Annotated in this window: 52 protein-coding genes and 1 riboswitch (2 of these 53 only partly in view); of the genes, 14 read left to right on the top strand and 38 right to left on the bottom strand. The window is 71.1% G+C overall.

All coding sequences use genetic code 11. The features are described from left to right. The 7 genes from ACWD4O_RS06735 to ACWD4O_RS06765 all read right to left on the bottom strand — a co-directional run. On the bottom strand, positions 1–477 hold the 5' portion of the coding sequence (locus ACWD4O_RS06735; RefSeq protein ID WP_451278093.1) for a hypothetical protein. It extends 381 nt beyond the left edge of the window; only the first 477 of its 858 coding nucleotides appear in the window; its start codon is at positions 475–477; the stop codon falls past the left edge of the window. A 10-nt stretch (positions 478–487) separates the two neighbouring features. Beyond that, positions 488–826, bottom strand: coding sequence for a hypothetical protein (locus ACWD4O_RS06740; RefSeq protein ID WP_358807152.1), 339 nt, complete (start codon positions 824–826; stop codon positions 488–490). 29 nt (positions 827–855) lie between these two features. Then, positions 856–4,545: a CHAT domain-containing protein gene (locus ACWD4O_RS06745; RefSeq protein ID WP_451278095.1), complete on the bottom strand. Its 3,690-nt coding sequence runs from the start codon at positions 4,543–4,545 to the stop codon at positions 856–858. A 77-nt stretch (positions 4,546–4,622) separates the two neighbouring features. Continuing rightward, the gene (locus ACWD4O_RS06750; RefSeq protein WP_451278097.1) at positions 4,623–5,651 is read right to left on the bottom strand and encodes a 6-phosphofructokinase; all 1,029 of its coding nucleotides are present in this window, start codon (positions 5,649–5,651) and stop codon (positions 4,623–4,625) included. A 53-nt stretch (positions 5,652–5,704) separates the two neighbouring features. Further along, positions 5,705–6,352, bottom strand: a complete 648-nt coding sequence (locus ACWD4O_RS06755) for a response regulator transcription factor (protein ID WP_351912514.1) — start codon at positions 6,350–6,352, stop codon at positions 5,705–5,707. A gap of 74 nt (positions 6,353–6,426) precedes the next feature. Further along, complete coding sequence (macS, locus tag ACWD4O_RS06760) at positions 6,427–7,677, bottom strand: MacS family sensor histidine kinase (RefSeq protein ID WP_451278099.1); 1,251 nt, start codon at positions 7,675–7,677, stop codon at positions 6,427–6,429. Between the two features lie 45 nt (positions 7,678–7,722). Beyond that, positions 7,723–8,499, bottom strand: a complete 777-nt coding sequence (locus tag ACWD4O_RS06765) for a lysophospholipid acyltransferase family protein (RefSeq protein WP_450946732.1) — start codon at positions 8,497–8,499, stop codon at positions 7,723–7,725. A gap of 160 nt (positions 8,500–8,659) precedes the next feature. On the opposite strand from ACWD4O_RS06765, the gene ACWD4O_RS06770 reads away from it, so the two are divergent. Beyond that, on the top strand, positions 8,660–9,439 hold the full coding sequence (locus ACWD4O_RS06770; RefSeq protein WP_451278102.1) for an alpha/beta hydrolase: 780 nt from the start codon (positions 8,660–8,662) through the stop codon (positions 9,437–9,439). Then, entirely contained in the window at positions 9,432–10,145 is a 714-nt protein-coding gene (locus ACWD4O_RS06775; RefSeq protein WP_451278104.1) for a hypothetical protein, read from the top strand. Before ACWD4O_RS06770 ends, ACWD4O_RS06775 begins: the two co-directional genes overlap by 8 nt. A gap of 168 nt (positions 10,146–10,313) precedes the next feature. Here the strand turns inward: ACWD4O_RS06775 and ACWD4O_RS06780 are convergent, their stop codons facing one another. The 6 genes from ACWD4O_RS06780 to ACWD4O_RS06805 all read right to left on the bottom strand — a co-directional run bounded on the left by ACWD4O_RS06780 (position 10,314) and on the right by ACWD4O_RS06805 (position 15,482). After that, positions 10,314–11,060, bottom strand: coding sequence for an endonuclease/exonuclease/phosphatase family protein (locus tag ACWD4O_RS06780; protein ID WP_451278106.1), 747 nt, complete (start codon positions 11,058–11,060; stop codon positions 10,314–10,316). 127 nt (positions 11,061–11,187) lie between these two features. Continuing rightward, complete coding sequence (locus ACWD4O_RS06785; RefSeq protein WP_450946736.1) at positions 11,188–12,141, bottom strand: ROK family glucokinase; 954 nt, start codon at positions 12,139–12,141, stop codon at positions 11,188–11,190. A 67-nt stretch (positions 12,142–12,208) separates the two neighbouring features. Then, entirely contained in the window at positions 12,209–12,736 is a 528-nt protein-coding gene (locus tag ACWD4O_RS06790) for a DUF5304 domain-containing protein (protein WP_451278108.1), read from the bottom strand. Positions 12,737–12,843: 107 nt separating this feature from the next. Continuing rightward, positions 12,844–14,007 (bottom strand): ArsA family ATPase, encoded by a 1,164-nt coding sequence (locus ACWD4O_RS06795; RefSeq protein ID WP_451278110.1) that lies wholly within the window; start codon positions 14,005–14,007, stop codon positions 12,844–12,846. A gap of 104 nt (positions 14,008–14,111) precedes the next feature. Then, positions 14,112–14,576 carry an SRPBCC family protein gene (locus tag ACWD4O_RS06800; RefSeq protein WP_451278112.1) on the bottom strand — a complete coding sequence of 155 codons (465 nt, stop codon included), beginning with the start codon at positions 14,574–14,576 and terminating at the stop codon, positions 14,112–14,114. A gap of 150 nt (positions 14,577–14,726) precedes the next feature. Next, a complete protein-coding gene (locus tag ACWD4O_RS06805; protein WP_451278516.1) occupies positions 14,727–15,482 on the bottom strand; it encodes a metallophosphoesterase family protein in 756 nt (251 codons plus the stop codon). Positions 15,483–15,821: 339 nt separating this feature from the next. On the opposite strand from ACWD4O_RS06805, the gene ACWD4O_RS06810 reads away from it, so the two are divergent. Beyond that, a complete protein-coding gene (locus ACWD4O_RS06810; RefSeq protein WP_451278114.1) occupies positions 15,822–17,618 on the top strand; it encodes an AMP-dependent synthetase/ligase in 1,797 nt (598 codons plus the stop codon). Between the two features lie 22 nt (positions 17,619–17,640). Here ACWD4O_RS06810 and ACWD4O_RS06815 read toward each other — a convergent pair whose 3' ends face one another. Continuing rightward, entirely contained in the window at positions 17,641–19,263 is a 1,623-nt protein-coding gene (locus tag ACWD4O_RS06815; RefSeq protein ID WP_451278518.1) for a GMC oxidoreductase, read from the bottom strand. Positions 19,264–19,331: 68 nt separating this feature from the next. After that, positions 19,332–20,474, bottom strand: a complete 1,143-nt coding sequence (locus tag ACWD4O_RS06820) for a glycosyltransferase family 4 protein (protein ID WP_451278116.1) — start codon at positions 20,472–20,474, stop codon at positions 19,332–19,334. 101 nt (positions 20,475–20,575) lie between these two features. Here ACWD4O_RS06820 and ACWD4O_RS06825 point away from each other — a divergent pair, with 101 nt between their 5' ends. Beyond that, entirely contained in the window at positions 20,576–21,805 is a 1,230-nt protein-coding gene (locus ACWD4O_RS06825; protein ID WP_451278118.1) for a glycosyltransferase 87 family protein, read from the top strand. 192 nt (positions 21,806–21,997) lie between these two features. On the opposite strand, the gene ACWD4O_RS06830 is transcribed toward ACWD4O_RS06825, so the two are convergent. After that, complete coding sequence (locus ACWD4O_RS06830) at positions 21,998–23,353, bottom strand: MATE family efflux transporter (RefSeq protein WP_451278120.1); 1,356 nt, start codon at positions 23,351–23,353, stop codon at positions 21,998–22,000. 159 nt (positions 23,354–23,512) lie between these two features. On the opposite strand from ACWD4O_RS06830, the gene ACWD4O_RS06835 reads away from it, so the two are divergent. After that, positions 23,513–24,079 (top strand): PadR family transcriptional regulator, encoded by a 567-nt coding sequence (locus ACWD4O_RS06835; RefSeq protein ID WP_451278122.1) that lies wholly within the window; start codon positions 23,513–23,515, stop codon positions 24,077–24,079. Here ACWD4O_RS06835 and ACWD4O_RS06840 read toward each other — a convergent pair. The 5 genes from ACWD4O_RS06840 to ACWD4O_RS06860 form a co-directional block, all read right to left on the bottom strand. Continuing rightward, positions 24,036–25,298 carry a hypothetical protein gene (locus tag ACWD4O_RS06840; RefSeq protein ID WP_451278124.1) on the bottom strand — a complete coding sequence of 421 codons (1,263 nt, stop codon included), beginning with the start codon at positions 25,296–25,298 and terminating at the stop codon, positions 24,036–24,038. The genes ACWD4O_RS06835 and ACWD4O_RS06840 overlap by 44 nt on opposite strands. A 43-nt stretch (positions 25,299–25,341) precedes the next feature. Then, positions 25,342–26,364: an NlpC/P60 family protein gene (locus ACWD4O_RS06845; protein ID WP_451278126.1), complete on the bottom strand. Its 1,023-nt coding sequence runs from the start codon at positions 26,362–26,364 to the stop codon at positions 25,342–25,344. Positions 26,365–26,563: 199 nt separating this feature from the next. Continuing rightward, the gene (locus ACWD4O_RS06850; RefSeq protein WP_451278128.1) at positions 26,564–27,598 is read right to left on the bottom strand and encodes an NlpC/P60 family protein; all 1,035 of its coding nucleotides are present in this window, start codon (positions 27,596–27,598) and stop codon (positions 26,564–26,566) included. 212 nt (positions 27,599–27,810) lie between these two features. Further along, positions 27,811–29,154 (bottom strand): NYN domain-containing protein, encoded by a 1,344-nt coding sequence (locus ACWD4O_RS06855; protein ID WP_451278130.1) that lies wholly within the window; start codon positions 29,152–29,154, stop codon positions 27,811–27,813. A 37-nt stretch (positions 29,155–29,191) separates the two neighbouring features. Further along, positions 29,192–29,431, bottom strand: coding sequence for a hypothetical protein (locus ACWD4O_RS06860; RefSeq protein ID WP_351912426.1), 240 nt, complete (start codon positions 29,429–29,431; stop codon positions 29,192–29,194). A 183-nt stretch (positions 29,432–29,614) separates the two neighbouring features. On the opposite strand from ACWD4O_RS06860, the gene ACWD4O_RS06865 reads away from it, so the two are divergent. After that, positions 29,615–30,400: a rhomboid family intramembrane serine protease gene (locus tag ACWD4O_RS06865; RefSeq protein WP_451278132.1), complete on the top strand. Its 786-nt coding sequence runs from the start codon at positions 29,615–29,617 to the stop codon at positions 30,398–30,400. Further along, a complete protein-coding gene (locus tag ACWD4O_RS06870; protein ID WP_351912423.1) occupies positions 30,397–30,675 on the top strand; it encodes an Lrp/AsnC family transcriptional regulator in 279 nt (92 codons plus the stop codon). Before ACWD4O_RS06865 ends, ACWD4O_RS06870 begins: the two co-directional genes overlap by 4 nt. 17 nt (positions 30,676–30,692) lie before the next feature. Here the strand turns inward: ACWD4O_RS06870 and ACWD4O_RS06875 are convergent, their stop codons facing one another. The 6 genes from ACWD4O_RS06875 to ctaE all read right to left on the bottom strand — a co-directional run bounded on the left by ACWD4O_RS06875 (position 30,693) and on the right by ctaE (position 37,792). Further along, on the bottom strand, positions 30,693–32,060 hold the full coding sequence (locus tag ACWD4O_RS06875; protein ID WP_451278134.1) for an aminotransferase class V-fold PLP-dependent enzyme: 1,368 nt from the start codon (positions 32,058–32,060) through the stop codon (positions 30,693–30,695). Between the two features lie 143 nt (positions 32,061–32,203). Continuing rightward, a riboswitch (SAM riboswitch) is annotated at positions 32,204–32,320 on the bottom strand. Positions 32,321–32,397: 77 nt separating this feature from the next. Continuing rightward, complete coding sequence (gene trpD, locus ACWD4O_RS06880; RefSeq protein WP_451278136.1) at positions 32,398–33,462, bottom strand: anthranilate phosphoribosyltransferase; 1,065 nt, start codon at positions 33,460–33,462, stop codon at positions 32,398–32,400. 145 nt (positions 33,463–33,607) lie between these two features. Next, positions 33,608–35,245: a cytochrome bc1 complex cytochrome b subunit gene (gene qcrB / locus ACWD4O_RS06885; RefSeq protein WP_451278138.1), complete on the bottom strand. Its 1,638-nt coding sequence runs from the start codon at positions 35,243–35,245 to the stop codon at positions 33,608–33,610. Then, positions 35,242–36,300, bottom strand: a complete 1,059-nt coding sequence (gene qcrA, locus ACWD4O_RS06890; protein ID WP_358807176.1) for a cytochrome bc1 complex Rieske iron-sulfur subunit — start codon at positions 36,298–36,300, stop codon at positions 35,242–35,244. The genes qcrB and qcrA overlap by 4 nt, the downstream gene beginning before the upstream one ends. After that, positions 36,297–37,109: a cytochrome bc1 complex diheme cytochrome c subunit gene (gene qcrC / locus ACWD4O_RS06895; RefSeq protein WP_351912414.1), complete on the bottom strand. Its 813-nt coding sequence runs from the start codon at positions 37,107–37,109 to the stop codon at positions 36,297–36,299. The genes qcrA and qcrC overlap by 4 nt, the downstream gene beginning before the upstream one ends. Before the next feature lie 62 nt (positions 37,110–37,171). After that, positions 37,172–37,792 carry an aa3-type cytochrome oxidase subunit III gene (gene ctaE, locus ACWD4O_RS06900; protein ID WP_327314500.1) on the bottom strand — a complete coding sequence of 207 codons (621 nt, stop codon included), beginning with the start codon at positions 37,790–37,792 and terminating at the stop codon, positions 37,172–37,174. Between the two features lie 178 nt (positions 37,793–37,970). On the opposite strand from ctaE, the gene ACWD4O_RS06905 reads away from it, so the two are divergent. Beyond that, positions 37,971–38,375 (top strand): hypothetical protein, encoded by a 405-nt coding sequence (locus ACWD4O_RS06905; RefSeq protein ID WP_451278141.1) that lies wholly within the window; start codon positions 37,971–37,973, stop codon positions 38,373–38,375. A gap of 83 nt (positions 38,376–38,458) precedes the next feature. On the opposite strand, the gene ACWD4O_RS06910 is transcribed toward ACWD4O_RS06905, so the two are convergent. The 4 genes from ACWD4O_RS06910 to ctaC form a co-directional block, all read right to left on the bottom strand. Beyond that, positions 38,459–39,712, bottom strand: coding sequence for an Ig-like domain-containing protein (locus tag ACWD4O_RS06910; RefSeq protein WP_451278143.1), 1,254 nt, complete (start codon positions 39,710–39,712; stop codon positions 38,459–38,461). Between the two features lie 131 nt (positions 39,713–39,843). Further along, positions 39,844–40,242: a cytochrome c oxidase subunit 4 gene (locus ACWD4O_RS06915; RefSeq protein WP_351912407.1), complete on the bottom strand. Its 399-nt coding sequence runs from the start codon at positions 40,240–40,242 to the stop codon at positions 39,844–39,846. Next, a complete protein-coding gene (ctaD, locus tag ACWD4O_RS06920) occupies positions 40,239–41,975 on the bottom strand; it encodes an aa3-type cytochrome oxidase subunit I (protein WP_358807180.1) in 1,737 nt (578 codons plus the stop codon). The genes ACWD4O_RS06915 and ctaD overlap by 4 nt, the downstream gene beginning before the upstream one ends. After that, a complete protein-coding gene (gene ctaC / locus ACWD4O_RS06925) occupies positions 41,972–42,931 on the bottom strand; it encodes an aa3-type cytochrome oxidase subunit II (RefSeq protein ID WP_451278145.1) in 960 nt (319 codons plus the stop codon). Before ctaC ends, ctaD begins: the two co-directional genes overlap by 4 nt. Positions 42,932–43,261: 330 nt before the next feature. On the opposite strand from ctaC, the gene ACWD4O_RS06930 reads away from it, so the two are divergent. Then, the gene (locus tag ACWD4O_RS06930; protein WP_451278147.1) at positions 43,262–44,638 is read left to right on the top strand and encodes an aminotransferase class V-fold PLP-dependent enzyme; all 1,377 of its coding nucleotides are present in this window, start codon (positions 43,262–43,264) and stop codon (positions 44,636–44,638) included. A gap of 56 nt (positions 44,639–44,694) precedes the next feature. On the opposite strand, the gene ACWD4O_RS06935 is transcribed toward ACWD4O_RS06930, so the two are convergent. Continuing rightward, entirely contained in the window at positions 44,695–45,669 is a 975-nt protein-coding gene (locus tag ACWD4O_RS06935) for a carbohydrate kinase family protein (RefSeq protein WP_351912399.1), read from the bottom strand. Positions 45,670–45,799: 130 nt separating this feature from the next. Here ACWD4O_RS06935 and ACWD4O_RS06940 point away from each other — a divergent pair, with 130 nt between their 5' ends. Next, positions 45,800–46,009 carry a hypothetical protein gene (locus tag ACWD4O_RS06940; protein ID WP_358807183.1) on the top strand — a complete coding sequence of 70 codons (210 nt, stop codon included), beginning with the start codon at positions 45,800–45,802 and terminating at the stop codon, positions 46,007–46,009. A gap of 501 nt (positions 46,010–46,510) precedes the next feature. Further along, positions 46,511–47,935: a hypothetical protein gene (locus tag ACWD4O_RS06945; protein ID WP_451278150.1), complete on the top strand. Its 1,425-nt coding sequence runs from the start codon at positions 46,511–46,513 to the stop codon at positions 47,933–47,935. 102 nt (positions 47,936–48,037) lie between these two features. On the opposite strand, the gene ACWD4O_RS06950 is transcribed toward ACWD4O_RS06945, so the two are convergent. Next, positions 48,038–48,394 carry a HesB/IscA family protein gene (locus ACWD4O_RS06950; protein WP_030794551.1) on the bottom strand — a complete coding sequence of 119 codons (357 nt, stop codon included), beginning with the start codon at positions 48,392–48,394 and terminating at the stop codon, positions 48,038–48,040. Between the two features lie 243 nt (positions 48,395–48,637). Here ACWD4O_RS06950 and nadA point away from each other — a divergent pair, with 243 nt between their 5' ends. After that, the gene (gene nadA, locus ACWD4O_RS06955) at positions 48,638–49,822 is read left to right on the top strand and encodes a quinolinate synthase NadA (RefSeq protein WP_398418451.1); all 1,185 of its coding nucleotides are present in this window, start codon (positions 48,638–48,640) and stop codon (positions 49,820–49,822) included. A 40-nt stretch (positions 49,823–49,862) separates the two neighbouring features. On the opposite strand, the gene ACWD4O_RS06960 is transcribed toward nadA, so the two are convergent. From ACWD4O_RS06960 to ACWD4O_RS06980, 5 genes are all read right to left on the bottom strand, one after another. Beyond that, positions 49,863–52,103: a protein kinase domain-containing protein gene (locus ACWD4O_RS06960; protein ID WP_451278152.1), complete on the bottom strand. Its 2,241-nt coding sequence runs from the start codon at positions 52,101–52,103 to the stop codon at positions 49,863–49,865. 104 nt (positions 52,104–52,207) lie between these two features. Continuing rightward, entirely contained in the window at positions 52,208–52,888 is a 681-nt protein-coding gene (locus tag ACWD4O_RS06965; RefSeq protein ID WP_351912390.1) for a response regulator transcription factor, read from the bottom strand. Beyond that, a complete protein-coding gene (locus tag ACWD4O_RS06970; RefSeq protein WP_451278154.1) occupies positions 52,885–54,108 on the bottom strand; it encodes a sensor histidine kinase in 1,224 nt (407 codons plus the stop codon). The genes ACWD4O_RS06965 and ACWD4O_RS06970 overlap by 4 nt, the downstream gene beginning before the upstream one ends. Before the next feature lie 39 nt (positions 54,109–54,147). Then, positions 54,148–54,426, bottom strand: coding sequence for a PspA-associated protein PspAA (pspAA, locus tag ACWD4O_RS06975; RefSeq protein WP_451278156.1), 279 nt, complete (start codon positions 54,424–54,426; stop codon positions 54,148–54,150). 34 nt (positions 54,427–54,460) lie between these two features. After that, positions 54,461–55,231 (bottom strand): PspA/IM30 family protein, encoded by a 771-nt coding sequence (locus ACWD4O_RS06980; protein WP_351912511.1) that lies wholly within the window; start codon positions 55,229–55,231, stop codon positions 54,461–54,463. A 326-nt stretch (positions 55,232–55,557) separates the two neighbouring features. On the opposite strand from ACWD4O_RS06980, the gene ACWD4O_RS06985 reads away from it, so the two are divergent. Both ACWD4O_RS06985 and ACWD4O_RS06990 read left to right on the top strand, forming a co-directional pair. Beyond that, positions 55,558–56,151: a DUF3043 domain-containing protein gene (locus ACWD4O_RS06985; RefSeq protein WP_451278158.1), complete on the top strand. Its 594-nt coding sequence runs from the start codon at positions 55,558–55,560 to the stop codon at positions 56,149–56,151. Positions 56,152–56,234: 83 nt separating this feature from the next. Further along, positions 56,235–56,685, top strand: the 5' portion of a protein-coding gene (locus tag ACWD4O_RS06990) for a class I SAM-dependent methyltransferase (protein ID WP_451278160.1). Its footprint extends 251 nt past the window's final position; 451 of the gene's 702 nt are visible here — the first part of the coding sequence; it begins with the start codon at positions 56,235–56,237; its stop codon lies beyond the right edge, outside the window.

Here is a 56,685-nt window from a genome sequence, read left to right on the forward strand (position 1 = left end):
GAGCCGGTCGCCGAGCCGGGTGGGGTGCTCGGGCGGGATCAGGGCGACGGCGTTGCGGCGGGCGGCCGAGGCCGGGTCGCCGCCTTGGTGATGGGCGTCGTCCGCGGCCCGCCAGGCGGTGGCGCGGCGGGCGGTCAGCCGGGCGGAGAGGGCGGCGAAGGGCCGTGGCCAGGGGCCGCACAGGGCGCGTTCGACGGGCGCGGCGAGCGCCTGGGCGACCGCGCCGACGCCCGCGGAGAGGGGCACGGCGGCGAGAACGAGCAGGATCGCGCGGACGGCGAGGCTGTTCTGCCGGTCCGGCTCCCCCTCGGTGAGCGCGGCGAAGCCGTCCCACAGGACGCGCCAGTCGTGCCAGTCGCCCTGGCCCAGCCGCACGGCGACCGCGGCGGCCAGCAGATAGGCGAGGCCGGGCAGGACGAGCAGGGTGAACCATCGCTCGGCCAGCTTCCGGCCCAGCTCGGCGAGGAACCCCGTCACCGGGTGTCCCTCACGCGTCCGCGACGAAGGTCAGCACACGCTCGTGGACGAGGCACTCGGGCGGGCCCTGTCCGGCGCGGCGCAGTTCGACCCGGTGGCAGGCCCCGACCGGGCACAGGTAGCTGCCGCGCACCGGCGGGCCGGGAGCGCCGACGGGCGTGGGGGCGCGGGCCAGCAGCGGGGCGGTGAGGGTGACGTCGAGGGAGGCGAGCACCTCGCCGATGTCCGCGCCCTCGCGCAACCGCCGTACCGCCTGTTCGAGGGCCGCCCGCCGGGGTCCGCTCAGCAGCCGCAGGGTCGCCAACTCCCGGCAGAACTCGGCGTGCAGATCGTCGTCCGCTGTTTCCACGACGACGATCGTAGAGTCCCTCGCCCGGCTCACGCCCCGGAATGCACATGCGCGGCCCAGCTCAGCGGGCGGTCCGGATGGCGGGCGCGCAGCCGGCCGACCGCGTGGTGGAGGGCGAGGGCGGCGGGCGGGGCGCCGGGATCCGCGTCCTTCAGGGTCTCGTACACGGCCTGCGCGATCTCCGCCGACGATTCGTCGTCCACCCGCCACAGGGTGCCGATCACCTGGGAGAAGCCCGCGAGTTGGAGTGATCCGGCGAGGTGCAGCGCCTCGTCGGGCAGCCGGGTGCCGCCCACGGCGGTCTCGCACGCGGAGAGGTAGGCGAACTGGGCGTCGGGCAGCCGGAGTCGGGAGATGTCCAGGACGGAGAGCTCTCCGTCGGGCAGCAACAGCCTTCCGCGGGAGGGCTGTTCGAGGTCCTGGACGCCGTGGCAGGCGAAGTGCGCCCATGAGTGTGCGGCGAGTGCGGTGCGTACGGCGTCGACCTGCGCCGCGTCCCCGGTGAGCAGGGTGCCGCCGACCGCCGCGCGGGTCAGGTCGGCCTCGCGCAGGGCGCCGGGAAGCGGTGCCTGACCGTCGAGTTCGGGGACGGCGACGATCAGCGGGCGGGCCTCGGCCGCCGTCCCGCCGCGGGCCCGGAGCAGGGTGGCGACGCCCGGCGTGTAGGAGGACACCACCCGGTCCGGCACCTCGCCCGCCGCGTGCAGCGGCAGGAAGGACAGCGCTCCGGAGGGGCACCACCACAGACGGGGCGGGTCCTCGCCGGGCGCGGGCGGGCCGGTGATGCCGAGGGCGTCGAGGACCGGTTCGGCGACCGTGCGCCAGAGCCAGTCGAGGATGTCCAGGGCGGCCTGTTCGGCGAAGGCGCGGGCCAGGCCGGAGCGGGCGGCGGCGGCCACGGCCCGGACCAGCGTCTCGCCGCGCTCCCTGGCCTCGGCCTCGGAGAAGTCCGGCAACCGCAGGACCTTGAGATCGGTGCCGTCGAGCACCAGGGCGTATCCGAGGTTCATCGGGCCGCCGGTGACCATGACGACCGGCCCCTGCTCGCCGGCCTGCAGCAACTGCGCTGCCCGGGGCGGGCGCAGGAAGTCCTGGAAGCCGTCGAGGGCGCGGATCTCGTCCAGTGCCTCCTGCCACTCGCGGGCGAGCCGGTGGCGGCGGTCCGCCTCCTCGCCCGCCGTGCCGTGGCCGGTGGTCCGGTCCAGTTCCCGGCGAAGGGCGTCGAGCCGGGCGGCCGACTCCGGGTGCGCGGCGGCCAGTTCGTCGGTCTCGGTCCGCGTCTCCAGGGTCTGGGCGGCGAGCACGCCGCGCCCCGCCTCCAGCATTTCCAGCGCTTCGAGGGGCCGTCCGGCGGCCAGCGCGATCATCCCGGCGAACGAGCCGACCCGCCCCATGCCGCCGAGCATCTCCTCCTGGTCGGACCGGTCGACCCCGCGCCAGGCGAGCAGCGGCAGCGTCTCCATCACAGTGCGGGCCGCGGCCAGGGACTGCTCCGCGTCCCCGATGGCCCGTGCCACGATGGCGAGTCGCAGCGCGGCGCCCGCACGGACCTGCGCGGGCTGCCCCGGGTCGGCGGCGAGTTCGGCGTTGACGGCGAGGGACTCTTCCCGGAGGGCTTCGGGGGCACCGCCGGCGCCGAGGATCGTGATGAGGATCCGGGAGAGCACGGTGAGGGCGTCGCCGCGGCGCGGCTCGCCGGGCGGCAGCAGGCCCACGGCCGTGCGCGCCGCCTCCAGGGCCCGATCGAGGTCGGCGCGGTCGCCGCCGTTCGCGTGGCGCGACCACAGGGCGTGCGCCAGGTTCCCGTGCAGCACGAGGTCGGCGCGCCGCGACTCCTGCGGCACCTCCCGCAGAACGGCTTCGTAGTGGCGTACGGCGGTGTCGGCGGCCTCGATGTCGGCGCCGGGCAGCTGGGCGCGGGCCAGCAGGATGCCGCCGAGGGCGATCAGCAGGTGGTCGCGCCAGTCCTGGCCAGGGCCGGCGGTGGCCAGGGCCTGCTCGACGAGCCGCTGTCCGCGGTCGAGGTCGGTGCGATCCGAGGTCTGACGGGCGTGCTCGACGATCAGACCGACCAGGTTGCCCAGGATCACGGGTTGTTCGGCGACGTGGTCGGGGGTCTCCCGCTGCAGCCACTCCGCCGCGTCGATCGCCTCGCGCAGGGAGACGAGGTGCCGGGTCCGGCTGTGCCGCTCGACCAGCGCGGCGACGAGGGAGCCCGGCAGTTGCGGGGGCACCTCGGCGTCCGAAGGCAGCACGGCGGCGCCCTCGCGGCAGCAGGCGATCGCCTCGTCGAGCAGGGCCAGGTCGGCGGTGGCCCGGTAGCGGCGCACGAGCACCTCGGCGAGCCGGGCCAGTGCACGGGCCCGGTCCTCGGCGTCGTCGGAGCGGGCCAGTGAGCGGCGGGCGGCGGCCTCGGCGGGGCCGTGCCGGGGCGGGCGGGTCGCTTCGCCGGTGGCGAGCAGCAGGTCGGCGAGGGCGCCGAGGACCTTGCCGTCCTCGGCATGGGCGGCGCCGGGGGCGGTGAGCCGGGTCATCGTGGCCAGGGCCCGCTCGACCGGCTCGATGCGGCCCGAATCGCGGTACTCGTACAGCGCGGCGATGGCGTAGGAGGTGAGCGCCTCGTGCTCGGCCGGCCCAGTGGGCAGTCCCTCGGCCATCAGGGCCAGGGCGTGCCGGCGGTCGGCGCTGTCTCCGCGCAGCTGGTAGCGGTACTGGAGGTGCCGGCCGAGATCGGCGGCGTACCGCCCCGGATCGAGGGCGTGCAGTTCCACGTAGGCCCCGATGGTCTCGTCCAGGATCGCCGGGTCGCGGCGGCGGGCGAAGCGCTGGGCGAGCAGACCGGCGTACTCGTTGCGGTACCCGTGCTGGAGGCGGTGGTACTCGGGATGGCGCATGATCGCGCGCTGCAGGTCCAGGGCCTCGTCGAGCAGTTCGACGTCCTTGGTGTCCTGGACGGTGGCGGTGAGGAGGGCGCCGACCGTCATCCCCGCCTGGGCCAGCCAGGCGAAGCTCGCCGGGTCCAGCGGGGCGAGCGCGGCCCGGGCCAGGTCGACGGCGTCGTGCAGGAGCGCGGGGTCCCGCACGCGGAGCGAGCGGCCGGTCATCAGCCGGGCGAGGCGGGCGCCGCGCTCGGCCCGTTCCGCCTCGGTGGCCAGGTCGAGTGCGGCGCGGGCGTGGGTGACGGCGACGTCCTCGTCGGCCGGGTCGCCGCCCGTCCTGAAGCGCCGTTCCGCGAGGACGGCGAGGAGTTCGTGGACCTTGCCGCGGGCCGTGTCGCTGGGCGCCGGGCCGTCCAGCGCGCGGGTGCCGAAGATCAGGGCTGCCTCCAGGCACCAGCGGCGCAGCCACTGCGGAGTGCGGTCCGTTTCGGAACGGGCGGCGTATGCGCCCCCCATCCGGGCGGCGAGGCCGGCCGCCTGGGCGTCGACGGGCGCCGACGGGTCGAAGAACCAGCGCAGGGCCGGCGGCACGGGCACCGCAACCACGCGGTGCAGCACGGCGCTCGCGAGGAGGCTGACCGTGAGCTCCGGTGCGTCGTCTCCCCCGCCGGCGGCCGCCTCGGACGCCTCCTTGCACAGCGTGGCCAGCGAGTGGAGCCGCGCGAACTCCGGGGCCGGCAGGGCCTTGCCGTCGCGTACGGCGGGCCAGACGGCGGCGAGTGTCTCCGCCTCGGCCTCCACTGACGCGGGCAGACCCGGCGACTTCCACGATCCGGCCACGAACTCCCCTTGTCCCACGATGACTTGACGTATCGTCAGCCAGCAGCCGTCAGCCGTCAATTGTCAATTGTCGGCGGTCAGCCGAAGAACACCGCGACTTCCGCGTACAGTGTCGGGTCCACCGTCTTCAGCCGTGCCGTCGCCTCCGCGATCGGTACCCGGACGATATCCGTGCCGCGCAGGGCGACCATCTTGCCGAAGTCGCCCTCGTGGACGGCGTCGACGGCGTGCAGGCCGAAGCGGGTGGCGAGCCAGCGGTCGAAGGCGCTCGGCGTACCGCCGCGCTGGACATGGCCGAGCACCGTCGTACGGGCCTCCTGCCCCGTCCGCCGCTCGATCTCCTTGGCGAGCCACTCGCCGACGCCGGACAGCCGGACGTGTCCGAAGGCGTCCAGCGACCCGTCCTTCAGCACCACGTCGCCGTCCTTGGGCATCGCGCCCTCGGCGACGACCACGATCGGGGCGTACGAGGACCGGAAGCGGGAGGTCACCCAGGCGCACACCTGCTCGACGTCGAAGCGCTGCTCGGGGATGAGGATCACGTTCGCCCCGCCCGCCAGGCCCGAGTGGAGGGCGATCCAGCCGGCGTGCCGGCCCATCACCTCGACGACCAGGACCCGCATATGGGACTCGGCGGTGGTGTGCAGCCGGTCGATGGCCTCGGTCGCGATGCCGACGGCGGTGTCGAAGCCGAAGGTGTAGTCGGTGGCGGACAGATCGTTGTCGATGGTCTTCGGGACGCCGACGCAGGGCACTCCGTACTCGTCGGAGAGCCGGGCGGCGACGCCGAGGGTGTCCTCGCCGCCGATGGTGACGAGCGCGTCGATCCGCTGCTCGGCGAGGGTCTCCCTGATGCGGCGGATGCCGTCCTCCTCCTTGAGGGGGTTGGTCCGCGAGGAGCCGAGGATCGTGCCGCCACGGGGCAGGATGCCGCGCACGGCGGGGATGTCGAGGCGGACGGACCTCTTGTTGAGCAGGCCCCGCCAGCCGTCCCGGAACCCGACGAACTCATGGCCGTACTCCTGGACGCCCTTGCGGACGACCGCCCGGATGACGGCGTTGAGGCCGGGGCAGTCCCCGCCTCCGGTCAGTACTCCTACGCGCATGGAAGTTCCCCTTCGCCGCGGTTGTCCGACGAAGAGTCAGTTTTGCGCGCCCCTCACTCGTCGTCGAGGCCGCGCTCTATCGCGTACCGGACGAGCTCCACCCGGTTGTGCAGCTGGAGTTTGCCGAGGGTGTTCTGGACGTGGTTCTGGACCGTGCGGTGGGAGATGACGAGGCGTTCGGCGATCTGCTTGTAGCTCAGGCCCTTGGCGACCAGGCGCAGCACCTCGGTCTCCCGGTCGGTCAGCCGCGGCGCGTTCGGCTCGTCGCCGCCGGCGGCGGGGCCGGGATCGGAGGCCAGCCTGCGGTACTCGCCCAGCACCAGACCGGCCAGGCCCGGCGTGAACACCGGGTCGCCGACGGCCGTCCGGCGCACCGCGTCCAGCAGTTCCTCGGTGGACGCCGACTTCAGCAGGTAGCCGGTCGCGCCGGACTTCACCGCCTCCAGCACATCGGCGTGCTCGCCGCTCGCCGACAGCACCAGGACCCGCAGCGCCGGGTTCGCGGCGACGACCTCCTTGCACACCTGGACGCCCGGCTTCGCGGGCAGGTTCAGGTCCAGCACGAGCACATCGGGCGTGGTGGCCTTGGCGCGGCGCACGGCCTGCTCGCCGTCGCCTGCGGTGGCGACGACGTCGAAGCCGGACTCCGCGAGATCCCGGGCGACCGCCTCGCGCCACATGGGGTGGTCGTCGACCACCATGACCTTGATCGGCCCCTGTTCCCGGCTCGGTTCGCGGCCCTGCTCCCGGTCCTGCTCCCGGTTCGCTTCCTGGCTCATGGCTGCCCCGCCTTCCCCCGCCGCTTCACGTTCTTCTCCTTCGGCGCCTTCGGTACCGTCAGTTCGACCTCCGCGCCCTGCCCCGGAGTCGAGATCAGCTCGGCGCTGCCGCCGAGGTCGCGCAGCCGGCCGCGGATCGACTGGGCGACCCCGAGCCGCCCCTCGCCCTCGGCCTGCGCGAGCCGCCCCTCCGGGATGCCCGGCCCGTCGTCCCGCACGGTGACGATCACCGTGTCGGGCTCGTCCTCGACCAGGATCCAGGCCCGGGCGTCCTCCCCGGCATGCCTGCGGACGTTGTCCAGGGCCGCCCCGACCGCCGAGGCCAGCTCCCGCGCGGCGGGCCCGGGCAGCAGGACCGGGGCGCCGGGATCGGCGAGGTTGACGCGGGCGGCGGCGAAGGGGGCGAGCAGCGCGCGCAGATCGAGCGGACCGCTCTCCTGCGCCGGCTCCCGCGGCTCGTCCTCCACCGCGTACACGACGGCGCCGTCGGCCGCGTCCTGCGACACCCGGGAGATCGGCACCAGAGCGCCGGAGACCAGCGTGCGCAGCGCGACCTCCTGCTCGCCCGCCATCCGGCCCAGCTCGGCCGCCTCCCCGCCGATCACCGCCCCCCTCCGCTGCACCATGGCCAGCACCTGGAGCACGCTGTCGTGGATGTCCCGGGCGAGCCGCTCCCGTTCCCGGGTCGCCGCCTCGATCTCCAGGGCGCGGGCCAGGGTGCGCTCGGAGGCGCGGGCGACCTCGACGACATAGCCGATGGCGATGGAGGCCACCCAGACGAGGATCACGTTGTGGACGGTGTCGCGGGCCGGGGTGCCGCGCTCGACCAGGTTGGTCACGGCGACCGCGGAGGAGGCGAAGGCCGCCCAGCGCCAGCCGCCCTTGATGGCGAACGCCAGGACGGAACCGGCGGTCCATATCGACGGCAGCGTCGGACCGCCCGACTGGATGCGTTCGTGGGTGTCGGCGACGGTCGTGAGCATGATGCCGGTGAGCGCGACGGTGAGGTCCGCGGCGAGGAAGCGCTTGGTGCAGCTGGCCGCGTTCGCGACCCTGGGCAGGGTGGCCACCGTCCACACGAACAGGACGCAGTAGTAGGCGACGGCGACCCAGGGGCGCTCGAACCCGTCGTAGGCGGTGGCGAAGAACCCCACCGCGTACAGCATGGTGAGCACCCGGTAGCCGGCGAGCGCGCGCCACAGCGGCAGCTCCACCGACATGGTCATGACTCTCTCGCGTTTGGCCATCCCGACCCCGTCCCCCGTCCCCCGAGCCCGCCCCCGGACTGCCGACTACTTCTCTTGACCTCTGTCTTTGTCCGCCTGGTCCTTCTCGGCCTGCGCGAGGGCCGCCTTCGCGGCCTTCTCCGCCGCCTTCTCCGCTTCCTTCTCGGCCTTCGCCGCCTCCGCGATCTGCCGCTTGGCGGCGGTCGCGTATATGTCGACGTACTCCTGACCGGACAGCTTCATGATCTCGTACATGACCTCGTCGGTCAGCGCGCGCAGTACGAAGCGGTCGTGGTCCATGCCCTGGTAGCGGCTGAAGTCCAGCGGTCTGCCGATCCGGATGCCGGGCCGCATGATCTTCGGGAGGACCTTCCCCGGCGGCTGGATCTTCTCGGTGTCGATCATGGCGACCGGGATCACGGGCGCGCCGGTGGCGAGCGCCACGCGCGCGAGGCCGCCCGGTTTGCCGCGGTAGAGCCGGCCGTCGGGCGAGCGCGTGCCTTCCGGGTAGATGCCGAACAGCTCGCCGTTCTCCAGCACCTCGACGCCGCTCCTGATGGCGGCCTCGCCGGCGCCGCGTCCGCCGGAACGATCCACCGGGAGCTGGCCGACGCCCCGGAAGAAGGCGGCCGTCAGCCGGCCCTTCACACCGGGCGTGGTGAAGTACTCGGCCTTCGCGATGAAGGTGACCTTGCGGTCGAGGACCGCGGGCAGGAAGAACGAGTCGGAGAAGGACAGGTGGTTGCTCGCCAGGATCGCGGGGCCCTCGGCGGGAATGTTCTCGAGGCCTTCCACCCAGGGCCTGAAGGTGACCTTCAGCGGTCCCCCGATAGCGACCTTCATCGCGCCGTACAACAAGCGAGTGCCTCCTGTTTGTGTCGCTCAGACCTTAACCCGCCCGTGGCGGCAAAGGCTCCGACGACCCTGGTCGGTGTCAGTGGGGTCGCGTACGGTGAAGCAGACGTCCCTCCCATGAAGAACAGACGAAGACAGGAGACCGAAGGTGCCGGTCCTTCCTGGAGCCGAGCCGTACCGCCATGAGGGCGGGGAGGTCGGGGTGCTCCTCTGTCACGGCTTCACCGGTTCCCCGCAGTCGCTGCGCCCATGGGCGCGGTACCTGGCCGAACAGGGCCTGACGGTGTCGCTGCCGCTGCTGCCCGGCCACGGCACGCGCTGGGAGGACATGGCGCTCACCGGCTGGCAGGACTGGTACGCGGAGGTGGACCGCGAGCTGCGCGCCCTGCGCCGGCGGTGCGCGAAGGTGTTCGTGGTCGGCCTGTCCATGGGCGGCGCGCTGGCGCTGCGGCTGGCCGCGAAGCAGGGCGCGGGGGTGGAGGGTGTGATCGTCGTCAACCCCGCGAACAAGGTGCACGGCCTGTCCGCGTACGCCCTTCCGGTGGCCCGCCATCTCGTCCGCACGACCAAGGGCATCTCGAGCGACATCGCGAAGCAGGGCGTGCTGGAGAAGGGGTACGACCGCGTGCCCCTGCACTCGGCCCACTCCCTGCGGACCTTCCTCCAGCTGGTCGACGGCGAGCTGCCGCAGGTCACCCAGCCACTGCTGCTTCTGCACAGCGTGCAGGACCACGTGGTGCCGCCGGCCGACTCGGCCCGGATCCTCGGCCGGGTGTCGTCCACGGACGTGACCGAGATCCTGCTGGAACAGAGCTACCACGTGGCAACGTTGGACCACGATGCGGACCGGATCTTCGAGGAGAGCTACGCGTTCATCGCCCGGATCGCGCCCAGTGTCGGCAAGGAAGGGACGGCCGTAGGTGGCTGAGCACGACTCCGACCGCGAGGACCGGGAGAACCGGGACGAGCGGGACGGGCGGGACGGGCTGGACGCCCGTCAGGGCGGCGAGCCGGAAGAGCAGAGCGTGCCCTTCGACGAGGCCGCCGCGTGGGCGGCGATCGTCGCGGGGTACGGCGAGGAACCGGTGGACCCGCCGGGGGCCAAGCCGTTCAAGTCGGTCGAGGACCTCGCGCTCCTCGAGGCCGTGACGAACGACGACGGGCCGGAAGCCGGGCCGGAAGGCACGAAGGAACACGCGAAGGAAGCCACGAAGGAATCGACACCGGAATCGGGGCCGGAAACGGGCATAGAGCCCACACCGGACCCGGTCGAGGAGCAGAAACCGGCCAAGCCGCTCGGGAGTTCGATCGCCTTCGCACCCGGCGTCGGCCCCCGCGACTACACCACCCCGGAGCCGGCGGAGGAGGACTTCGACGAGGACGACGAGGGTCACTTCGTCCCGCCGGAGCCGCCGCCGCTGCCCGCCGCCGACGCCACGGCCAAGTTCGCCTGGCTCGGGGTGATCGGCGGGCCGCTCCTGCTGCTGCTCGCGGTGCTGCTGGGCTGGGAGATGACGTGGTGGCTGACGACCGTCGGCATCGGCGGCTTCCTCGGCGGCTTCGCCACGCTGGTGATGCGGATGAAGACAGACGACGAGGACGACCAGGATCCGGGGCGGGGCGCGGTCGTCTAGCCGGCGGAGGTGCCGAGACCGGCGGGAAGTCTGAGGGCGGCGAGGACCGGAAGATGGTCCGCGGCCGCCCTCAGGGCAGAACCTCTCGACGCCTCCTCGCACCGCTCGGCCCCGGGGGGCCTCGCAGGCTTCGGGCGGCTGCGCCGGACTCCGTCCGTCGGGCGGAGGTCAGGTCGCGGGCACACGCAGCGCGGCCAGCACGGGCAGGTGGTCCGTGGCCGCCCTCAGATCGGTCTCGGTGACGCCGGGCAGACCGAGGGGGACGCCGCAGCCCAGCGCCTCCACGCCCTTGGTGGCGAAGATCGCGTCGATACGGCGGTCGGGGCCGGTGGCGGGGAAGGTGTGCTCGGCGCCCCAGGGCGCGGCGGTGCGGCAGTCCCGCAGGACGGTGGTCAGACGGCCGAAGGTGCGTCCGTCGGGGCGCTCGTTGAGGTCGCCGCCCGCGACCGCGTGTTCCACGCCCATCCCCGCAAGCCGGTCGAGAAGCATCCCGCCCTGCTGGTAGCGCTCTCCCCGCTCCAGACTCAGATGGCAGCTGAGGACGCCGAGGCGGGTGCCCGCGATCCGGACGACCGCGGTGGCGAAACCGCGGCGGTGGCGCCCGGGGGTGAGGGGCAGGAGGACGTCCTCGGCGTGCTCGACGGTGGCGCGGAGGTTGCAGAGGATCGCGGGGCCCGCTGCCGTGCCGCCGCCGGTCAGGATCACCAGGTCGGTGGCCGCGGCCAGCCGGGCGAGTTTCTTGCGCCACCGGAAGAAGATCGGGGCTTCTTGGATGAGGACGAGGTCGGGGGCGCAGGCGGTGACGACGCGGGCGAGGGCGTCGGTGTCGTCGCGCATCGAGCGGATGTTGTAGGTCAGGACCCGGATGACTGCCGAACCGTCAGGCTCGGTGCGGGAGTTGGGGAGCGGCGTCATGTTGATCAATTTACGCCCATTGGCGCGGGGCGCGAGGTTTGTGTGCGACTGCCGGTTCCGTCGTGGCTTGTCGCGCAGTTCCCCGCGCCCCTGGGTGGGCACCGTCACGCTGCCCGAAAAGTGATCCCTACATGATCGGGTCGGGCTCTCTCGCCAGGTCCGCCGCTCCGACCAGGCCCGCCTTGTTGCCGAGTTGGGCTGCGATCACCTCGGCGACCGGGCGCCAGTTGCCGCCGACCAGCCAGCGCTTGTAGGACTTGCGGATCGGGTCGAGGACCAGCTCGCCCTCGTCCGAGAGGCCGCCGCCGACGATGAAGGCGGAGGGGTCGAAGAGGGAGGCGAGGTCGGCGAGGCCCGCGCCGGCCCAGCGGGCCAGCTCGCGGTAGGAGTCCACGGCGACCGCGTCGCCCTGGCGGGCGGCCATGGAGATGTGCTTGCCCTCGATGCCCTCCGGGGTGCCGTCGCCCAGGCCGAGCAGCACCTCGGCGTTCTCCGGGGTGGCGTTGGCGCGCTGCTTGGCGTACCGCACCAGCGCGCGGCCGGAGGCGTACTGCTCCCAGCAGCCCTGGGAGCCGCAGCCGCACAGCAGGCCGTCCGGCACCATGCGGATGTGGCCGAACTCGGCGGCGACGCCGAAGTGGCCGCGGCGCAGCTTGTTGCCGATGATGATGCCGCCGCCGAGGCCGGTGCCGAGGGTGATGCAGATGACGTTGCGGTGGCCCTTGCCCGCGCCGAACTTGTACTCGCCCCACGCCGCTGCGTTGGCGTCGTTCTCGACGACGACGGGGAGACCCACGCGGGCCTCGACCTTCTCCTTCAGCGGCTCGTTGCGCCAGTCGATGTTGGGCGCGAAGTAGACCTCCGAGCGCTGGCGGTTGACATAGCCGGCGGCTCCGATGCCCACGCCGACGATCTCGTGCCCGGCGCGCGCGCCCTCCACGGCGGAGGCGATGGCGTCCACGATCCCCTCGGGCGTGCCCGGGGTCGGCACCTTGTAGGTCGAGAGGATGTTGCCTTCCTCATCGACCACGCCGGCCGCGATCTTCGTGCCGCCGATGTCGACGCCGATGGTGAGTCCCATGAATCCCTCAGTTTCGGTCGAGCCCCGCTACGGCCAACCGTACCCGAGGCCCTGCCGTGGAAGGGCTTCAGTCCAAGTCGATGCGCTGGCCGGGGCCGGTGTCGTCGCCGTCACGGCCGCCGTCGCGGGGGGTGTCCCGGGGGTCGCTCGCCCCGGTCGTCCAACGACGTTCCTGGGTCTGGACCGCCGAGCGGTAGGCGGCGAGGAGTTCGGTGCCGGCCGCCGCGAGGTGGTCGAAGACATCGGGATTGCGCTCGATGACGGGCTCCACGACGGCCTTGGCCTGCTGGACGACCTGGCGGACCACCTGCTCGGCGGCGGGTCCGGCGACCGCGCCGAGCAGCGGGGACTGCAGCGACGACAGCTTGTCGCCGACGGCGTCGACCAGTTTGCGCAGTTCCTCGGCGGCCGAGCCCTGGGGCCGGCCGTACTCGGCGCGGCGGCGGGCCTTCTCCGCCGCCAGGTCCTCGGCGGCGGCGGTGGCCCAGGCGTCGGCGTCGCTCACCCGGGGCTGCTCGTCGAACGGCCGCTCGTCGAAGCCTGCTGTCCCGGCGGGCTCCCCGGCGGCGTCGGGCGTGGGGCGCTCTTCGCTCATGACGGACTCCTGATGACTCCTGGTGGACGACACCTGACGGGCGACACCTGATCGACGACCCGGCTACCGCTCGCCTCTACGACGTTACCCGAACGGCGGTATATCGCTCACGTCGTCCGCGGCCACAGCCCGGGGTCGGGGGCGAACCGCACGCACAGCTCGCCCTCGCGCAGGGCGGCGCCGTCGACGGTGCAGCGGCGCAGGACGGAGGGCAGCGGGACGATGCGGCGGAACGGCCCGGCGGTCACGACGAGTTCGTCGCCGCGCCGGATGAGGTCGAGCTCGTCCCGTATGGCGCCGGGCAGCGGGAGGTGCCAGACGAGGACGCCGTCCTGGGCGAGCCGGTCGGCGACGGGCCACTCGACCGGGGAGGCCGCCGGGTTGACGGCGGGCACGGTGAGCGCGGCGAGGTCGTCGGCGCCCCGGGGGTCGTGTCCGAGGTGGGCGACGCGGTGGGCGTCGCCCCACTCCCCCAGGGTCTTGTGCTGCTGGGCGACGAGTCCGGTGAGCAGGCCGGTGTCCGCGGCCTCCTCGGGCAGGACGCGGTTGGCGACGAGGGACTCGACGGGCAGGGCGCGCAGGGCGAGGCCGAGGCGGGCGTCGCGGACGGCGTCGGCGCCGGCCGGTCCGGGCTCGGCGACCAGGCGGACGGCGGTGCCGCGGTCGGCGAGGACGGCCTCGACGGCGGCCAGCTCGGTGTCCCAGCGGGCCGTCGTCTCGTACAGCCACTCGGCGGGCATCGGCACCCCGGCGAGCCGGCCGAGCATGGGGCGCAGGGCGCGGGCGGCCTGACGTTCCGGCGGGAGGAGTCGGCGCAGGTAGCGGCGGAGTTCCTCGGGGAGCGCCAGCAGGGCCAGGGCCTGCGGGGCGGGCGGCAGGTCGACGACCAGGAGGTCGTGGGCCTCGGCGAGGGCGGCGTCCCGCAGGGCGCGCAGCAGGGTCAGCTCCTCGGCGCCGGGGAGCGGGGTGACCTCCTCCGGGTCCAGCCGGGAGGCGCCGAGCAGGTCGAGGACGGTGGCGGCGCGGTCCTGGAAGCCGGTGAGGTCGTCCCGGAAGCCGGCGGTGGCGTCGGGACGCCAGGCGGTGAGGTGCGGGGTGACCCGCACGGGGCTCGCTCCGGTGCGCACCCCGAGCGCGGCGCCCAGGGTGTCGGTGCGGTCGGCGCTGAGGACGAGAGTGCGGGCCCCTCCGGCGGCTGCCTGGTGTGCGGTGGCGGCCGCGACTGTCGTACGGCCGCTGCCGCCGGGGCCGGTGATCAGGAGGGTGCGCATGAGGGTGAACGGTAACCGAGGTCGGAGTGCCCTCCCGACCTGCTGCTCCCGGCCCTCGGCCCGCTGCGACCCGGCCGCCGGGCCGGTCGCTGCCCGGCTGCGGCCTACTTCGCGGTCGCCTCGGCGCCCGTGTCCCCCGACTCCACGCGCTTCTTCAGGCCGGCGAGCGCGCGGTCGATGATGACCTTCTCGGCCTTGCGCTTGATCATGCCCAGCATGGGGATCTTGACGTCCACGGTCAGCTGGTAGGTGACCTCGGTCGCGCCCCCGCCGGCCGGCTTGAGGAGGTAGGAGCCGTCGAGCTGGCGCAGCATCTGGGACTTCACCAGCGTCCAGGACACCTCGTGCTGTCCGGTCCAGGTGTAGCCGAGGACCTGGTCGTCCTTGATGGCGCCGGCGTCCATGACCAGGCGGACCTGTTCGGCGCGGCCCTGGTCGTCCTTCTTCAGGACCTCCGCCTGCTTCACCTCTCCGGTCCAGTCCGGGTAGCGGGCGAAGTCGGCGATCACCGCCATGACATCGGCCGGTGCCGCCTCGATCGTGATGCTCGAGCTGGTGTGTTCCGCCATCGCCGTGGCTCCTCCAGATGCGGGCCGGTCAGGGTAGAGAAGAGGACACCGTGTGCCGGCCGTGGGCGCACGTGTGTGCAGCGTGAAGGCTACCGCGCGCCCGGCCGGCCGCCTTCACCAGGAGTGGGGTCGCCGTCGGGCCGGCGTCGGTCACCACTCCAGGGCCCATGGCTTCCCGCTGCCCGCGAAGTGCCCCACGTTCACGCATTCGGTCGCCCCGATCCGCATCCGGTGCGCGAGCGGCTGGTGGACGTGGCCGAAGAGCGAGTAGCGGGGGCGGGTGCGGCGGATCGCGTCCAGCAGGGCCCGGCTGCCGCGTTCGAAGCGGCGGGCCACGGTGTCGTAGACGAGTTCCGGCACCTCCGGCGGGATGTGGGTGCACAGCACGTCCACCTCGCCGAGCGCCTCGATCTTCGCCGCGTACTCCTCGTCGCTGATCTCGTACGGCGTGCGCATGGGCGTGCGCAGGCCGCCGCCGACGAAGCCGAAGACGCGGCCGCCGATCTCCGCCCGCTCCCCGTCGAGGACGGTCGTGCCCGGCCCGGCGAACTCGGACCACAGCTGGGGCATGTCGACGTTGCCGTAGGTGGCGTAGGTCGGGGTGGGGAACGCCGGGAACAGTTCGGCGTACTGCTTGCGCACCGCCTGTTCGATCAGCTGGGCCCGGTCGCCGTCGATGCCGCCCCACAGTCGGCCGCCCAGCTCACGGGCCTCCTCGAAGCGGCGGGCGGTGCGCAGTTCGACGAGGCGGTCGGCGTTCTCCACGCCGAAGAGGTCGGGGAATATCCCGCGGGAGTGGTCGGCGTAGTCCAGGAACAGCACCAGGTCGCCCAGGCAGATCAGCGCGTCCGCGCCTTCTCCGGCCCGGGCCAGGTCGCGCGCGTTGCCGTGCACGTCGCTGACCACATGAATGCGTGTCCTGCGGTTGCCGGACGGTGTGGATGCCATGTCGATCAAGGGTAGGCGTGTGCGGCATACGTGAACAGTGGCGACCGGGATACCGGTTACTGGCCAGTCAGTAAAGCTGTGGACTACTGTCAGCCGGGAAACACCAATCTGTGTGACGCAGCGAACATCTCGTCGGACCCCCCTGTCGAAGGGGCCATACCGGCGGGTAACGTCCAGGCAGTCCAGTCGTGCTCAGGATTTCAACTACCGAGATGCCTGAGTGCATGCCCGACCCTTGGACCGCACCGTCGCATCACACAACGTCGTGGCGCCGGCGCCCTATGAGGAGCAGCAGTCTTGCGCGAGTTCAGCCTTCCGGCTTTGTACGAGGTCCCCGCGGACGGCAATCTGACCGACATCGTCCGCAGAAACGCCGCGCAGCATCCCGACGTCGCCGTCATCGCCCGTAAGGTCGGCGGCGCCTGGCAGGACGTGACGGCCACGGCCTTCCTGGCCGAGGTGCATGCCGCCGCCAAGGGCCTCATCGCCTCCGGCGTCCAGCCCGGCGACCGCGTCGGCCTGATGTCGCGGACCCGCTACGAGTGGACGCTGCTCGACTTCGCGATCTGGTGCGCGGGCGCGGTCACCGTGCCGGTGTACGACACCAGCTCCCCGGAGCAGGTGCAGTGGATCCTCGCCGACTCGGGTGCGACCGCTCTCGTCGTCGAGCTCGACGCCCATGCGGCGGCCGTCGAGTCGGTGCGCGAGTCGCTGCCGGCGCTCAAGCACGTCTGGCAGATCGGGGCCGGGGGCGTCGAGGAGCTGGGGCGGCTCGGCAAGGACGTCTCCGACGAAGCGGTCGAGGAGCGCAGCTCGCTGGCGAAGGCCGACGACCCGGCGACCATCGTCTACACCTCGGGCACGACCGGCCGGCCCAAGGGCTGTGTGCTCACCCACCGCAGCTTCTTCGCCGAGTGCGGGAACGTCGTCGAGCGCCTGCGGCCGCTGTTCCGCACCGGCGAGTGCAGCGTGCTGCTCTTCCTGCCGCTCGCGCACGTGTTCGGCCGGCTGGTGCAGATCGCCCCGATGATGGCGCCGATCAAGCTGGGCACCGTCCCGGACATCAAGAACCTCACGGACGAACTGGCGGCCTTCCGGCCGACGCTGATCCTGGGCGTGCCGCGGGTCTTCGAGAAGGTCTACAACTCGGCGCGCGCCAAGGCGCAGGCCGACGGCAAGGGCGCGATCTTCGACAAGGCCGCGGACACCGCGATCGCGTACAGCAAGGCGCTGGAGCTGCCGGCGGGCCCGCCGCTCGCGCTGCGGATCAAGCACAAGGTGTTCGACAAGCTGGTCTACAGCAAGCTGCGCGCGGTCCTCGGCGGCAAGGGCGAGTACGCGATCTCCGGCGGCGCGCCGCTGGGCGAGCGGCTCGGTCACTTCTTCCGCGGCATCGGCTTCACGGTCCTGGAGGGCTACGGCCTGACGGAGTCCTGCGCGGCCACCGCCTTCAACCCCTGGGACCGGCAGAAGATCGGCACGGTCGGTCAGCCGCTGCCGGGCTCGGTCGTGCGCATCGCGGACGACGGGGAGGTGCTGCTGCACGGCGAGCACCTGTTCAAGGAGTACTGGAACAACCCGGGCGCGACCGCCGAGGCGCTGGCCGACGGCTGGTTCCACACCGGTGACATCGGCACCCTCGACGAGGACGGCTACCTCAGGATCACCGGCCGCAAGAAGGAGATCATCGTCACCGCGGGCGGCAAGAACGTCGCTCCGGCCGTGATCGAGGACCGGATCCGGGCGCACGCGCTGGTCGCGGAGTGCATGGTGGTGGGCGACGGGCGGCCGTTCGTGGGCGCGCTGGTCACCATCGACCCGGAGTTCCTGGGCCGTTGGGCCGACGAGCACGGCAAGCCCGCGGGTTCGACCGCGGCGTCGCTGCGCGACGACGCCGATCTGCTGGCTGAGATCCAGTCGGCGATCGACGACGGCAACGCCGCGGTCTCGAAGGCGGAATCGGTGCGGAAGTTCCGCATTCTCTCCTCCCAGTTCACGGAGGACTCGGGCCACCTCACGCCGTCGCTCAAGCTCAAGCGCAACGTGGTGGCGAAGGACTATGCGAGCGAGATCGAGGCGATCTACGCCAAGTAGTCCAAGTAGTCCAGCGGTTGCGTCATGGCGCGGTGTCCTCGGCGAGGACCCGCGCCATCGTGCGTTCGGCGAGCGCGGTGATGGTGACGAACGGGTTCACCCCGATGTTGCCGGGCACCAGTGAGCCGTCGGTGACGTACAGCTTCGAATATCCCTTCACCCGCCCGTAGTCGTCGGTCGCCTTCCCCAACACGCAGCCGCCGAGCGGGTGGTAGGTGAAGTCGTCGGCGAAGACCCGGCTGGGGGTGCCGAAGAGGTCGGAGCGGTAGATCGTGGCGTTCGCCGAGTTGATCCGGTCGAACAGTTTCTTCGCCATGCCCATGGAGACGGCGCTCTGCGCGGCGCTCCAGCCGAGCTTCACCCCGCCCGAGGCGGCGTCATAGGTGAACGCGGCCCGCTGCGGGTTCTTGGTGATCGCCAGATACAGGCTGACCCAGTGCTCCAGTCCCGTCGGCAGCGGGGCTATCTCCGCGAAGACGGGGTTGGCGGTGTTGGCCCAGTCGTCGATGCCCATGACCGGCATGGTCGACTGGTTGGCGCCGACGGTGTCCCACAGATGGTTGGCCCGCCCGAGCATCACGTTCCCGTTGGGCCCCCAGCCGGCCCCGACGCTCGCGTCCAGCGCGGGCAGCGTGCCCGTCTCCCGTGCCCGTACGAGGAGTTCGCTGGTCCCGAGGCTGCCGCCGCCGAGGAACAGATAGGTGCAGCTGTACTGCTTGGTCTCGACGATCCGTCCCGCGTCGTCGATGCGATCGGCGGTCAGGAGGTACGTCCCGTCGCTCGCCCGGCTGATCCCGCGCACCTTCTCCATGGTGTGGATGGTGACGTTGCCGGTGCCCAGCGCAGCCGCCAGATAGGTCTTGTCGAGGCTCTTCTTGCCGTAGTTGTTGCCGTAGATGACCTCCTGCCCGAGGGCGGACCTGGTCGCGGTGCCGGCCGCCTCGCGCTGCATGTAGCCGAAGTCGTAGACGCTGGGCACGAAGGTGGTCTTCAGCCCGGTGTTCACCGCGTGCTTCCGGGAGACCCGGCTGAACCGGTACCACTCGGTCGACTCGAACCAGGCGGGGTCGATCGTGTTGACGCCGAGCATGGCGCGGGCGCGCGGGAAGTACGTGGAGTACATCTCCGTCGCGTTCACGGTCGGGAACTGCTCGGCGAAGTAGGACTGGAGCGGGGTGACCGCCATCGAGCCGTTGACCAGGGAGCCGCCGCCGACCCCGCGCCCCACGAAGACGGACATGTTCGCGAAGTGCACCCGGTCCAGGACGCCGGGGTAGAGGCTGATGTCCTTGTTGACGACGTCCAGCCACAGGAAGGTGGCCAGCGGCGCCTCGGTGCGGGTCTTGAACCACATGGAGCGCCGGTCGGGACTGGCGGTGTTGCAGAAGACCTTGCCGTCGGCGCCGGCCGTGTTCCACAGCCGGCCCATCTCGAGGACGAGGGTACGGATTCCGGCCTGCCCGAGGCGCAGGGCGGCGACGGCGGCGCCGTACCCGGATCCGACGACGACGGCGGGGGCGGATTCGACGGCTGCGGGCTCGGCCGCACGGGCGGACTGCAGGCCGACGCGGGTGAAGCCGAGGGTGGCCGCCGTCTGGAGGGCGGCCATACCAAGGATTTGACGTCTCGTCAGCTGACGGTGCATCAGTTTGGCTGTCATGTGCGCAGCATCAGCGGATTTTCACCCTCCGCCTAGAGCGAAGGGCGAAAAGTCTAGAACAATGTTTTCAAACGCTCCGCGAGCAGATCCCACCGCCACTTCTCCTCGACCCAGGCACGCCCCCGCTCCCCCATCCGACGGCGCAGCTCGGCGTCCCCCAGCAGCACGACGATGCGCTCGGCGACGTCGGCCGGAGAGCCGCCCCGCACGACCCACCCCGTCTCCCCGTCGAGCACGGCGTCGGGAGCGCCCCCGGAGTCCCCGGCGACGACGGGCAGCCCGGTCGCCGACGCCTCCAGATAGACGATCCCCAGACCCTCCACATCGAGCCCGCCCCGCCGCGTCCGACAGGGCATCGCGAAGACGTCCCCGGCGCCGTAGTGCGCAGGCAGCTCCGCCCAAGGCACAGCCCCCGTGAACCGCACCGAGTCGGCCACCCCCGTCTCCTGGGCGAGCCGCCGCAACTGCTTCTCGTACGGCCCGCCCCCCACCACCAACAGCACCGCGTCCGGCTCGGCGGCCAGAATCCGGGGCATGGCCAGGATCAGCGTGTCCTGCCCCTTCCGCGGCACCAGCCGGGAGACGCACACGACCACCGGCCGCTCGGTCAGCCCGAGCCGCGCCCGCACCTCGTCGCCGCCCGAACCGGGATGGAAGGTCTTCTCGTCGACACCCGGCGGCAACTGCACCATCCGCCCGGCGGCCTCGGCGCTCAGCGCGGTAGCGATCCGCGAGCGCGTGTACTCGCCGAGATAGGTGATCGTGTCCGTGGCCTCACCGATCCGCCCCAGCAACTGCCGGGCGGCAGGCAACTGCGCCCACCCGGCCTCATGCCCGTGCGTGGTGGCCACCAGCCGCTCGGCGCCGGCCTTCCGCAGCGCCGGCGCCATCAGCCCGAGCGGCGCCGCCGCCCCGAACCACACCGAGGTGCACCCGTGCTCCCGCAGCAGCCCGACGGCCCGCCGGGTCGCCCCGGGCGTGGGCAGCAGCATCGTCGTGGCATCCCGCACCACACCGAACGGCTGCTCGGCGTCGAAGGCGGCCGTGGCCTCGACACCTTCCCGCCCCCGCTTCCAGGTGGACGCGTAGACGACGACCCGGTCGGGGTCGAGCCGCAGCGCCATGTTGTGCAGGAACGCCTGGATACCGCCCGGCCGGGGCGGAAAGTCGTTGGTCACGATCAGGGTCTTGTGCATCGCACCCGACCTTATCCAAACGCTGTTCACAGCCGCGCCCACCCGCGCCTCACAGCCCACCGGGAGATCATGAGGCGAACGGGAACGGACGGGAGCCACCGGTGGACAGCACGGACGTGAAACGCCCCCTGACGCACCTGCTGACGACCTGGGGCGTCACCCGCCTGGCCCTCCTCCTCTTCGTCTTCAAGGTGTTCCTCTTCCCCGGCCCGGACGTCACCACGGACGTCTCGGTCATCTACCAGGGCTGGTACGAGATCCTGCGCACCGGCGCCTTCCCGGCCACCGACATCACCTGGCAGTACCCGCCCGCCGCCGCCCTCGCGATCCTCTCCCCCGGCCTGCTGCCCTTCCTCGACTACGCGTCGGCCTTCTTCGTCCTGGCCTTCCTGGCCGACCTGGCCGTCCTCATGCTGCTCCTGGACTCGGGCCTGCGCCCCGGCCGCTCACCGCGCGGCGCCTGGATGTGGGTGGCGGCCGTCCCCCTGCTCGGCCCCACCGTCTACGCCCGCTACGACGTGATGGTGACGGCGGTGGCGGTGGCCGCGCTGATGGCCGGCGTCCGGCACCCCAGGGCGATGGGAGCGCTCACCGCGTTGGCGGCCCTGCTGAAGGTCTGGCCGGCACTCCTCCTGGCAGGCGCGCGAAGCAAGCGCGCATGGACGGCGACCGCGCTGACCGTCACGGCCCTCTCCACCCTCTTCGCCCTCACCATGCCCGGTGCCTTCGCCTTCCTCGCCTACCAGCACGACCGGGGCACCGAGGTGGAGTCCGTGGGCGCCCTCGCTCTCCACGTGGCCCGCCAGTTCGGCTGGCCGGGCGAAGTCCGGTTCCGCTACGGCTCCCTGGAGTTCGTGGGCCCGCACGTGGACCTCGTGGGCAACGTCGCCCTCGCCCTGACAGCCCTGGCCTTCGGCTGGCTGCTGCTGTGGCGCCTGATGGCCGGACGCCTCGCACCGCACGCCCTCGCGGACGCGGCCTTCACGGCGGTCCTCCTCTTCACCGTCACCAGCCGGGTCATCAGCCCCCAGTACCTGGTCTGGCTGATCGGCCTGGCGGCAGTCTGCCTCTGCTCCCGAGAAACCCGTATGACCCTGCCGGCAGCCCTCGTCCTGACAGCGTCCCCCCTCACGACGCTGGAGTTCCCGATCTACTTCGCGGACGTAGTGGCAAGCACCCCCCTGGGAGTAACCCTCCTGCTCCTCCGCAACGCCCTCCTCCTCACCGCCGCCCTCACAGCAGCCACCCGCCTCTGGCGCGCAACGGTCCCGACCCCGACCACCCCCCTCGGCCGACCCGCCCGCGCCGACGAGCCGGCGATCACTTCCTGATCCGGCGCCCCGACGCACGCGCGGCCGCCCGTCGACGGGAGTGGGTCGTGGCGGTGCGGCGCAGCCCGTCGCTCAGCTCGTCACAGCCAAGTCCCACCGTGGCAGCAGGCAGCAGTACGCCCAACACGCGACGGGCTCGCCGCACCGCCACGACCCCGACCCACGCACCGCCGAGGCGCCGCACGGCCCAGCTCAGCCCACCCGCACCACCACCCCGGCCGCACCACGCTCCCGCTCCCGCTCCCGCCGCCGCCACAACACCACCCCCACCACCAAGCACTGCACCCCCATCGCAAGCGCCAACGCAAGACACACCCCCGCCAGCCCGAGCCCCGACAGCCCATAAGCCAACGGCAACTGGACGCCAGTCCCCAGCACGGTCACCCGCAACAGCACGGCCGCTCCCCCGCTCCCCTCGAACACCCCGCCCACCGCGATGAACCCGGCCATGAGCAGCAGATACGGCCCGACCGAGCGCAGAAACAGCACGCCCTCCTCAGCAACACCGGACCCGGCGCCGAACGCGGCCATGATCCAGGGGGCCGCACCGCACACCACCACGGCGGCCACCAGCCCGACACCCCCGGACACCACCACCGCCTGCCGCGCGATCACCCAAAGCCCACCCCCGTCACCGTCACCGTCCCCGCCCTCACCCTCACCCGCGCCGCGGGTATGCGCGGTATGGATGGAGGCAGCCTGACGGACGGCGTAAAAGGCCATGGTCGCCACGTACAGCACCTTGTAGGCGATCGAGTACGCGGCCACCGCCGTCACCCCGAGCCGCGCCACCACGGCCACCATCCCCAGCGTCCCGGCCTGCCGGACGGTGAAGTCGGCGGACATGGGCAGCCCGGTGGTCAGCGTCCGCCGCAGACAGACCCCGAAACCAAGGCCGGGCTCGGCAGCCGTCCGCAGCAGCGCGTTGCGGCGCAGGGCGAGCAGCCCGACCCCCAGGGCCACGCTCCGGCACAGCACCGTGCACCCGGCGGCGCCCTGGACGCCGTACAGGTGGATGAGCAGCGGGTCGCCGACCAGGATCAGCCCGTTGGCGAGGAGGGCCAGCCGCATCGGGGTCCGGGTGTCACCGGCGCCTTTGAGGATGCCGTCCACGAGCTGCTGGACGAAGAAGACGGCGATGCCCGGCATCGAGATCGCGAAGTAGGACACGGCGAGGGGCAGGGCCGGCCCGCCGCCCCCACCGAGCACCAGCCGGGACAGCGGCTCGCGCAGCAGGAACCCCCCGATCGCGACGACCGGCGTGACCACCGCACACAGCGCCCAGCCACCTCGCACGGCCGCGCGCACGGCCCCCGGATCCCGCGCGCCCCGGGCATGGGCGACCAGCACGGTCGTCCCGGAGGCGAACACCAGAGCGACGCCGAGCAGCACGTTCTCGGCGTTGGTCGCGACGGCGACGGCGGCGACCGCGGGCCCACCGAGCCGGGACACCCAGACGGTGTTGATGATCCCGGCGGCCACGGAGGCCAGCAGCGAGAAGTAGACGGGCCGAGCCAGCACGACGAGCTGCTTCCGATGACTGTCCACAACACGTCCCCCTTGAACCGAGCCACATCGAACCGAGGCACACCGAACTGACGCACACCGAACCGAGTTATCTCTTATCGAGGTACATCGATTCGAGGTACCTCGATAAGAGGTAACATGACGCCATCGCATCCCGCAAGGAGAGGTCGTAGTGGAACCATGCTGGAGCTCTCGATCCTCGGATTCCTGGCCGAAGACCCGCTGCACGGATACGAGTTGAAGGAGCGGATCACCGCGCTGACCGGCCACGTCCGCCCGGTCAGCGACGGCGCGCTCTACCCGGCGATCACCCGCCTCGTCACCGCGAGCAAACTCGACCAGCGCACCGAGGACGGCACGGGCGCGGCCCCCCGCCGTGTGCTCTCCCTCACCGACAAGGGCCGCGCGGACCTGCTGGAACGCCTCCGCCACCCCAAGGACGCGGAGATCACCGACCAGGTCCGCTTCAACACGGTCCTGGCGTTCCTGCGGCACCTGCCCGACCGCCGGGAGCAGGCGGCCGTCCTGCGCCGCCGGCTGGACTTCCTGGAGACGCCTGCGAGCTTCTTCTACGCCGAGGGCCGACCCGTACGGGCGGAGGAGACGACGGACCTGTTCCGGCAGGGCATGCTGCGCGTGGCCCGGGCAACGGGCGAGGCGGAGCGAGCGTGGCTGCGCGAGGCGATCGAGGAGCTGAACGCAGTCAGCCGAGCTGAGCCTTCAGATAGGCCCGCCAGTCAGCCGTGAACCGCTCCGAAGACATGCCCAGCACGCTCCGCAGCGCGCCCTCCACCGCCCCGGCCCGCGTCCGGTGCTCCCCCACGGCCCGATAGAAGGCGTCCAGCTTCACCTCGCCCCACCGCTCGGCGATCATCCGGCAGGCCAGCCACCCGCCCTCGTACGCCTGCGCCAGCCGGTCCGCGTCACCGGAGAAGCCGAAGTCGCCGTCGGCGGGCAGCGCCTCCGGCAGGTTCCCGTCCCTGACGGCCTGCTGGAGCTCCGGTGCGACCTCATCGGGCGTGCGGCCGGTCTCGCGGTAGCCGACCCAGTCGGCGAACCCCTCGGACAGCCACAGCGGGGTGGCGGCGTTGGTGTGGGCGCGGGTGGCGACATGGGTGGTCTCGTGGGCGAGGACCACCTGCCGACCGATCTGGCCGAGCAGGTCGTACGCGTCCGGGTTGACGACGACCCGGTCCGCGGGCGCCTTCGCGCCGCCGCCCGTCTCGCCCGTGGTGACCGCGGCGATCCCCCGGTAGGCGGAGGCGGGCGAGCCGAGCAGCCCCGCCATGCCCTCCAGCGACCTCGGCACGAGGACGACGACCTGCCCGGCCCAGTCGGTGCCCCAGGCCGCCGACACGGCCGGCACGGCGCCGTCGGCCAGCTCCGCGAAGGACCGCAGCCGCGCGTCGGACTGCCCGACCCCCAGCACCAGGCTGTGCGCGCCCTTGACGACGCGCACGACGCCCTGGTCCCACAACTGCTCGCCGGCCTTCGCCGCGGGCTTCTCCGACGTCACCGACCACCGCCCGGCCCCGTCACGGGCCAGGCGCAGGGTGCGGCCCACGGTCACCGGGGCCTTGTCGTAGCCGTCGACCCGGTAGCTGAGTTCGGCGTCGGCGGTGGCGGTGTCCCCGCTGCGCTGCAGGGCCGTCACCCGGTATGCCCAGCCCGCCAGCGGCACGGCCCGCACGGCGGCGTACCCGGCGGCGGCGCCGGTGGCCGCGTAGGCGTTCGCGTCATGGCCGAGGACGGCGGCGGCCCGCCGGTCGAGGACCCGCTGCACATCGGCCCGCGCAGTGTCCGTCCCGGTCCGCCCACCGCAGCCGACCAGCCCGACCAGCAACAGGACGACCAGCGGGACAAGGCGCGGAACCAGCCGCGGACAGAGCCGCGGAACCGGCCGCGGAACGAGCAGCGGGCAGCGGCCCGGAACCCCGGATCCGCGCGCCCGCCGTCCATCAGCCATCCTCCCGATCGTACGGCGGCAGCCGGGTGCGGGGTGCCGTGGGTCAGGGCCTGGTGACGGACGAGACCGGCATCATCCCGACCGGGTCGTAGCGCACGGGCGCGCCCGGGTAGGGGGCGTGGATGACCTGGCCGTTGCCGACGTACATGCCGACATGGCTGGCGTCGGAGCGGTAGGTGACGATGTCCCCGGGCTGGGCCTGGGAGAGCGGGATCCGGCGGCCGGCGTGCGCCTGGGCCTGCGAGGTGCGCGGGATGGAGACGCCGGCCTGTGCGTACGACCACTGCATGAGGCCCGAACAGTCGAAGCCGGTGGGCCCGTTGGCACCCCACACGTACGGCTTGCCGAGCGCGGAGCGGACGGCGGCCACGGCGGCGCCCGCGCGGCCGGAGGACGGCACGGCGCCCGAGAGATCGGGCATCTCCTCGCGGCCGGAGCGGGAGGCCCGGTCGTAGGCGGCGCGTTCGTCGGACGGCAGGGAGTTGAGCAGCTGCCGCGCCTTGGCGAGCTTCTGCTCCACGGTCCGCTTGTGGCTGACGACGGCCTTGCGGCTCTTCTCCAGCTCGGCGAGCTTGCGGGCCGCCTCGGAGCGCTCCTGGGTGAGTTCGCGCATGGCGTCCTGGAGTTGCCGCAGTTCGCCGGCCTGGTGGGCGGTGATCCGGTCGAGGACGGACGCCTTGTCGAGGTAGTCCTCCGGGTCGTCGGAGAACAGCAGCGCCAGGGAGGGGTCGAGGCCGCCGGAGCGGTACTGGGCGCCGGCCAGCGAGCCGAGCTGCTCGCGCAGGCCGTTGATGCGCTCCTGCTGCCGGGCGATGTGGTCCTGGGCCGTGCCGACCTGCCCGCGCAGCACGTCGACGTGTTCGTCGGCCTTGTTGTAGGCCTCGGTCGCGTTCTCGGCCTCCTCGTAGAGACGGTCCACCTCGGCACGGGTGTCGTCGTGCGGTGCGGCCGTGGCCGGTACGGCGGACACCGCGCCGAGTGCGGCGGCCGCGACGGACAGCACGCTCAGGGCGCTGCAGGCGCCTCGGTCGAACCCGGATCGTGCAAGTCGGCGATGGGACCCCACGGGAAGCCGCGCTCCTTCCGCTGGCGGACAGGGAAACGCGGCAGACAGTAGCCCTGGGTCAGGGGGTCGGCCAAAGACCTCGGCGGGCACGCACAGTGACGCCCCGCCGCTGACGCAGGTCACCGGCGGGGCGTGGGGTCATATCTCGTTGTCGTAATTCGCCCGTTCGGGCGGCGTGGTGTCCTGATCTTGAGGCTGATCAGATCCGGACGCCGAACTGGAACGGCATGTTGTTGATCGACTCGTAGCGCACGACGGTGCCGGTGCGCGGGGCGTGCAGCACCTGGCCGTTGCCCGCGTAGAAGCCGACGTGGTGCTGGTCGCCGTAGAAGATGACCAGGTCGCCGACCTTGAGGGCGCTCTGCGAGTAGATGCGCGTACCGGCGTTGGCCTGGGCCTGCGAGGTGCGCGGGATGGAGACGCCGGCCTGGGCGAAGGCCCAGGAGGTCAGGCCCGAGCAGTCGTAGGTGGCGGTGCCGGTCGCGCCGTACTCGTAGGGCTTGCCGAGCTGGCTCTGGGCGGCCTGGAAGGCGGCCATGGCCCTGCCGGAGCCCGCGGGGGCGTCGCCGAGGTCGACACGCTCACCGGCGTCACGGCTGGCGCGGGCGTCAGCGGCGGCGAGGTCAGCCCTCTCCTGGGCGGTCAGCGTGTTGAGGAGCTTGCGCGCCTCGGAGAGCTTGCCCTGCACCGTCTTCTTCTGCTTGGCCAGCTCGGTGCGGGTGGAGGCAAGGTCCTTGAGCTTGGCAGAAGCCTCGGTGCGCTCCTGGGCCAGCTCGCGCTGCTTCTCCTGGATCTTCTTCAGCGCCTCGACCTGCTGGGCGCTCAACTGGTCGGCGGTGGACGCCTTGTCCAGGAAGTCGTCCGGGCTCGAGGAGAGGAGCAGCTGCACGGAGGAGTCGATGGACCCGGTGCGGTACTGAGCGGCGGCCGCCAGGCCTATGGAGTCGCGCAGCTCGTTGAGTTCCGCCTGGCCGCGGGCGACGTTGTCCTGGATGGTGGAGATCTCCTTCTGGAGCTTCTCCTGCTTCTCCTGGGCCCCGTTGAGCTTCTCGGTGGCCTGCTCCTGCTCTTCGTAGAGCTTGTCGACCTTGCTCTTGACCTCGTCCTTGTTGGGCTTCGCGCTGGGCGCCGCGTTGGCGGCCTGGGAGCTGAGGACGACGGCAGCGGCGGCTGCGGTGGTCAGCACGGTCACGCGCACGCGACTCGGCTGCTTCGGTCGACGATGGGACGCCACGGAGACGGGCTCCTTCTTTTGAGTGATCACCCGTGTGGAGGTTCGAGCACCAGACCTTAGTGACCCAGCCGTGATCAGTTCAAATCCTCGGGAGAAAAAAACCCATCACGCAACACAGTTTTTTCACACAACTCACGCGCAGCAATGCTCGATTGACACTACGTTGCGTGATCATTCAGTCAATTCGGGCATTAAACCTGCAACTTCGACCTTCAGGACAGTCGCTTCAGAAGTACCGCGGAAGCCACCGGTCGGGCACCCGCCTTCGCGACCCCGTCGGCCACCTCCCGGTCGGTCGAGGCGACGATCACCGGCCGGCCCGGCGGCTCGGCCCGGACCAGCTGACGGATCAGCTCGTCGGCCGTGACCCCGGGCTTGGAGAACAGCACCCGCACCCCGCGCGGCGGCGCGAGCAGCACCGGAGCCGCCAGTTCGGCCCCGTCGAAGACACAGGTGACCTCGGCGCCGGTCTGCGCGGCGAGCTGCGAGAGCTGCCCCAGCAGCCGCAGCCGCTGCTTCTCCAACGGCATCTGCGGATAGCCGGTCTTGGTGACGTTGTAGCCGTCCACGACGAGATGCGCCTGCGGCAGCGCGAGGAGCTGGTCAAGAATGGCCGGATCATGCTCGGACAGGGCCCGCGCGGCGATGTCCTTCGGGGTCATCCGCCCGGGCTCGACCGCGTCGACGGTCTCCGCGGGGCGCACCGACACCGGCGGCAACGCCAGTTCCCGCCGCAGCCCTTGGGCCGCGTCCAGCACCGTGTCGAGCAGCAGCCGCAGCCGCATGTCCTCGACGCTGCGCCCCTCGCGCGCCGCCCGCCGGGCGGCCTCCAGGGCGGCCTCCGTCTCCCCGAGCCGCCCCTTCAGCCGCCGTGCCTCGCTCTCCGCGGCGGACACCTGGGCATGCCCCTCGGCCCGGACGGCCTCGATCTCGCTCTGCACCTTGCGCAGCGCGGCCTCGCCCCGCTTGATGTCGCTGAGGGCCGAACGCAGCTTGCGGTTGAGCGAATCGGCCTCCCTTTTCGCCACGTCCAGTTCGACGCGCAGCCGCTCGGTGTCCGCGCGGGTCTGCTCACGCGCCCGGTCCAGCTCCTCGCGCAGCCGCTCCAGCTCGGCCCGGCTCTCCTCGTCGGCGCGCTCGGCGTCCGCCCGCTGGGCCTCCTCGCCGGCCGCGGTGACCAGCTTCACCCAGCCCGTGGGCCGCAGTACATAGGCCGCGGCCGCCACGTCGAGCGGGTCCGCGGCCGGGGTCGGCGAGCCGGAGTCGAGAGCGCCGGAGAGTTCCGGCTGGGCTTCTCTGAACTTCTCGGCGATGCGTTGCCGGAAGAGCGGATCGGTCTCCAGCGCGGCGGCCATCGCGTTGCCGGCGAACTTGGCCCGCCGGTTCGGCGCGAACCGCGCGTACTGGCGCAGCTGGGCGGGCAGTTCGCCGACGGTCAGTCCGCCGAAGCCGTCGGACACGATCGTGACGACCCTGCGCCGCACGCCGTCCGGCAGCGGACGGTCGAGCATCTCGGCGGCGCCGTCGCCCGGCCCCCCGCCTGCGCTCTCCACCATCCGTCACACCCCAATACCTGTGCGGGGCCGGCTCCCGTCAGGAGCCGGCGCCCGGCCGATCCACGAGTTCCACCTGGTCCACGGCGTTGCACCAGCGGCACCGCACCGTCTCGATGGTCTCACTGACCACCTCGCGCTCCTCGACCTTCGGCTCACCGGCGAGGTCGAGGTGCACGTACTCGACGACCTTCGACGAGCGCGTCACGTCGAACCGCGTGAGGTTGCCGCAGAGCGTGCAGCGCCACCGCGTCGTGGCGGTCGGCAGGGGAACCGTCATCGTGACTTTCCGCTTCCTTCTAGTGTCGTACTTCCAGTGTCGGGGTCGGGCCGGAGGCTCCCCCGCGCGTATGGCTCGTAACCCTACGGCCTGGCGCGTACTCGCCGCCCATCCGATCACCGCGCCCGCCCGGCGGCGAGGCGGTCTGTGCTGGTGCGTCCTGTTCCGTCATGCTCTGTATCCATGATCAGCAACTGGAGCGGAACGGTCGGCAGGACGGTCCGCAAACCCTCGGCGCCGGTGACCTACGGACTGATCGCCGTGTGTTGCCTGATCTTCGTCATCGGCCCCGCCTCGGGCTTCAATCCGGGCTACGGCACCGGCGACGAGCTGCTGGCCGCGCAGCGGGCCTACTTCCGGCGCTGGGGCGTGGTGCCCGCCGAGCTCTTCGCGGGCTCCCCACGGGCCGCCCTGACCCCGGCCACGGCCCTGTTCGTGCACGGCAGCTGGGTGCATCTGCTGGGCAACATGCTCTTCCTCTACGTCTTCGGGGCGATGACCGAGGAGCGGATGGGCCGCGTCGAGTTCACGCTCTTCCACCTCGGCTGCGGCTATCTGGCCCTGCTGGGCTACGCCGCCGCCAACGCCGGTTCCGCGCAGTCCCTGGTCGGGGCCTCCGGGGCGATCTCGGCGATCCTCGGCGCGTTTCTGTACCTGTTCCCCCGAGCGCGGGTGACCAGCCTCCTGCCGTTCCTGTTCTTCCTGCCGCTGCGCTTCCCCGCCTGGGTCGTGCTGCCCTTCTGGGCGGCCCTGCAGTGGGTGGCGGCGGGCCGGGCCACCGCCGGGCCCGGGGTGGCCTACCTGGCCCATGTGGTGGGCTTCGGCCTGGGGCTCGTCTACGCGTGGGCCCGTTTCGGCCACAGAAGGGGCCCGAAGGGCGGCCTGGGCAGGACGGCGGCGGGGAACGGGCGGGCGACTAGAGTGAGGGCCGCCCCAGCAACGGCCCCCGAGGGAGAGAACCAGCCGTGATCACCGCGATCGTCCTCATCAAGACCAGCGTGGACCGGATCCCCGAGATCGCCGAGCGGATCGCCTCGCTGGACTCCGTGAGCGAGGTCTTCTCCGTGACCGGGACCTACGACCTGATCGCCATGGTCCGGGTGAAGCAGCACGAGGACCTGGCGGAGGTCATCCCCGGGAGCATCAGCAAGATCCCGGGGGTCGAGGGGACGGACACGCACGTCGCCTTCCGCACCTACTCCCAGCACGACCTCGAGGCCGCGTTCGCCATCGGCCTGGAGTAGGCCCCGGCGCCGGCGCCCTACACCGCGGGGACGCAGCGGCCGTCCTGCGTGCGGTACTGCCACCGCGCGCCGTCGGTCACCAGTTCCCGTACGGCGGTCACGAAGCGCTCCACGTGCTCGTCGGGGGTGCCCGCGCCGAAGCTCACCCGGATGGCGTTGAGGGACTTCTCCCCGGGGGCCGCCTCGGGGGCGCCGCACTCGCCCTGGCTGTGCAGGTCGCCGCCCAGGAGGGTGCGGACCAGCGGGTGGGCGCAGAAGAGGCCGTCCCGGACGCCGATGCCGTACTCGGCGGAGAGGGCGGCGGCGAAGTGGGAGCTGTTCCAGCCCTCGACGACGAAGGAGATCACGCCCACCCGCGGGGCGTCGTCGCCGAACAGGGACAACACCCTGACCTGCGGCACCTCGGCCAGACCGGCCCGTACCTTCTCGATCAGGTACTGCTCACGGGCCACCAGCGCCTCGAAGCCGGCCTCGGTCAGCGCCTTGCAGGCCGCGGCGATGGAGTACGCGCCGATCACGTTCGGGGAGCCGGCCTCGTGGCGGGCGGCGCTCTCGTGCCACTCCACGTCCACTCCCCCGTCCTCGCGCCGGGTGACCTTGCGGCTGGCGCCGCCGCCCGCGAGGTACGGGTCGGCGGCCTGGAGCCAGTCGGCGCGGCCGGCCAGGACGCCGGAGCCGAAGGGCGCGTACAGCTTGTGGCCGGAGAAGGCGACCCAGTCGACGTCGAGGTCCCGCACCGACACCGGGTGGTGGGGGGCGAGCTGGGCGGCGTCCAGGACGATGCGGGCGCCGTGGGCGTGCGCGGCCGCCGCCAGCTCGCGCACCGGCCACAGCTCGCCGGTGACGTTCGAGGCGCCGGTCACGCAGACCAGGGCCGGGCCGTACGGGTCACGGTCGGCGAGGGCGCGCTCCAGGGTCTCCACGGCCTGGCGCGGGGTGCGCGGGGCGTCCAGGTAGGTGACCCGGGCGTCCTTCCAGGGCAGCAGCGAGGCGTGGTGCTCGGTCTCGAAGACGAAGACCTGGCAGTCGGCGGGGAGGGCCGCGGCGAGCAGGTTGAGGGAGTCCGTGGTGGAGCGGGTGAAGATCAGCTGGTCGTCGGGGCGGCAGTCCAGGAACTCGGTGACCGTCCGGCGGGCGTTCTCGAACAGGTCGGTGGAGAGCTGGGAGAGGTAGCCGGCGCCGCGGTGGACGCTGCCGTAGTAGGGGGCGTAGGCCGCCACGTCGTCCCAGACGCGCTGGAGGGCGGGGGCGCTGGCCGCGTAGTCGAGCGCCGCGTAGGCGACCTCGCCGCCCGTGACGAGCGGGACGGTCACATCCCGCCCCAGAACGGGCAGAGGCGCACAAACGGTCTGGACGGAGGCAGCGGTGGAGACGGAAACGGACATGACGGAACTCCCGTGTGAGGCAAGGGAAAAGTGAAAAGGGGTACGCGGAAGCGGGGCTCTGCGCCCTATCGCATTCGCTTGCTCACAGAAGGCTCCCTCGATGACCAGGATCCCTGGCCGCACGCTCTCAGAAGCGTGTGAGGGATCCGCGCTTGCCGTGCACCTTGTTGTGCACAGCCTGGTCTTCACCCGGGGCACCCCGCCACGGACGGAGGGTTGCCGGACAGTCGGCCGGGGCCTCTTGACTGTCACTCATGACCTGACAAAGGAACGTACGCGATGTGATCGTCGTCCCGCAACCCGTGTCCGGATCGCGGGACGACCGTCCGTTGAGGAACTACCTGTTGCTGGCGGCGACCCAGCGCTCCAGCGTCCGCTTGGCCGCGCCGGAGTCGATGGACTCGGCCGCCCGGTCCATTCCGGACCGGATCTGCTCGGCCAGCGTTCCGCTGCCCGGGTCGAGGGCCACCAGCGCGGCCGCCGAGTTCAGCAGCACGGCCTCCCGCACCGGGCCCGGCTCGCCCTCCAGAAGACGGCGGGCGACCTCCGCGTTGTACGAGGGGTCCCCGCCCCGCAGGGCCTCCACGGGGACCAGCTCCAGGCCGACGTCACGCGGGTCGAAGCTCTCCTCGGCGACCTTGCCGTCGCGGACGACCCACACATGGGACGTGGCCGTCGTCGTCAGCTCGTCGAGGCCGTCGTCGCCCCGGAAGACCAGGGACGAGTTGCCGCGCTCGGCGAAGACGCCCGCGACGACCGGCGCCATGCGCGGGTCCGCGACGCCGACCGCCTGGGCCCGCACCTTCGCCGGGTTGGTCAGCGGGCCGAGGACGTTGAACACCGTGCGGATGCCCAACTGGCCGCGGGCCGCGCCCACATGACGCAGCGCCGGGTGGAACTTGATCGCGAAGCAGAAGGTGATCCCGGCCTCCTGGGCCACCTCGGCCACCCGCCGCGGCGTCAGCTCCAGATTGACGCCGAGCTTCTCCAGGACGTCCGAGGCGCCGGACGCGGAGGACGCGGCCCGGTTGCCGTGCTTGACGACCGTGGCGCCCGCGCCGGCCACGACGATCGCCGACATCGTGGAGATGTTGACCGTCTTCGCGCCGTCGCCGCCGGTGCCGACGATGTCGACGGTCCGACCCGGCACCTCGATCAGGTTGGCGTGCTCGTACATCGCCCGGACGAGCCCGTTGATCTCCTCGACGGTCTCGCCCTTGGCCCGCAGCGCCACCACGAACCCGGCGATCTGCGCATCGGTCGCCTCGCCGCGCATGATCCGGTCCAGCGCCCAGAACGTGGCGTCGGCGTCCTGGTCGTGGCCGTACAGCAGGCTGTTCAGGACCTCGGGCCAGGAACGGCCCGCCGCGGTGTCGCCTCCAGCGGGGGTCACAGCGCTCATCAGCCGCTCCTGGGTGTCGTAACGATCTTCTAGGGCTCTCGTAGAAGAGTGTGTCCCCACCCTATCCAGCCCGTGGGCACGGGAACGGGCCCCGTCCGAAGACCGGACGGGGCCCGTTGCGCGGGCGTGGCGACGCCGCAAGCGATCAGTGGTGGCCGTGGCCGCTCGTGATCTCCTTGTACTCCTCGACGGTGGGCTTCGGGATCTGCTGGTCCTCGCCGAAGTACGCGCCGCTGATCTTGGCGCGCAGCTTCTCGGAGCCCGTCACCTTGCGCTCGACGCCGTTCTCGTCGACCGCGGGGCCGATCGCGGCGGGCACGTACTGCTCGTGCGCGGTGAGGGTGTGCAGCTGCTCCTGGCTGAGCGGCTCGTGGATCTCGACGAACTCACCGTGCGGCAGGCGCTTGATGGTGCCGGTCTCGCGACCGTGCAGCACCTTGTCCCGGTCCCGGCGCTGCAGGCCGAGGCAGATCCGCTTGGTGAAGATGTACGCGATGACCGGTCCGACGAAGAAGAAGATCCGGACGAACCAGGTGATCGAGTTGATCGACAGGTGGAAGTGGGTGGCCCACAGGTCGTTGCCACCGCCGACCAGCGTGATCATGTACATCGTGACCCAGGCGACGCCCAGCGCGGTCCGGGTCGGCGCGTTGCGCGGGCGGTCCAGGATGTGGTGCTCGCGCTTGTCGCCGGTGACCCAGGACTCGATGAAGGGGTACATCGCCAGCGCCGCGAGGACCACGCCGAAGAGCACCAGCGGGATGAACACGCCCAGGACGAGCGTGTGACCCCAGATGTTGATCTCCCAGCCCGGCATGAAGCGGATCAGACCCTCGGCGAAGCCCATGTACCAGTCGGGCTGGGCGCCGGTCGACACCTGGTCCGGACGGTAGGGGCCCATGGCCCAGATCGGGTTGATCTGCGCGATCGCCGCGATGGCCGCGATCACACCGAAGACCAGGAAGAAGAAGCCTCCGGCCTTGGCCATGTACACCGGCAGCAGCGGCATGCCGACGACGTTCTTGTTGCTCTTTCCGGGGCCCGCGAACTGCGTGTGCTTGTGGTAGAAGACCAGGATCAGGTGGCCGACCACGAGGCCGAGCATGATGCCCGGCAGCAGCAGGATGTGGATCGAGTAGAACCGCGCCACGAAGTCGTGACCCGGGAACTCGCCGCCGAAGAGGAAGAACGAGATGTACGTGCCGACGATCGGCATCGACAGGATCGCGCCCTGGGTGAAGCGGACACCGGTGCCGGAGAGCAGGTCGTCCGGGAGCGAGTAGCCGGTGAAACCGGTGAACATGCCCAGGACGAACAGCAGGAAGCCGAACAGCCAGTTGATCTCACGCGGCTTGCGGAACGCGCCCGTGAAGAACACGCGCATCATGTGCACGAACATGCCGGCGAGGAAGATCAGCGCCGCCCAGTGGTGGATCTGCCGGATGAGCAGACCGCCGCGCACGTCGAAGGAGATGTGCAGGGTCGAGCTGAACGCCTCGGACATCAGCTGTCCCTGAAGCGGGACGTAGCTGCCGTGGTACTCCACCTCGTTCATCGACGGGTGGAAGAACAGCGTCAGATACACACCCGTCAGGATGATGATGATGAAGCTGTAGAGGCAGACCTCGCCCAACATGAACGACCAGTGGTCGGGGAAGATCTTGCGCATGTTGGCCTTGGCCAGGGAGTAGATCCCCAGCCGGCCGTCGGCCCAGTCGGCGACTCGCTCGCCGGCCGGCGCCTTCCCGCGTTCGCGGGACTCTGTCTTCTCTGTGGTGCTCATCCGCGCTCCCAGAATGCAGGACCGACGGGCTCTTCGAAGTCGCCGAGCGCCTCGAGGTAGCCCTCGTCGTTCACACCGATGCGCAGCTGCGGCAGGGCGTGACCGGCGGGACCGAAGATCACTCGGGCACCGTCGGAGAGGTCGAAGGTGGACTGGTGGCAAGGGCACAGCACGTGGTGCGTCTGCTGCTCGTACAACGAGATCGGGCAACCCACGTGGGTGCAGATCTTCGAGTACGCCACGATGCCCTGGTAGGACCAGTCGAGTTCCTGCTTGTCCTTGATGTTGTCCGGCTGCAGCCGGACGATCATCAGGGCCGCCTTGGCGATCTCGTTCTGGAACTCCTCGTCGTGCTCCTCCAGGCCCTCGGGCTTGGCGAAGGTGAGCGAACCGACGGCGACGTCCGAGGGACGCAGCGGCTCGTTCGTGTTCATGTTGACGAGCAGCTTGCCCTTGGACCACAGCGTGTGCCGCAGCTTGTCCTCGGGCAGCGGACCGAGGTCGCGCAGCAGGACGATGCCGGAGAGCGGCACCAGGGTGAGCGCGCCGAACATCGTGTTGCGGATCAGCTTGCGCCGACCCATCGCCGATTCCTTGGCGCCCTGCTTGAAGTCCGCGTGGACCTTGGCCCGGACCTCGGGCTCGGCCGCGATCGGGTGCCGGTCGTCGGCGACCTCCACGTCCGACATCAGGGTGCGGGCCCAGTGGACCGCGCCGGCGCCGATGGTGAACAGCGCCGTGCCCAGCGTCAGACCCAGCGCGAAGTTCAGCGCGCTGAGGTGGCCGATCGGGAACACGAAGATCGACTTGTCGGCGGGGATCGCCACGTACGAGGCGATGAAGCCGACCGTGGCGAGCATCGACAGCGTGAACAGGAAGGCGACCGCACGCTCGGACCGCCTGGCGGCCCGCTCGTCGATGTCCTGGATGCGGTGCTCGTGGGGCGGCAGACCGGGGTCCGCGAACGGGTTCTTCTCGTCCGCGACGGATACCGCGCCATGGGCGTGGTCCTGCTCAGCAGGCAGGTTCTCTTCTGGAATGTCTTGGTTACTCATGACTTCTTGGCCTTTGCGGTCCGAGCGGCGACCCAGACGGCGACCGCGATCAGGGCGCCGAGTCCGAAGATCCAGGCGAAGAGGCCTTCAGTGACCGGCCCGAGGCCGCCCAGCTCCAGACCACCGGGGTTGTTCGTCTCGTCGCTGTTGACCGCGTGCAGGTACGCGATGATGTCCTTCTTGTTCTGCTCCGACAGGGTGGTGTCGGGGAAGGAGGGCATGTTCTGCGGGCCGGTCTGCATGGCCTCGTAGAGGTGCTTCGGGTCCACACCCTCCAGGGTCGGAGCGAACTTGCCCTTGGTGAGGGCGCCGCCCTTGCCGGTGAAGTTGTGGCACTGCGCGCAGTTGGTGCGGAACAGGTCGCCGCCCTTGGCGATGTCCGCGCCCTCCGGGCTGTACTCGGCCTCGGTCGGGACGGACGGGCCGGCGCCGAGGGAGGAGATGTACGCGGCGAGCTGGTCGATCTCGGCCTGCGTGTAGATGTTCTTCTTCTTCACCACCTGGGCGCCCTGGGAGGTCGCCGCCGGCATGCGGCCGGTGCCGACCTGGAAGTCCACGGCCGCGGCGCCCACGCCGACCAGGCTGGGACCGTCGGAGCTGCCCTGACCTCCGGTGCCGTGGCAGCTGGCGCAGCCGACGGCGTAGAGCTTCTTGCCCTCGTCGATGGCGAGGGACTGGGCGGTGTCGTCTGCCTGCGCCTTGCTCGCGGGCGCGAACACGGCGTACAGCCCCCCTGTGCATGCCAGCGCGAGGAGTAGGACGACGAGCGCCGCCAGCGGATGGCGTCGTCGTGCGGAGAGCTTTTTCACGGATTACCCCGGTGTCAGGATCTTCTGCGTCGATGCGTACGGATGTGCGGGAGCGGGCCCGGCTACTTGATCATGTAGATCGTGGCGAAGAGGCCGATCCAGACGACATCGACGAAGTGCCAGTAGTAGGACACGACGATGGCCGCGGTCGCCTGCTCGTGGGTGAACCTCTTGGCCGCGTAGGTGCGCCCGAGGACGAACAGGAAGGCGATGAGGCCGCCCGTCACGTGCATGCCGTGGAAGCCGGTGGTCAGGTAGAACACCGAGCCGTACGGGTCGGAGGAGAGCGAGAGCCCGTCCTTCTTCACCAGCTCCGTGTACTCGAAGATCTGACCGCCGATGAAGATCGCACCCATGATGAAGGTGACGATGAACCACATCCTGAGCTTCTTCACGTCACCGCGCTCGGCGGCGAAGACGCCGAGCTGGCAGGTGAGCGAGGAGAGCACCAGGATCGTGGTGTTCGTGGCCGAGAACGGGAAGTTCAGGCTCTCGGCCATTTCCTTCCAGTGATCCGGCCCGGTCACCGATCGCAGGGTGAAGTACATCGCGAAGAGGGCCGCGAAGAACATCAGCTCGGAGCTCAGCCAGATGATGGTTCCGACGCTGGTGAGGTTCGGCCGATTGACCGACGGGTGCGCGTGCCCGGTTTCTACTGTCGTTGCTGTCGCCACGACCGACATTATGTCGGTCCCTTATCCAGCCCTCACTCCCGGGGGTGCCGTTCGGAGTGTTCACACCGCGTGTACTGCCCGTATGGCCCATCGAAGTGGCGTTCCAAGCGGTGTTGACGGGGTGTTCAAGGGAGTAGCATCCGCGGCATCGGTTCTGTCCGTACGACGCTGATGTCACGGAGGAAGCATGCAGGCGACCGCCACGGTGCTGGTCTACAGCGACGACTCCAACACCCGCGAGCAGGTGCGGTCGGCCTCCGGCCGACGGCCCGCCCCCGATGCGCCGCTCGTGGAGTTCCTCGAGTGCGCGACGCCCGCGGCGGTGCTCACGGAGTTGGACAAGGGCGGGATCGACGTCTGCGTCTTCGACGGGGAGGCCGTGCCGATGGGCGGCATGGGCCTGTGCCGGCAGGTGAAGGACGAGGTCTTCCAGTGCCCGCCGGTGCTGTTGCTGATCGGACGGCCGCAGGATGCGTGGCTGGCCACGTGGAGCCGGGCGGAGGCGGCGGTGACGCTGCCGGTGGAGCCGGTCGAGTTCGCCTCGGCGCTCGCTTCCCTGCTGCGGCGGAAGAACCTCCAACAGAGCGCGTGAGCCCTCCGGGGGGCGTGAGGTCATGTCGCGACTGACGGCCGTCCGTGGCTGGTCGTACAGTGCCTCGCGCCCCTTGGAAGCGTCTACGCGGCCGCCGGGCTGAGTCTCGCCGTCTCCTGCCGGCTGTCCTGCTTGCCGCCGGTGAGGGCGCTGCCCTTGGTCCACTTCTGCCAGTCCAGGTTCCAGTCGCCGAAGCCGTTGCCGAAGGTCTCCATCGTGTCGCCGAAGCTGTTGACGACCTGGACCACGTCGCCCGCGCGGACGTTGTCGAAGAACCACTCGGCGTTGGACGTGCTCATGCCGGTGCAGCCGTGGCTGACGTTCGCATAGCCCTGGGAGCCCACGGACCAGGGTGCGGCGTGCACGTACTCGCCGCTCCAGGTGACCCGGGTCGCGTAGTAGACGGGCAGGTCGTAGGCCTCGGAGGAGTCCTCCGAGATGCCGACGGTGGTGCCGCGCATCCGTACGAAGTACTCCTTGCCCAGGACGACCTTGACGCCGTTGCGGGTCTCGAAGCCCGGCTTTCCGGTGGTGACGGGGATCTGGTTGATCTCCTCGTTGTTCTTGAAGACCGTCATGGAGTGCGACGACGCGTCCGTCACGGCGATGACCCGGTCGCCGATGGAGAGCTTGAGGTCCTTCGCGGGGCCGCCCCACAGCCGGTCGCCGATCTTGATGCCGTCCAGGTTGCTGTGGACGCGGACGGTCGCGTGGGCGGGCCAGTAGTCCTTGGGCCGGTAGTGGAGTTCCTTGTCGTCCACCCAGTGCCAGCCGCCCTGCACGGAGGGCGTGGAGTCGACCTTGAGGGCGCGTTCGACGACGGCCCGCTGGGCGGGGTCCTTGACGGGCTGGTCCAGCTTGGCGGTGACGGGCTGGCCGACGCCGTACTCGCCCGCGTCGGGGCCGAAGGTGACCGCCAGCCGCTTCTTGCTGGTGGGCTTGCCGGTGTCGAAGGTGAGGACGCGGCGGCCGGGTGCGCCGTCGTCGTCCTCGGTGCTCACACGGACCGTGTAGCGGGCGCCTGCGGCCAGCGGCTCGGTGCTGTGCCAGCGGCTGCCGTCGGCGGAGAGCTCGCCCGGCACATAGCGGCCTGTGCCGTCCACGGCGGTGACGTCCGTGATCCGGTCGTCGTCCTGCGCCGTGACCTCCAGGGGCTTGTCCGGGTCGGTCTTCCTGCCGTCTTCCTCGGCGCCGTTGAAGGAGATCTGGTCCGTCGCGTCGTAGGGGCGCGCGGACAGTGGGTTGCCGTCCGAGCCGCAGGCGCTCGCGACCGCGCCCAGGGCGATCACCAGCAGGGTGCAGCCGACGACGGTGCGAGGGCGTGGTTGGTGGCTCATGACTTCACGCTAGGGAGCCGCGTCGGCGGCGGCGCGCTGAGTGACACGGACGGAGCAGCGCGGATACGGCAAAAGCGTGAGCCCGGACCCTCCTGACGGAGTGTCCGGGCTCTCGCCGCGTTCAGCGCGTGCTACTGGGTGCGGTTCTCACCGTGGTAGTACTCGAAGACCCAGCCCCACAGACCGATCATGATCAGCGGGACGGAGAAGTACAGCAGCCACCAGCCGATCGCCACGCCCAGGAAGGCCAGCGCGCCGCCGATGCCGAGCGACAGCGGCTGCCAGCTGTGCGGGCTGAAGAAGCCCAGCTCGCCGGCGTCGTCCGCGACGTCCGCTTCCTTGTTGTCCTGCGCGCCCGAGTCGACCCGCTTGGCCGTGAAGCCCAGGTAGAAGCCGATCATGATGGACAGGCCGAAGGCGAGGAAGAGGGCCGTGGTGCCCGCAGGCTCCTTCGACCAGACGCCGTAGACGATGGCCATGATGAGGATGAACACGCTCAGCCACGTGAACATCCATCCTTGGACCTTCACTTGCCGGCCTCCTTGCCGCCTGCGATGGCACTCGCGCCGTGACCGCTGTGCTCCAGCTGCTCGAGCGCGGCGATCTCCGGGTGGTGCAGGTCGAACGCCGGGGATTCACTGCGGATCCGCGGCAGGGTGAGGAAGTTGTGGCGCGGCGGCGGGCAGGAGGTGGCCCACTCGAGCGAGCGGCCGTAGCCCCACGGGTCGTCGACGCCGACCGGCTTGCCGTACTTGGCGGTCTTCCACACGTTGTAGAAGAACGGCAGGACGGACAGACCGAGGACGAACGAGCTGATCGTCGAGATCGTGTTCAGGGCGGTGAAGCCGTCCTGCGCCAGATAGTCGGCGTAGCGACGCGGCATGCCCTCGGCGCCCAGCCAGTGCTGGACCAGGAAGGTGCCGTGGAAGCCGATGAACAGCGTCCAGAAGGTGATCTTGCCGAGGCGTTCGTCCAGCATCTTGCCGGTGAACTTCGGCCACCAGAAGTGGAAGCCGGAGAACATCGCGAAGACGACGGTGCCGAAGACGACGTAGTGGAAGTGCGCCACCACGAAGTACGAGTCGGACACATGGAAGTCCATCGGCGGCGAGGCCAGGATGACGCCGGTCAGACCGCCGAAGGTGAAGGTGATGAGGAAGCCCGTCGCCCACAGCATCGGTGTCTCGAAGGACAGTGAGCCCTTCCACATCGTTCCGATCCAGTTGAAGAACTTCACGCCCGTCGGGACGGCGATGAGGAACGTCATGAAGGAGAAGAACGGTAGGAGGACGCCGCCGGTGACGTACATGTGGTGCGCCCACACGGTCACAGAGAGACCGGCGATGGAGATGGTCGCGGCGATCAGGCCCATGTAGCCGAACATCGGCTTTCGGGAGAACACCGGGATCACTTCGGAGATGATGCCGAAGAACGGCAGGGCGATGATGTACACCTCTGGATGGCCGAAGAACCAGAAGAGGTGTTGCCATAGCAACGCGCCGCCGTTGGCCGCGTCGAAGATATGGGCGCCGAACTTGCGGTCCGCCTCCAGGGCGAACAGCGCGGCCGCGAGGACCGGGAAGGCCAGCAGGACCAGGACACCGGTCAGCAGGACGTTCCACACGAAGATCGGCATACGGAACATCGTCATGCCCGGGGCGCGCATGCAGATGATGGTGGTGATGAAGTTGACCGAGCCGAGGATGGTGCCGAAGCCGGAGAAGGCCAGGCCCATGATCCACAGGTCGGCGCCGATGCCCGGGGAGCGGACGGCGTCCGAGAGCGGGCTGTAGGCGAACCAGCCGAAGTCGGCCGCGCCCTGCGGGGTGAGGAAGCCGCCGACCGCGATGAGCGAGCCGAACAGGTACAGCCAGTAGGCGAACATGTTCAGTCGCGGGAAGGCGACGTCCGGCGCGCCGATCTGGAGCGGCATGATCCAGTTCGTGAAGCCGGCGAACAGCGGCGTCGCGAACATCAGCAGCATGATCGTGCCGTGCATCGTGAACGCCTGGTTGAACTGCTCGTTCGACATGATCTGCAGACCCGGACGGGCCAGCTCGGCGCGCATGAAGAGCGCCATTACGCCACCGATGCAGAAGAACGCGAACGACGTGACCAGGTACAACGTACCGATGGTCTTGTGGTCGGTGGTCGTCAGCCACTTCACCACGACGTTGCCGGGCTGCTTGCGCCTGACCGGCAGCTCGTTCTCGTACGAGTCCTCAGCTGCGGAGGCACCCTGGGGTTCGTTGAGGATGCTCACAGGTTGTTCGTCTCCCGGTTCTTCTCGTGGCTCGTCTGCTCGATGCCCGCGGGAACGTAACCGGTCTGCCCCTTCTCCACGAGTTCCTTGAGGTGCTGCTCGTAGCGCTCCTGAGAGACGACCTTCACGTTGAACAGCATCCGGGAGTGGTCGACGCCGCAGAGTTCGGCGCACTTGCCCAGGAAGGTGCCCTCCTTGTTGGGAGTCACCTGGAAGGAGTTGGTGTGGCCCGGGATGACGTCCTGCTTCATGAGGAACGGCACCACCCAGAAGGAGTGGATGACGTCACGCGAGGTCAGGATGAAGCGGACCGTCTTGCCCTCGGGGAGCCAGAGGGTCGGCCCCGGGTTGCCGGTCTGCGGGTTCCGCTCGTTGGGGACGCCGCAGGTGTAGGTGCCACCCGCGTTGTCCGGGAAGTCCGTCTTGAACCGGTCCGGGATCGCGGCCAGGTTCTTGTCGGTCTTCGCGTTCCCCTCGGAACCCTCGACGTTCTCGATGTAGTTGAAGCACCAGCTCCACTGGAAGCCGACCACGTTGACCGTGACGTCGGGCTTCTTGTCGAGGCTCAGCAGCTTCGACTCGTCGCGGGCGGTGAAGTAGAACAGCACCGAGACGATGATGATCGGCACAACCGTGTACAGCGCCTCGATGGGCATGTTGTACCGGGTCTGCGGAGGAACTTCGACCTTTGTGCGGCTGCGCCGGTGGAAGAAAGCACTCCACAGGATCAGGCCCCACACCAGCACGCCGGTGGCCAGCGCGGCAGCCCAGGAGCCCTGCCACAGGGAGAGGATCCGCGGAGCCTCTTCTGTGACCGGGGTGGGCATACCAAGGCGGGGGAAGTCCTTGTATGTGCAACCGGTGGCGGTCGCCAGGACCAGGCCCGCGGTCATTGCCTGCAGCAGCTTCCGCCGCATCGGGCGCCGCGGCGAGCGGTCGGAGCCGTTGGGACTCACGTAGCGCCTTCCCGAGAGTCTCGCCCGCGCGGTTGGCTGCGGCCTGCCTTCTCGCGGGTCGGTCGCCGCCCTGCGTCGGGCAGGGGTTTGGATGTTTATGCGGACCAAACCCTACTGGACGCGTTTTGGGGTCGCGCGGGGAGGGGTGGGCAACGCGCCGGGCGTCCCGCGTAAGGGGCGGGTTGCCCGACTCCGGGGTACTTCTGACGGGGGGTTTGGGCGCGTAACAGCTCGTGAGGCGCTGTCGTGTGGCGAGCACGGGCTCCGTCGGGGCCTGTCGCGGAGTTCCCCACGCCCCTGGACGAGCCACCGGCGTTCTACCGTTGCCGTGTGCCCTACTTTGACGCCGCTTCCGCCGCTCCCCTGCATCCCGTCGCCCGGCAGGCGATGTCGGCCTCGCTCGACGAAGGCTGGGCCGACCCCGCCCGGTTGTACCGGGAGGGGCGTCGGGCGCGGCTGCTGCTCGACGCGGCCCGGGAGGCCATGGCCGAGGCGATCGGGTGCCGGGCGGACGAGGTCGTGTTCACGTCGTCCGGGACACGGGCCGTGCACAGCGGGATCGCCGGTGCGACGGCCGGGCGGCGGCGCGTCGGACGTCACCTGATCGTGTCAGCCGTCGAACACTCCTCGGTACTCCATTCGGCCGAGGCGTTCGAGGCGGACGGCGGTGAGGTGACCCGGGTGCCGGTGGCGCGGACGGGTGCGGTGACCGTCGGGTCGTACGCCGACGCCCTGCGGTCCGACACCGCGCTGGCCTGTCTGCAGTCGGCCAACCATGAGGTGGGGACCGGGCAGCCAGTGGCCGAGGTGGCCGAGGTCTGCCGGGCGGCGGGGGTGCCGTTGCTGGTGGACGCCGCGCAGTCGCTCGGCTGGGGGGCGGTGGAGGGGCCCTGGTCGGTACTGACCGGCAGCGCGCACAAATGGGGCGGGCCGCCGGGGGTGGGGGTGCTCGTGGTGCGCAAGGGGGTGCGCTTCGCCGTCCAAGGCCCGGTGGACGAGCGGGAGTCGGGGCGGGCGGCCGGGTTCGAGAACATTCCGGCCGTCGTCGCGGCGGCGGCCTCGCTGCGGGCGGTACGGGCGCAGGCCGCGGCCGAGGCGGTACGACTGCGGGAGCTGACGGCGCGGATCCGGGCGCGGGTGGCGGCCGTCGTCCCGGATGTGGAGGTGGTCGGGGACCCGGAGCGGCGACTGCCGGGGATCGTCACCTTCTCCTGTCTCTATGTCGACGGGGAGGCGCTGCTGCACGAGTTGGACCGGGCGGGCTTCTCCGTGTCGTCCGGTTCGTCCTGCACGAGCAGCACGCTGACGCCCAGCCATGTGCTGAAGGCGATGGGGGTGCTGAGTGAGGGGAATGTGAGGGTCTCGCTGCCGGCGGGGACGGCCGAGGAGGACGTGGAGCGGTTCCTCGCCGTGCTGCCGGGGGCGGTGGCGGGGGTGCGGGAGAAGCTCGGGGCGCCCGTTCCGGCCACGGAGACGCGGGGTGACGTGCTCGTCGTGGACGCGCTCGGCAAGCGGTGCCCGATTCCCGTCATCGAGCTGGCGAAGGTCTTCGGGGACGTCCCGGTCGGGGGTGTCGTGCGGGTGCTGTCCGACGACGAGGCGGCTCGGCTCGACATCCCCGCCTGGTGCGAGATGCGAGGGCAGGAGTACGTGGGCGAGGAGCCGGCGGACCGCGGTGCGGTCTACGTGGTCCGCCGGGTGTCCTAGGCCTGTCCTGTCCTGGCCAGTCCAGTCCAGGAGCAGGACAGGACAGGCCTTGGGCCTCAGGCGAGGTGGCCGCGGACCTCGGTGGCGGCCTCTTCGCCGTACGCCTTGGTGAAGCGCTCCATGAAGTGGAGGCGGCGCAGCTGGTACTCCTGGGTGCCGACCGTCTCGATGACGAGGGTGGCGAGCATGCAGCCGATCTGGGCGGCGCGCTCGTGGGAGACGCCCCAGGCGAGGCCGGAGAGGAAGCCCGCGCGGAAGGCGTCGCCGACGCCGGTGGGCTCGAGCTTGCGCTCCTCGTCCGGGCAGCCGACCTCGATCGGGTCCTCGCCGGCGCTCTCGATGCGGACGCCGCGCGAGCCGAGGGTGGTGACGCGGTGGCCGACCTTGGAGAGGATCTCCGCGTCCGACCAGCCCGTCTTGGACTCGATCAGGCCCTTCTCGTACTCGTTGGAGAAGAGGTACGTGGCGCCGTCCAGCAGCGTCCCGATCTCGTCGCCGTTCATCCGGGCGATCTGCTGGGAGAAGTCGGCCGCGAAGGGGATCGAGCGGGAACGGCACTCCTCCGTGTGGCGGAGCATCGCCTCCGGGTCGTCGGCGCCGATCAGGACCAGGTCGAGGCCGCCCACCCGGTCGGCGACGGTCTTCAGCTCGATGAGGCGGGCCTCGCTCATCGCGCCGGTGTAGAAGGAGCCGATCTGGTTGTGGTCGGCGTCGGTCGTGCACACGAAGCGGGCGGTGTGCAGCGTCTCGGAGATCCGGACCGAGTCGGTGTCGACGCCGTGCCGGTCCAGCCAGGCCCGGTACTCGTCGAAGTCCGCGCCCGCGGCGCCGACCAGGATCGGGCGGGTCCCCAGCTGGCCCATCCCGAAGGCGATGTTCGCGCCCACGCCGCCTCGGCGGACATCCAGGTTGTCGACCAGGAAGGAGAGCGAGACCGTGTGCAACTGGTCCGCGACGAGCTGATCGGCGAAGCGGCCGGGGAACGTCATGAGGTGGTCGGTTGCGATGGAGCCGGAGACTGCAATGCGCACGGCGTGGACTCTCCTGTGGGGAGGGGGATTGACAGTTCACGCTACCGGGTCGACCCGCGCCACTGAAGCAGCTGAAACTACCCGATAGTAGATCTTTCTTCGCAGGCTCCGGCGTGCCTACGGTTCGGTTATGACGAACCTCAAGGTCCACGCCCCCGCTCCGGCCGATCTCGACGGCGACCTGGCGTCGCTGCGCGGCGACTGCGCGCGGATGGCTCCGCACTGGGCGGTCCCGGAGAAGATCACTTCCCGTCCGGTCTCCCCGTCACTCATCCATGGCGTGACCGTACCGGCGAAGTCCGCCCGGCTGCTGGAGGCGATGCCGGACTACGGCAACTAGGGTTTTCTTCGGTACGGCGCTCGGAAGGGAACCGTGCGCTCCCCCGCCGCGTCCCATCGGCGTCCCTCGTAAAGGGGATGTGGGGTACGACAGCAGGGCTGCCGAAGGAGCGATGCGGTGAACACCGAGCGACCCGAGAACGACGACGCCGCGCGCGAGCCGGAAGAGACGGGTTCCGAGGAGACGGGTTCCGGGGAGACGGGTCCGGAAGGGACCAAGGCCGAGGGAGCGAAGCCGGAAGAGGTAACGGCCGAAAAAAAGGCTGAAACCGTAGAGGCTGAAGCTTCAGAAGCCTCGGAAGTTTCAAAGGTCGAGGCTTTCGGGGACGAGACTTCAGCGGCCGAAGCTTCAACGGCTGAGGTCGAAGCTTCAACGGCCGAGGCCGGGCCTGCCGTCGCTCCGGAGCGATCCGCCGCCCCCGCCAGAGACGCCGACGAGCCCGTCGTCACTCCCGCCGCCGGTGACGGCGAGGCCGGCGGGGGCTCCCGGCGCCGCTCGCCCGTGCTCATCGCCTCCGTCGCCGCCGCCGTGCTGCTGGTGGGCGGTGGCGGGGCCTATCTGACCTCCGCCGCGGTGAGCGGCTCGGGCGGGGGCTCCGGCTCCGGGGCGCCCTCCGGGGACGGCACCCCCGCGGCGCTCCTCCTGGACGACTACTCCGGAGGTACGGGTACCCCCGAGGGCGGCACGAGCGGCATCGCGCCCGGCGAGCCCAACCCCTACGGGGTGACGTACAGCGCCGCCGGCACGCTTCCGGAGGGCCCCGGCTCCGCGCCCGTGTACTGGGCGAAGGGCGAGGTCACGAAGGGCGAGGTGGCCGGGCTGGCGAAGGCGCTGGGCGTCGAGGGGACGCCGGTCGTCGACGGGGAGGCCTGGAAGGTCGGCGCCGGGAACGACGGCTCGGGGCCGGTGCTGCGGGTGAACCGGCAGGCACCGGGGATGTGGACGTTCACCCGGTACGCGCCCGGCACGGACAACTGTTCGGGCGGCACCGCCAAGTGCACCCCTACCCCCGCGAGCCCGGCCGGCGACCCGGTGAGCGAGGCGGCCGCGAAGAAGGCGGCGGCGCCGGTCCTGAAGGCGGTCGGCCAGGACGACGCCAAGGTGGACGCGAGCCAGCTCATGGGCGCCCAGCGGATCGTGAACGCCGACCCGGTGATCGGGGGTCTGCCCACCTACGGCTGGACGACCGGGATCAGCGTCAGCGCGCAGGGCGAGATCGTCGGCGGGAACGGGCAGCTGGAGGCCCCGGCGAAGGGCGACACGTATCCCCTGCTGAGTGCGCAGGAGGCGCTGGACGCGCTGAACGCGGCGCCGGGGAGCGACCACCGGATGGGCATCGGCGGCTGTGCCACCCCGGTGCCGACGAAGGACCGGCTGGAGAGTCCGTGCGGTGCGTCGACGACGACCACTCAGACGCAGACGCAGGCACAGACGGCGACGGTCGAGGACGCGGTGCTCGGGCTCGCCCCGCACACCTCGGGCGGACAGCAGGTTCTCGTACCGTCCTGGCTGTTCGACGTGAAGGCGGCCGGGACCGCGGCCGGCTACACCGTGACGCAGCCGGCCGTCGAGCCGGCGTATCTGAAGTCGGCGGCGACGCCCACGCCCGCTCCGACGCCCACGGGCACCTCGGCGACGCGTGATGTGCAGGTGGACGGCTACACCGTCGAGGGCGACACGCTGACCGTGAGCTTCTACGGCGGGGTGTGCGCCGACTACAAGGCGAAGGCGGTGGAGAGCGGCGATGAGGTGAAGGTCACCGTGACCGAGACGCCCTGGCCGGACAAGGTCTGCATCATGATCGCCAAGGAGTACCACCAGAGCGTTCAGCTGGACGAGTCGCTCGGCAGCCGGAAGGTGGTCGGCTCGGACGGCAAGGCCATCCCGCTGGAGAAGGCGGGGGCCCGGCTGCCGCAGGTCCAGTAGCGCGCGGACCGCATCCGCACCACCACCCGCACAGCGCGAAGGCGGCGGCCCCGTCGGAGGGGGCCGCCGCCTTCGTGTGCAGCTGAGCAGAGCAGAAAAGGCTTAGCTGAAGGAGTCGCCGCAGGCGCAGGAGCCCGTCGCGTTCGGGTTGTCGATCGTGAAGCCCTGCTTCTCGATGGTGTCGACGAAGTCGATGGACGCGCCGCCCAGGTACGGGGCGCTCATGCGGTCGGTGACGACCTTGACGCCGTCGAAGTCCTTGACGACATCGCCGTCGAGGGAGCGCTCGTCGAAGAAGAGCTGGTAGCGCAGGCCGGAGCAGCCGCCGGGCTGAACGGCGACGCGCAGGGCCAGGTCGTCGCGGCCTTCCTGGTCGAGCAGGGCCTTGACCTTCGCCGCGGCGGCGTCGGACAGGATGATGCCGTCGGTGACGGTGCTGGTCTCGTCCGATACGGACATCTACATCTCTCCCGGGTTGTACGGAGACTGCTTGCCGACTGGTGCAACCGGCAAGGCCGCGGATTCATTCCGGGCCGGGCGACGGGTTTTCGACGCCTCCTTCATGCTCGCACATGCGCCTGCGGGCGGAAAACGGCTCATCGGGATTCACGTCACATCGACGCAATGACCATCGTCAAAGTGACGTTATGCGGGTTATCATAGATAACGTCAGATCGACGAAAAGTAGAAAGGGTGCGTGTCGTGACCACCGCCCAGACCACGGAGCTCGACGTACAGCCGTCTCCGCTCGCCCTGTTGTTGCTCGGCCGTGAGGCCGACCCGAAGAGCGAGCGGGGCGTCGAGTGTCCCGGCGACCTGCCCTCGCCCTCCGACCCGGACCTGGTCGAGCGGGCCCGTGCCGCCAAGGAGAAGCTCGGCGACAAGGTGTTCGTCCTCGGCCACCACTACCAGCGCGACGAGGTCATCCAGTTCGCCGACGTCACGGGCGACTCCTTCAAGCTGGCCAAGGACGCGGCCGCCCGCCCGGAGGCCGAGTACATCGTCTTCTGCGGTGTGCACTTCATGGCCGAGTCCGCCGACATCCTGACGTCGGACGACCAGAAGGTGGTCCTGCCCGACCTCGCCGCCGGCTGCTCGATGGCCGACATGGCCACCGCCGAACAGGTCGCCGAGTGCTGGGACGTGCTGACCGAGGCCGGCATAGCCGAGCAGGTCGTGCCCGTCTCGTACATGAACTCGTCCGCGGACATCAAGGCGTTCACGGGCAAGCACGGCGGCACGATCTGCACCTCCTCCAACGCCCAGCGGGCCCTGGAGTGGGCCTTCGCACAGGGCGAGAAGGTGCTGTTCCTGCCCGACCAGCACCTGGGCCGGAACACGGCCGTCCGGGACCTCGGCATGTCCCTGGAGGACTGCGTCCTCTACAACCCGCACAAGCCGAACGGCGGGCTGACCGTCGAGCAGCTGCGGGACGCGAAGATGATCCTGTGGCGCGGCCACTGCTCGGTGCACGGCCGCTTCAGCCTGGAGTCGGTCGACGACGTCCGCGCCCGGATCCCCGGGGTGAACGTGCTCGTGCACCCCGAGTGCCGGCACGAGGTCGTGGCCGCGGCGGACTACGTCGGCTCGACCGAGTACATCATCAAGGCGCTGGAGGCCGCCCCGGCCGGCTCCAAGTGGGCCATCGGCACGGAGCTGAACCTGGTCCGCCGGCTGGCGAACCGTTTCGCGCCCGAGGGCAAGGAGATCGTCTTCCTCGACAAGACGGTCTGCTTCTGCTCGACGATGAACCGGATCGACCTCCCCCACCTGGTCTGGACCCTGGAGTCGCTCGCCGAGGGCAAGCTCGTCAACCGCATCGAGGTCGACAAGGAGACCGAGGCGTTCGCGAAGCTGGCACTGGAGCGGATGCTGGCGCTGCCGTAGCCCCGCGCCGCCGCGGCCCCTTGTGGGCCCCGGCCCCGGCTCACTCCGCCGCCGGTGTCCCGGCGGGGTGGGCCGGGTCCAGGCTGAAGACGGTGCCGTCGGGGGTCAGCACCACCAGGGCTCCCTGGTCGAGGAACACCCGGGCCGCGGCATAGCCGGTCCCGACGACCTGCTCGGCCCGCGCGGGGGACTCCCACAGCAGGGTGCCCGTCTCGATGTCGACGGCGGCGACCCGTCCGGAGGCACTGGCCGTGAACACCGCCTGTCCCCGCTCGTCGGCGACGGGAGTACCGGGCTGCTGAAGGGTCGTCGAGGTCTCCCACAGCTGTTCCCCCGTCTCCGGCGAGTGGGCGACCAGCTGCCCGGCCGAGGAGGCGAAGCAGAGCACTCCGCCCACCAGCTCCACCTCACCGCGCGGGTCGCCCGCCAGCTTCGTCTCGCGCACGGCACCGGTGCCCGGGTCGATCAGCAGGACCTCGGCGTACGCCGACTCCGCGGAGCTGTCGGTGTCCTGCGGGGTGGACATCACGAAGGCCAGATCGCCGCCGACAGCGCCGACGTAGAAGCCGTCGCCGTCCGGCACGCTCACCTTCCGGGTCGAGCCGTCGGCCGGGGCGACGGCGTAGAACACGGTGCGCGACGGTGTACCCGCGTCGGTACAGCCCGCGTACGGGACGCCGTCGACGTCGTAGAAGTCGCAGCCGTAGGTGGGCCCGGCGGGCAGCGTGGCCGTCCAGCGCGCGGTGCCGTCGCGTGCGTCGAGGGCGGTCACCCGCTTGCCGCCCTCCGGGATCATCAGCAGATCGCCCACGAGGGCGACGGTGACCTCGCCCTCGCTTGTCGGGTGCGACCAGAGCCGCTTGCCGGTGGCGGTGTCGAGGGCCACGACGGTGCGGGTCTGGTCGTTGCCCGCGGTGTTCAGGACCGACTCGGAGACCAGCAGCACGCCGTCGCGCACCCCGAGGACCATGTTGTCGTACCTCTCCCGTGCCAGGCCCGAGGGCTGGGAGTCCGCCCGCCAGGCGAGCCGGCCCGTCGCCGTGTCGACGCGGACCGGAAGAACGCCGTCGCCCCCGCAGTAGAAGGCGCCGTCGCCCATCGCGCAGGACAGGGAGGTGCCGAAGGAGACCCCGGAGCCCTCCAGCGGCTTCTTCACCCCGCTCGTGGCCGTCCCGAACAGCGTGGTCCGCCAAGGCTCCCAGCCGTTGGGCAGCGGATCCCAGCTGCGCAACTCGGAGCCGGTGACGTCCGACTCCGCCGCCTTGTCGTCCCTCTTGAAGGGGTCGAACAGGAGATAGCCGGTGAGCGCCAGGGCCACGACGCCCGCCACCCCGGCCAGCACCGGCCACCGGCGCAGCCGGGAGCGGCGGCCCGTGCGAGGCGGCGCTGCGGCGGGTCCCGGCTCCTCGCCCGCCGGGGGCGCGGGCGCGGGCGGCGGACGCAGGATCACCGTCTCCGGGTCGCCCGGCGCGGATTCGGGCAGCGCCTCCGCGAACTCCCCCGCCAGTTCGTCGAGTTCGGGCCGGTCCGCGGCCTCCTTGGCCAGACAGCGGGTCAGGATCGCGCGCAGCGGCTCGGCGACCGTGTCCACCGCGGGCTCCTCGTGCATCACCCGCCACGCCGTCAGATACGGGCTGTCCGCGTCGAAGGGGCCGCGTCCGGTCGCGGCGAACACCAGCAGCGCGCCCAGCGAGAAGACGTCCGAGGCGGGCCCGACCGAACGGGCGTCCGTGAACTGCTCCGGGGACATGAACGGCGGGGTGCCGATCGCCTTCCCCGTCTCGGTGAGCGTCTGGTTCTCCGCCGCGCGGGAGATCCCGAAGTCGATGACGCGCGGGCCGTCCGGTGCCATCAGGACGTTGCCCGGCTTGAGGTCGCGGTGCACGACCTGGGCCCGGTGGATCTCCCGCAGCGCCTCCACCAGGCCCAGGGCGAGCCGGCGCAGTTCCGCGCCGCGCACCGGACCCTGCTCGCGGATCCGCGCGGAGAGCGTGGGGCCGGGCACGTACTGGGTGGCCATCCAGGGCCGTACGGCCTCCGGGTCGGCGTCCACGACCGGGGCGGTGAACGCGCCGCTCACCTTGCGGACGGCCTCGATCTCCTGCCGGAAGCGGGCGCGGAAGACCGCGTCCTCGGCGTACTGGGAGTGCACCACCTTGACGGCGACCTCACGCCCCGAGCGCGCCCGGCCCAGATACACCACGCCCATGCCGCCGGCCCCGAGCCGGTCGACGATCCGGTACCCGCCCAGCGCCTTCGGGTCGTCCTTGTGCAGAGGCACCGCCCCGACCACCTTCCCCCGAGTCCCCCGAGCCGTTCGAGTCGCCAGCATATGAAACGGCTGGGCGGTGCCGGCGGTTCCACCGTGCCGATTGCGGTTCGGGCTCACTCCACCCGTGGGCGGACCAGCCCCGACTCGTACGCGATGACCACGAGTTGGGCCCGGTCGCGGGCGCCCAGTTTGGCCATGGCCCGGTTGACGTGTGTCTTGACGGTGAGCGGGCTGACCTCCAGGCGCTCGGCTATCTCGTCGTTGGAATGGCCGCCGGCGACCTGCACGAGGACCTCGCGCTCGCGCACGGTGAGCGCGTCCAGCCGGGCCGAGCGGGTGGGGTCGTGGTCGTCGGCCGTGCCGCCCTGGGCGAGGAAGCGGGCGATCAGGCCCTTGGTGGCGGTCGGCGAGAGCAGCGCCTCCCCGCCCGCGGCGACCCGGATCGCGCTGAGCAGCTCCTCCGGCTCGCTGCCCTTGCCGAGGAAGCCGGAGGCGCCGGCCCGCAGCGACTGCACGACGTAGTCGTCCACCTCGAAGGTCGTCAGGATGACCACCCGGACGTGTGCGAGGGAGTGGTCGGCGCTGATCAGACGGGTCGCGGCGAGACCGTCGACGCCGGGCATGCGGATGTCCATCAGGACGACGTCGGCGCGCTGCTCCTTCGCCAGTCGGACCGCCTCAGCGCCGTCGGACGCCTCGCCCACCACCTCCATGTCGGGCTCGGAGTCGACGAGCACGCGGAACGCGCTGCGCAGCAGTGCCTGGTCGTCGGCGAGCAGGACGCGGATGGTCATGCACTGTCTCCCATGGTGGCCGTGCGGGTCTTGACCGGCAGGATGGCGTGGACGCGGAAGCCGCCGCCGTAGCGCGGGCCGGTGGTGAGGGTGCCGCGCAGGGCGGTGACGCGTTCCCGCATCCCGAGCAGGCCGTGGCCGCCTCCGCTCACCGGGCTCTCGTCGCCCGCCGGGTGCCCGTTGTCGAGGACCGTGACCTCGATGTTCGGACCCACGCGCACGACGCTGACCTCGGCCTTCGCCTCGGTCCCCGCATGCTTTTGGACGTTGGTGAGGGCTTCCTGGATGACCCGGTAGGCGGCCAGGTCGACGGCGGCGGGCAGCTTGGTCCCGTGGTCGGTGCGGGCCACCTCGACGTGCAGGCCGGCGCTGCGGAAGGTGCCGGCTAGCTCGTCGAGGCGGTCCAGGCCGGGGGCGGGTTCGGTGGGGGCCTCGGGGTCGCCGGACTGGCGCAGCAGGCCGACGGTGGCCCGCAGTTCGTTGAGCGCGGAGCGGCTGGCCTCGCGGACGTGCGCGAGGGCCTCCTTGGCCTGGTCGGGCCGTTTGTCCATGACGTGCGCGGCGACTCCGGCCTGGACGTTGACCAGGGCGATGTGGTGGGCGACCACGTCGTGCAGATCGCGGGCGATGCGCAGGCGCTCCTCGGCGACCCGGCGGCGGGCCTCCTCCTCGCGGGTGCGCTCCGCGCGCTCGGCGCGGTCCCGGATGGCCTGGACGACGGCCCGGCGGCTGCGCACCGCGTCCCCGGCGGTGGCGCCGATGCCGGTCCAGGCGAGGATCCCGAGGTTCTCCTGGGCGTACCAGGGCAGCGGTCCGGCGAGCATGGCCGCGCCGGTGAGGACCGTCATGGTGAGCAGGCCGGCCCGCACGGTGGTGACGCGGTCGGTGGCGGCTGCGACGGTGAACAGGGCGACGACGGCGGACATGGCGACGGGGGCGCGGGGGTCGCCGGTGACCGACTCCATCACGGAGGCGGCGCCGGTGAGGGCGAGAACCGTCATGGGGGCCCTGCGGCGGAAGACGAGGGCGACGGCGCCGAGGGTCATCAGCAGGAGGCTGAGCGGGTCCGGGCTGCGCAGGCTCCAGGTGACGCTGTGCTCGCCGTGCGGGTCGACGAAGGAGCCGGCCAGCATGCAGAAGAGGACTCCGGCGGCGAGGGTCGCGTCCAGGGCCAGGGGGTGGGCCCTGAGCCGGCACTCGGCACGGGCGAGGAGGGTCACTGCCTGGTTACCGTCGCTTTCCGTGCCGTGCTGCTCGTCTCACCCCGGGATCAAGCCGTCGTCGCTCAGCATCTCCCGGACCTCCTCCAGGCTCGCCTCCGGGGCCGGGAGGATGAGTTCCGAGGGTTCCAGGGCGTCGTCCGGCAGGGGGGTGCCCAGGCGGCGGACGGCGTCCAGGAGGGCGCCGAGGGTGCGGTGGAAGCCTTCCTCGTCGCCGCTCTCCATCTCGGCCAGCAGCTCGTCGTCCAGCTTGTTCAGTTCGACGAAGTGGGAGTCGGCCAGCGTCCACTGGCCCTCCCCCATGATCCGTACGATCATGTCGCTCTCCTCGGCTCCGGGCCCCGGCGCCGGGCTACTGCTTGTCGAAGCGCGGGGTGTCCTGCGGCTGCTGCTGGGACTGCGACTGGCTCGTGCCACCTTCGATGGCCTGCTGGCCGGAGGAGCTTCCGCCGGCGAGTTCGGCCTTCATGCGCTGCAGTTCCAGCTCTACATCCGTACCACCGGAGAGCCGGTCCAGCTCGGCCTGAAGGTCGTCCTTCGCGATGCCCGTCGGGTCGTCCAGGGCGCCGGAGGCCATGAGCTCGTCGAGGGCGCCGGCGCGGGCCTGGAGCTGGGCCGTCTTGTCCTCGGCGCGCTGGATGGCCAGGCCGACGTCGCCCATCTCCTCGGAGATGCCGGAGAAGGCCTCGCCGATGCGGGTCTGGGCCTGGGCGGCCGTGTAGGTGGCCTTGATCGTCTCCTTCTTGGTGCGGAAGGCGTCGACCTTGGCCTGGAGGCGCTGGGCCGCGAGGGTGAGCTTCTCCTCCTCGCCCTGGAGCGTCGAGTGCTGCGTCTCCAGATCGGTGACCTGCTGCTGGAGGGCGGCGCGGCGGGAGAGCGCCTCGCGGGCGAGGTCCTCGCGGCCGAGCGCGAGCGCCTTGCGGCCCTGGTCCTCCAACTTGGTGGACTGCGACTGCAACTGGTTCAGCTGGAGTTCCAGGCGCTTGCGCGAGGTCGCCACGTCGGCGACGCCACGGCGGACCTTCTGGAGCAGCTCCAGCTGCTTCTGGTACGAGTAGTCGAGGGTTTCGCGCGGGTCCTCGGCCCGGTCAAGGGCCTTGTTCGCCTTCGCGCGGAAGATCATCCCCATACGCTTCATGACACCGCTCATGGGCTTCGCGCGCCCCCTTCTGACGGACTCCGGCTCCAGCCTTGCGACAGAACCCACAGTACGGGCCCTGCATCCATTGACGCACTGTTCGGGGACGGATGCGCTCATCCCCAAGGACGACTGACCAAGCCCTTGCTCCGGCGTAGGGAGTAGGTGACCTTCAGGGTGAGCAGTAGGTCACCCTGTGTCCCTTCTCCCTCGTTCTTGGTCGGTCTGTCCCCTCTACAGACGACTGGTGTTGCCGGATCGTTCCCCTCCGGGCTGGGGTCCATGCCCAGAAGCGCTTACCCTTGGGTTTTGTGTTCCGTAGCCGTGCCAAGGAAGAGAAGGCCCCCGCCGACGCGGTGGTGACCGACTCCAAGCAGACCCGTGACCCTCAGGCGAAGAAGGGTCGGCCCACGCCCAAGCGCAGTGAGGCCCAGACCCAGCGCCGCAGCGTCGCCAACACGACGACGTCGCGCAAGGACGCCGCCAAGCGTCAGCGCGAGGAGCGCCGCGCCCAGATGGACCGGCAGCGCCAGGCGCTGGCCGGGGGCGACGAGCGGTATCTGCCGGCTCGTGACAAGGGTCCCGTGCGCAAGTTCGCTCGCGACTTCATCGACGCGCGGTTCAACGTGGCGGAGTTCTTCCTGCCCATGGCCGTGATCATCCTCGTGCTGAGCATGGTGCAGGTGGGCTCGCTGCAGACCATCGCGCTGCTGCTGTGGCTGGTCGTGATCGTGCTGATCGTGCTGGACTCGTTCGTCACCTCCTTCCGGCTGCGCAAGCAGCTCGCCGAACGCTTCGCCGGGCAGAACCGGCGGGGCGCGGTGGCGTACGCGCTGATGCGCTCGCTGCAGATGCGTCGCCTCCGGCTGCCCAAGCCGCAGATCAAGCGTGGAGCGCGGCCCTGAGCGCTGCGGCCTTCTCCGGGGGAGCGGCCGAGGCCTGGCTGAACAGGCTGGGCGGGCTGCGTGACGTCGTACGACAGGAGCTGGTGGCCCGGCAGCTCGACGAGCAGATAGCGGGGCGCTACCCGGTCGGGCAGCGGCTGCGGGTGCTCGACGTCGGCATGGGGCAGGGCACGCAGGCGCTGCGGCTGGCCCGGCTCGGACATCAGGTGACCGGTCTGGAGCAGGAGGCGACGATGGTCGCCGCGGCCCGTACGGCCCTGGCCGACGAGCCGGAGGGCATCCGGGAGCGGGTGCGGATCATCGAGGGCGACGGCCGGGACACCGGGGTGCACTTCCTGCCCGGCAGCTTCGACGTGGTGCTGTGCCACGGCGTGCTCATGTACGTCGAGGAGCCGGACGCGCTGCTGGCGGGGCTGGGGCGGATGCTGGCGCCGGGCGGACTGCTGTCGCTGCTGGTGCGCAACGCGGACGCGCTGGCCATGCGGCCGGGCCTGTCCGGGAACTGGGCGGGCGCGCTGGGCGCGTTCGAGACCA

The sequence above is a fragment of the Streptomyces sp. NPDC002623 genome (genome assembly GCF_053592635.1).

Bases quoted from the DNA above. Each gene is read 5' to 3' on its own strand.
- ACWD4O_RS06750 (WP_451278097.1), bottom strand. From the start codon at position 5,651: ATGCGCGTAGGAGTACTGACCGGAGGCGGGGACTGCCCCGGCCTCAAC.
- ACWD4O_RS06755 (WP_351912514.1), bottom strand. From the start codon at position 6,352: ATGGTGGTCGACGACCACCCCATGTGGCGCGAGGCGGTCGCCCGGGAT.
- macS (WP_451278099.1), bottom strand. From the start codon at position 7,677: ATGGCCAAACGCGAGAGAGTCATGACCATGTCGGTGGAGCTGCCGCTG.
- ACWD4O_RS06765 (WP_450946732.1), bottom strand. From the start codon at position 8,499: ATGAAGGTCGCTATCGGGGGACCGCTGAAGGTCACCTTCAGGCCCTGG.
- ACWD4O_RS06780 (WP_451278106.1), bottom strand. From the start codon at position 11,060: ATGACGCCGCTCCCCAACTCCCGCACCGAGCCTGACGGTTCGGCAGTC.
- ACWD4O_RS06785 (WP_450946736.1), bottom strand. From the start codon at position 12,141: ATGGGACTCACCATCGGCGTCGACATCGGCGGCACGAAGATCGCGGCC.
- ACWD4O_RS06790 (WP_451278108.1), bottom strand. From the start codon at position 12,736: ATGAGCGAAGAGCGCCCCACGCCCGACGCCGCCGGGGAGCCCGCCGGG.
- ACWD4O_RS06795 (WP_451278110.1), bottom strand. From the start codon at position 14,007: ATGCGCACCCTCCTGATCACCGGCCCCGGCGGCAGCGGCCGTACGACA.
- ACWD4O_RS06800 (WP_451278112.1), bottom strand. From the start codon at position 14,576: ATGGCGGAACACACCAGCTCGAGCATCACGATCGAGGCGGCACCGGCC.
- ACWD4O_RS06815 (WP_451278518.1), bottom strand. From the start codon at position 19,263: ATGCACCGTCAGCTGACGAGACGTCAAATCCTTGGTATGGCCGCCCTC.
- ACWD4O_RS06820 (WP_451278116.1), bottom strand. From the start codon at position 20,474: ATGCACAAGACCCTGATCGTGACCAACGACTTTCCGCCCCGGCCGGGC.
- ACWD4O_RS06835 (WP_451278122.1), top strand. From the start codon at position 23,513: ATGCTGGAGCTCTCGATCCTCGGATTCCTGGCCGAAGACCCGCTGCAC.
- ACWD4O_RS06840 (WP_451278124.1), bottom strand. From the start codon at position 25,298: ATGGCTGATGGACGGCGGGCGCGCGGATCCGGGGTTCCGGGCCGCTGC.
- ACWD4O_RS06855 (WP_451278130.1), bottom strand. From the start codon at position 29,154: ATGGTGGAGAGCGCAGGCGGGGGGCCGGGCGACGGCGCCGCCGAGATG.
- ACWD4O_RS06860 (WP_351912426.1), bottom strand. From the start codon at position 29,431: ATGACGGTTCCCCTGCCGACCGCCACGACGCGGTGGCGCTGCACGCTC.
- ACWD4O_RS06865 (WP_451278132.1), top strand. From the start codon at position 29,615: ATGATCAGCAACTGGAGCGGAACGGTCGGCAGGACGGTCCGCAAACCC.
- ACWD4O_RS06875 (WP_451278134.1), bottom strand. From the start codon at position 32,060: ATGTCCGTTTCCGTCTCCACCGCTGCCTCCGTCCAGACCGTTTGTGCG.
- trpD (WP_451278136.1), bottom strand. From the start codon at position 33,462: ATGAGCGCTGTGACCCCCGCTGGAGGCGACACCGCGGCGGGCCGTTCC.
- qcrB (WP_451278138.1), bottom strand. From the start codon at position 35,245: ATGAGCACCACAGAGAAGACAGAGTCCCGCGAACGCGGGAAGGCGCCG.
- qcrA (WP_358807176.1), bottom strand. From the start codon at position 36,300: ATGAGTAACCAAGACATTCCAGAAGAGAACCTGCCTGCTGAGCAGGAC.
- ctaE (WP_327314500.1), bottom strand. From the start codon at position 37,792: ATGTCGGTCGTGGCGACAGCAACGACAGTAGAAACCGGGCACGCGCAC.
- ACWD4O_RS06905 (WP_451278141.1), top strand. From the start codon at position 37,971: ATGCAGGCGACCGCCACGGTGCTGGTCTACAGCGACGACTCCAACACC.
- ACWD4O_RS06910 (WP_451278143.1), bottom strand. From the start codon at position 39,712: ATGAGCCACCAACCACGCCCTCGCACCGTCGTCGGCTGCACCCTGCTG.
- ACWD4O_RS06940 (WP_358807183.1), top strand. From the start codon at position 45,800: ATGACGAACCTCAAGGTCCACGCCCCCGCTCCGGCCGATCTCGACGGC.
- ACWD4O_RS06950 (WP_030794551.1), bottom strand. From the start codon at position 48,394: ATGTCCGTATCGGACGAGACCAGCACCGTCACCGACGGCATCATCCTG.
- ACWD4O_RS06965 (WP_351912390.1), bottom strand. From the start codon at position 52,888: ATGACCATCCGCGTCCTGCTCGCCGACGACCAGGCACTGCTGCGCAGC.
- pspAA (WP_451278156.1), bottom strand. From the start codon at position 54,426: ATGATCGTACGGATCATGGGGGAGGGCCAGTGGACGCTGGCCGACTCC.
- ACWD4O_RS06980 (WP_351912511.1), bottom strand. From the start codon at position 55,231: ATGATCTTCCGCGCGAAGGCGAACAAGGCCCTTGACCGGGCCGAGGAC.